47 protein-coding genes (2 of these 47 cut by a window edge) are annotated in these 57,671 nt (G+C 68.9%); 24 read left to right on the plus strand and 23 right to left on the minus strand.

The window, feature by feature from the left end:
• From FBZ83_RS03665 to FBZ83_RS03675, 3 genes are all read right to left on the minus strand, one after another.
• Positions 1–1,794: the 5' portion of an amidohydrolase gene (locus FBZ83_RS03665; protein ID WP_145681099.1), read on the minus strand. It extends 183 nt beyond the left edge of the window; the window shows 1,794 of its 1,977 coding nt (coding positions 1–1,794); it begins with the start codon at positions 1,792–1,794; its stop codon lies beyond the left edge, outside the window.
• Positions 1,791–2,126 (minus strand): XapX domain-containing protein, encoded by a 336-nt coding sequence (locus tag FBZ83_RS03670; RefSeq protein ID WP_145681100.1) that lies wholly within the window; start codon positions 2,124–2,126, stop codon positions 1,791–1,793. Before FBZ83_RS03670 ends, FBZ83_RS03665 begins: the two co-directional genes overlap by 4 nt.
• Positions 2,127–2,254: 128 nt before the next feature.
• Positions 2,255–2,926 carry a hydrolase gene (locus tag FBZ83_RS03675; RefSeq protein ID WP_014197758.1) on the minus strand — a complete coding sequence of 224 codons (672 nt, stop codon included), beginning with the start codon at positions 2,924–2,926 and terminating at the stop codon, positions 2,255–2,257.
• A 267-nt stretch (positions 2,927–3,193) separates the two neighbouring features.
• On the opposite strand from FBZ83_RS03675, the gene FBZ83_RS03680 reads away from it, so the two are divergent.
• Both FBZ83_RS03680 and FBZ83_RS03685 read left to right on the plus strand, forming a co-directional pair.
• On the plus strand, positions 3,194–4,822 hold the full coding sequence (locus FBZ83_RS03680) for an MASE4 domain-containing protein (protein WP_145681101.1): 1,629 nt from the start codon (positions 3,194–3,196) through the stop codon (positions 4,820–4,822).
• A complete protein-coding gene (locus FBZ83_RS03685; protein WP_145681102.1) occupies positions 4,819–5,475 on the plus strand; it encodes a response regulator transcription factor in 657 nt (218 codons plus the stop codon). Before FBZ83_RS03680 ends, FBZ83_RS03685 begins: the two co-directional genes overlap by 4 nt.
• 11 nt (positions 5,476–5,486) lie before the next feature.
• Here FBZ83_RS03685 and FBZ83_RS03690 read toward each other — a convergent pair whose 3' ends face one another.
• From FBZ83_RS03690 to FBZ83_RS03700, 3 genes are all read right to left on the minus strand, one after another.
• Entirely contained in the window at positions 5,487–6,311 is an 825-nt protein-coding gene (locus tag FBZ83_RS03690; protein WP_145681103.1) for an alpha/beta fold hydrolase, read from the minus strand.
• 126 nt (positions 6,312–6,437) lie between these two features.
• Positions 6,438–7,691 (minus strand): glycosyltransferase, encoded by a 1,254-nt coding sequence (locus tag FBZ83_RS03695; RefSeq protein ID WP_145681104.1) that lies wholly within the window; start codon positions 7,689–7,691, stop codon positions 6,438–6,440.
• 10 nt (positions 7,692–7,701) lie between these two features.
• Positions 7,702–9,270 (minus strand): glycosyltransferase, encoded by a 1,569-nt coding sequence (locus tag FBZ83_RS03700; protein ID WP_145681105.1) that lies wholly within the window; start codon positions 9,268–9,270, stop codon positions 7,702–7,704.
• A gap of 317 nt (positions 9,271–9,587) precedes the next feature.
• Between FBZ83_RS03700 and FBZ83_RS03705 the strand changes: the two genes are divergently transcribed.
• Complete coding sequence (locus FBZ83_RS03705) at positions 9,588–11,225, plus strand: bifunctional diguanylate cyclase/phosphodiesterase (RefSeq protein WP_145681106.1); 1,638 nt, start codon at positions 9,588–9,590, stop codon at positions 11,223–11,225.
• Between the two features lie 2 nt (positions 11,226–11,227).
• Here the strand turns inward: FBZ83_RS03705 and FBZ83_RS03710 are convergent, their stop codons facing one another.
• From FBZ83_RS03710 to FBZ83_RS03725, 4 genes are all read right to left on the minus strand, one after another.
• Complete coding sequence (locus FBZ83_RS03710; protein ID WP_145681107.1) at positions 11,228–11,413, minus strand: hypothetical protein; 186 nt, start codon at positions 11,411–11,413, stop codon at positions 11,228–11,230.
• 33 nt (positions 11,414–11,446) lie between these two features.
• The gene (gene feoB, locus FBZ83_RS03715) at positions 11,447–13,348 is read right to left on the minus strand and encodes a ferrous iron transporter B (RefSeq protein WP_145681108.1); all 1,902 of its coding nucleotides are present in this window, start codon (positions 13,346–13,348) and stop codon (positions 11,447–11,449) included.
• Between the two features lie 53 nt (positions 13,349–13,401).
• Positions 13,402–13,701, minus strand: coding sequence for a FeoA family protein (locus FBZ83_RS03720; RefSeq protein WP_051658377.1), 300 nt, complete (start codon positions 13,699–13,701; stop codon positions 13,402–13,404).
• A gap of 145 nt (positions 13,702–13,846) precedes the next feature.
• Positions 13,847–14,656: a tetratricopeptide repeat protein gene (locus tag FBZ83_RS03725; protein ID WP_145681109.1), complete on the minus strand. Its 810-nt coding sequence runs from the start codon at positions 14,654–14,656 to the stop codon at positions 13,847–13,849.
• A 52-nt stretch (positions 14,657–14,708) separates the two neighbouring features.
• Between FBZ83_RS03725 and FBZ83_RS03730 the strand changes: the two genes are divergently transcribed.
• The 6 genes from FBZ83_RS03730 to FBZ83_RS03755 all read left to right on the plus strand — a co-directional run bounded on the left by FBZ83_RS03730 (position 14,709) and on the right by FBZ83_RS03755 (position 23,478).
• The gene (locus FBZ83_RS03730; protein WP_145681110.1) at positions 14,709–15,590 is read left to right on the plus strand and encodes an SDR family oxidoreductase; all 882 of its coding nucleotides are present in this window, start codon (positions 14,709–14,711) and stop codon (positions 15,588–15,590) included.
• A gap of 262 nt (positions 15,591–15,852) precedes the next feature.
• Entirely contained in the window at positions 15,853–16,983 is a 1,131-nt protein-coding gene (dnaN, locus tag FBZ83_RS03735) for a DNA polymerase III subunit beta (protein ID WP_145681111.1), read from the plus strand.
• Positions 16,984–17,081: 98 nt separating this feature from the next.
• Positions 17,082–18,302 carry a DNA replication/repair protein RecF gene (recF, locus tag FBZ83_RS03740; RefSeq protein WP_247888123.1) on the plus strand — a complete coding sequence of 407 codons (1,221 nt, stop codon included), beginning with the start codon at positions 17,082–17,084 and terminating at the stop codon, positions 18,300–18,302.
• Between the two features lie 101 nt (positions 18,303–18,403).
• A complete protein-coding gene (gyrB, locus tag FBZ83_RS03745; protein WP_145681112.1) occupies positions 18,404–20,887 on the plus strand; it encodes a DNA topoisomerase (ATP-hydrolyzing) subunit B in 2,484 nt (827 codons plus the stop codon).
• A 272-nt stretch (positions 20,888–21,159) separates the two neighbouring features.
• Positions 21,160–21,720, plus strand: a complete 561-nt coding sequence (locus FBZ83_RS03750) for a hypothetical protein (RefSeq protein WP_145681113.1) — start codon at positions 21,160–21,162, stop codon at positions 21,718–21,720.
• A gap of 384 nt (positions 21,721–22,104) precedes the next feature.
• Positions 22,105–23,478: a tyrosine-type recombinase/integrase gene (locus FBZ83_RS03755; protein ID WP_145681114.1), complete on the plus strand. Its 1,374-nt coding sequence runs from the start codon at positions 22,105–22,107 to the stop codon at positions 23,476–23,478.
• 416 nt (positions 23,479–23,894) lie between these two features.
• Here FBZ83_RS03755 and FBZ83_RS03760 read toward each other — a convergent pair whose 3' ends face one another.
• From FBZ83_RS03760 to FBZ83_RS03785, 7 genes are all read right to left on the minus strand, one after another.
• Positions 23,895–30,476, minus strand: coding sequence for a hypothetical protein (locus FBZ83_RS03760; protein ID WP_145681115.1), 6,582 nt, complete (start codon positions 30,474–30,476; stop codon positions 23,895–23,897).
• 326 nt (positions 30,477–30,802) lie between these two features.
• The gene (locus FBZ83_RS03765) at positions 30,803–31,666 is read right to left on the minus strand and encodes a hypothetical protein (protein WP_145681116.1); all 864 of its coding nucleotides are present in this window, start codon (positions 31,664–31,666) and stop codon (positions 30,803–30,805) included.
• A gap of 485 nt (positions 31,667–32,151) precedes the next feature.
• Complete coding sequence (gene nifB / locus FBZ83_RS03770) at positions 32,152–33,177, minus strand: nitrogenase cofactor biosynthesis protein NifB (protein WP_145681117.1); 1,026 nt, start codon at positions 33,175–33,177, stop codon at positions 32,152–32,154.
• A 67-nt stretch (positions 33,178–33,244) separates the two neighbouring features.
• Positions 33,245–33,394, minus strand: coding sequence for a hypothetical protein (locus FBZ83_RS31320; protein ID WP_186465958.1), 150 nt, complete (start codon positions 33,392–33,394; stop codon positions 33,245–33,247).
• A 17-nt stretch (positions 33,395–33,411) separates the two neighbouring features.
• Positions 33,412–34,722, minus strand: coding sequence for a nitrogenase component 1 (locus FBZ83_RS03775; RefSeq protein WP_145681118.1), 1,311 nt, complete (start codon positions 34,720–34,722; stop codon positions 33,412–33,414).
• Positions 34,722–36,056 carry a nitrogenase component 1 gene (locus tag FBZ83_RS03780; protein ID WP_145681119.1) on the minus strand — a complete coding sequence of 445 codons (1,335 nt, stop codon included), beginning with the start codon at positions 36,054–36,056 and terminating at the stop codon, positions 34,722–34,724. The genes FBZ83_RS03775 and FBZ83_RS03780 overlap by 1 nt, the downstream gene beginning before the upstream one ends.
• Positions 36,053–36,886: an AAA family ATPase gene (locus tag FBZ83_RS03785; RefSeq protein ID WP_145681120.1), complete on the minus strand. Its 834-nt coding sequence runs from the start codon at positions 36,884–36,886 to the stop codon at positions 36,053–36,055. Before FBZ83_RS03785 ends, FBZ83_RS03780 begins: the two co-directional genes overlap by 4 nt.
• A 317-nt stretch (positions 36,887–37,203) precedes the next feature.
• Between FBZ83_RS03785 and FBZ83_RS03790 the strand changes: the two genes are divergently transcribed.
• The 9 genes from FBZ83_RS03790 (at position 37,204) to FBZ83_RS03830 (ending at position 46,996) form a co-directional block, all read left to right on the plus strand.
• Positions 37,204–38,193: a methyltransferase domain-containing protein gene (locus tag FBZ83_RS03790; RefSeq protein ID WP_186465959.1), complete on the plus strand. Its 990-nt coding sequence runs from the start codon at positions 37,204–37,206 to the stop codon at positions 38,191–38,193.
• 22 nt (positions 38,194–38,215) lie between these two features.
• The gene (gene arsL, locus FBZ83_RS03795; RefSeq protein WP_211101616.1) at positions 38,216–39,493 is read left to right on the plus strand and encodes an arsinothricin biosynthesis radical SAM protein ArsL; all 1,278 of its coding nucleotides are present in this window, start codon (positions 38,216–38,218) and stop codon (positions 39,491–39,493) included.
• A 25-nt stretch (positions 39,494–39,518) separates the two neighbouring features.
• Complete coding sequence (locus FBZ83_RS03800; RefSeq protein WP_145681123.1) at positions 39,519–40,532, plus strand: hypothetical protein; 1,014 nt, start codon at positions 39,519–39,521, stop codon at positions 40,530–40,532.
• A gap of 23 nt (positions 40,533–40,555) precedes the next feature.
• Positions 40,556–41,374, plus strand: a complete 819-nt coding sequence (locus tag FBZ83_RS03805) for a phosphate ABC transporter substrate-binding protein (protein ID WP_145681124.1) — start codon at positions 40,556–40,558, stop codon at positions 41,372–41,374.
• On the plus strand, positions 41,343–42,215 hold the full coding sequence (gene pstC / locus FBZ83_RS03810) for a phosphate ABC transporter permease subunit PstC (RefSeq protein ID WP_145681125.1): 873 nt from the start codon (positions 41,343–41,345) through the stop codon (positions 42,213–42,215). The genes FBZ83_RS03805 and pstC overlap by 32 nt, the downstream gene beginning before the upstream one ends.
• A complete protein-coding gene (pstA, locus tag FBZ83_RS03815) occupies positions 42,205–43,065 on the plus strand; it encodes a phosphate ABC transporter permease PstA (RefSeq protein WP_211101617.1) in 861 nt (286 codons plus the stop codon). Before pstC ends, pstA begins: the two co-directional genes overlap by 11 nt.
• Entirely contained in the window at positions 43,062–43,889 is an 828-nt protein-coding gene (locus tag FBZ83_RS03820) for a phosphate ABC transporter ATP-binding protein (protein WP_145681127.1), read from the plus strand. The genes pstA and FBZ83_RS03820 overlap by 4 nt, the downstream gene beginning before the upstream one ends.
• 114 nt (positions 43,890–44,003) lie before the next feature.
• Positions 44,004–44,516, plus strand: coding sequence for an arsenate reductase (azurin) small subunit (locus FBZ83_RS03825; RefSeq protein ID WP_145681128.1), 513 nt, complete (start codon positions 44,004–44,006; stop codon positions 44,514–44,516).
• Between the two features lie 11 nt (positions 44,517–44,527).
• Complete coding sequence (locus FBZ83_RS03830) at positions 44,528–46,996, plus strand: arsenate reductase (azurin) large subunit (protein WP_145681129.1); 2,469 nt, start codon at positions 44,528–44,530, stop codon at positions 46,994–46,996.
• Here FBZ83_RS03830 and FBZ83_RS03835 read toward each other — a convergent pair.
• Positions 46,965–47,909, minus strand: a complete 945-nt coding sequence (locus FBZ83_RS03835) for a LysR substrate-binding domain-containing protein (RefSeq protein ID WP_186465960.1) — start codon at positions 47,907–47,909, stop codon at positions 46,965–46,967. The genes FBZ83_RS03830 and FBZ83_RS03835 overlap by 32 nt on opposite strands.
• Before the next feature lie 88 nt (positions 47,910–47,997).
• Here FBZ83_RS03835 and FBZ83_RS03840 point away from each other — a divergent pair, with 88 nt between their 5' ends.
• Entirely contained in the window at positions 47,998–49,197 is a 1,200-nt protein-coding gene (locus FBZ83_RS03840; protein ID WP_186465961.1) for a hypothetical protein, read from the plus strand.
• Between the two features lie 67 nt (positions 49,198–49,264).
• Here the strand turns inward: FBZ83_RS03840 and arsB are convergent, their stop codons facing one another.
• The 5 genes from arsB to FBZ83_RS03865 all read right to left on the minus strand — a co-directional run bounded on the left by arsB (position 49,265) and on the right by FBZ83_RS03865 (position 52,390).
• A complete protein-coding gene (gene arsB, locus FBZ83_RS03845) occupies positions 49,265–50,284 on the minus strand; it encodes an ACR3 family arsenite efflux transporter (protein WP_145681188.1) in 1,020 nt (339 codons plus the stop codon).
• Between the two features lie 158 nt (positions 50,285–50,442).
• Positions 50,443–50,928 (minus strand): arsenic resistance N-acetyltransferase ArsN2, encoded by a 486-nt coding sequence (gene arsN2 / locus FBZ83_RS03850; RefSeq protein ID WP_145681132.1) that lies wholly within the window; start codon positions 50,926–50,928, stop codon positions 50,443–50,445.
• Positions 50,925–51,437, minus strand: coding sequence for an arsenate reductase ArsC (locus FBZ83_RS03855; protein ID WP_145681133.1), 513 nt, complete (start codon positions 51,435–51,437; stop codon positions 50,925–50,927). The genes arsN2 and FBZ83_RS03855 overlap by 4 nt, the downstream gene beginning before the upstream one ends.
• 73 nt (positions 51,438–51,510) lie before the next feature.
• The gene (locus FBZ83_RS03860; protein WP_145681134.1) at positions 51,511–52,026 is read right to left on the minus strand and encodes an ArsI/CadI family heavy metal resistance metalloenzyme; all 516 of its coding nucleotides are present in this window, start codon (positions 52,024–52,026) and stop codon (positions 51,511–51,513) included.
• Complete coding sequence (locus tag FBZ83_RS03865; RefSeq protein ID WP_145681135.1) at positions 51,992–52,390, minus strand: ArsR/SmtB family transcription factor; 399 nt, start codon at positions 52,388–52,390, stop codon at positions 51,992–51,994. Before FBZ83_RS03865 ends, FBZ83_RS03860 begins: the two co-directional genes overlap by 35 nt.
• 220 nt (positions 52,391–52,610) lie before the next feature.
• Between FBZ83_RS03865 and FBZ83_RS03870 the strand changes: the two genes are divergently transcribed.
• The 5 genes from FBZ83_RS03870 to FBZ83_RS03890 all read left to right on the plus strand — a co-directional run.
• Positions 52,611–53,033, plus strand: a complete 423-nt coding sequence (locus FBZ83_RS03870) for a hypothetical protein (RefSeq protein WP_145681136.1) — start codon at positions 52,611–52,613, stop codon at positions 53,031–53,033.
• A 526-nt stretch (positions 53,034–53,559) separates the two neighbouring features.
• Entirely contained in the window at positions 53,560–54,414 is an 855-nt protein-coding gene (locus tag FBZ83_RS03875) for a hypothetical protein (protein ID WP_145681137.1), read from the plus strand.
• A gap of 32 nt (positions 54,415–54,446) precedes the next feature.
• Positions 54,447–56,585: a Mu transposase C-terminal domain-containing protein gene (locus FBZ83_RS03880; RefSeq protein ID WP_211101618.1), complete on the plus strand. Its 2,139-nt coding sequence runs from the start codon at positions 54,447–54,449 to the stop codon at positions 56,583–56,585.
• Complete coding sequence (locus FBZ83_RS03885; RefSeq protein ID WP_186465962.1) at positions 56,582–57,661, plus strand: ATP-binding protein; 1,080 nt, start codon at positions 56,582–56,584, stop codon at positions 57,659–57,661. The genes FBZ83_RS03880 and FBZ83_RS03885 overlap by 4 nt, the downstream gene beginning before the upstream one ends.
• A protein-coding gene (locus tag FBZ83_RS03890) for a TniQ family protein (RefSeq protein WP_145681140.1) crosses the window boundary here: on the plus strand, positions 57,662–57,671 show its 5' end (the start). The gene runs 1,049 nt beyond the window's last position; only the first 10 of its 1,059 coding nucleotides appear in the window; it begins with the start codon at positions 57,662–57,664; its stop codon lies beyond the right edge, outside the window.

Here is a 57,671-nt window from a genome sequence, read left to right on the forward strand (position 1 = left end):
GACCGGCGACCAGTCGGGCATCGGCTTGGGCAGCGGCGGGGCGAGTTTGTCGTAATCGCCTTCGCCATGCACCACGGCGCCGCCCAGCAGGGTCAGGACCGAGCGGATGTGGGGGATGCGGTCCTCCGCCACCGCCATGTAGTCGTCGCTGAGCAGCGCCGCGTCGGCGAGCTGCCCCGCCTCGATCCGGCCCTTCTTGCCCTGCTCGTTGGAGAACCAGGTGTTGGCCTCCGTCCACAGGCGCAGCGCCGTTTCGCGGTCCAGCCGGTTCGCCATCGGGTAGAGCGACAGCCCACCCACCGTCTTGCCGGTGACCAGCCAGGACAGCGAGACCCAGGGGTTGTAGCTCGCCACACGGGTGGCGTCCGTCCCGGCGCCCACCGGCACCCCGGCGGCCATCATCTTCGCGATGGGCGGCGTGGCCTCGGCGGCCTTGGCGCCGTAGCGCTCCACGAAATACTCGCCCTGATAGGCCATGCGGTGCTGCACGGCGATGCCGCCGCCAAGCGCCGCGATGCGGTCGATGTTGCGGTCGCTGATCGTCTCGGCGTGGTCAAAGAACCAGTTCAGCCCCTGCAGCGGGATGTCGCGGTTGACCTTCTCGAAGACGTCGAGCGCCCGGCCGATGGTCTCGTCGTAGGTGGCGTGCAGCCGCCACGGCCAGCGCCGCTCGGCCAGCAGGCGGACCACCGGCTCCAGGTCCGTCTCCATGTTGGGCGGCATCTCGGGCCGGGCGACACGGAAGTCCTCGAAGTCGGCGGCCGAATAGACCAGCATCTCCCCCGCTCCGTTCAGGCGGTAGCGGTCGTCGCCGTCGCCCGGCTTCACCGTGTCAGACCAAGTGGCGAAGTCCTTCAACTCCTCCTTCGGCTTCTGGGTAAACAGGTTGTAGGCGATGCGCAGCGTCATCTCGCCGTCGGCGTGCAGCTTCTCGATGATCGCATAGTCGTCGGGGTAGTTCTGGAAGCCGCCGCCGGCGTCGATCACGCTGGTGACGCCCAGACTGTTCAGCTCCCGCATGAAATGACGGGTGGAGTTGACCTGATACTCCTCCGGCAGCTTCGGCCCCTTGGCGAGGGTGGAGTACAGGATCATCGCGTTGGGCAGGGCCAGCAGCAGGCCGGTCGGGTTGCCCGCGGCGTCGCGCTGGATCTCGCCGCCCGGCGGGTTGGGCGTGTCCTTGCCATAGCCCACCGCCCGCAGCGCGGCGGCGTTCAGCAGCGCGCGGTCGTAGAGGTGCAGGATGAAGACCGGCGTGTCGGGGGCGGCGGCGTTCAGCTCCTCCAGCGTCGGCAGGCGCTTTTCGGCGAACTGGTGCTCGGTGAAGCCGCCGACGACGCGCACCCATTGCGGGGCCGGGGTGCGGGCCACCTGGGCGCGCAGCATCGCCATGGCGTCGGCCAGGGTCGGCACGCCGTCCCAGCGCAGCTCCATGTTGTAATTCAGGCCGCCGCGGATGACGTGGATGTGGCTGTCGATCAGGCCGGGGATCAGGCGGCGTCCCTTGGCGTCGATCACCGTGGCGGCGGGGGCGGCGGCGGCGCGCACCTCGGCCTCCCGCCCCACGGCGAGGAAGCGCCCGTCGCGGATCGCCACGGCGTCGGCCTGCGGGTTGGCGCGGTCGAGCGTCGTGATGCGGGCGTTGACGATCAGAAGGTCGGAAGACGGCATGGCGGCATTCCCAAGGCGGGTGAGCAGGGGCGAGGCGAGCAGAGTGGCGGCGGCGCTTCCGGCGATGGCGCCCCGACGCCCAACACCGGTGCGACCGATGCCGGGGCGACCGGTCCCGGTCATGCCCGACCCCGCGGGGGTGCGTCCGCGGCGGGGGCCGACGGGCTCGCGGCGTCCGGCGCCGCGGCGGCAGAGGCCGGGGCAGAGGCAGTGGCCGGAGCGGCATTGCCCGCCTGCGGCCCCAGGATGTGGCGCGCGCAATCGTTCTGGATGAAGGCGAGGACCGGCTGCCCGGCGATCAGCCGCTTGACCACCGGCACCGCCTGCTCGCCGACCAGCATGCCGAGCAGGCCGATCAGGGCGATGGTGGGCGGAGCCGGGGAGCGGACGCCGAGAAACGCGTAGAGGACGCCGACCAGGATGCCGGCGCCGAGGGAAAGCAGATAGGGCATCATGGCGTGCCTGTTCTTCGTCCGGATGGGCGGAAAGAGGCGGACCGGCCCCGGGGAGGGTCGGGACCGGTCCGTCGCGGCGCGGGGCATCGGGCGCCGCGAAGCAAGCGCCCCGAACCAAGCGCAGCAGGTCAGGCGGCGGCGCTGTGGCCGCCTTCCGACGCGCCGAACATCGTCTTGGCGTAGATGATGCCCAGGCCATAGGCGCCACCGTACTTCTTGGCGATGCCGGTGGTCATCTCGTAGGTCTCGGTGCGCGCCCAGTCGCGCTGCAGTTCCAGCATGTACTGGAGCGAGGTCATCGGACGGACGCCGGCCTGGACCATGCGGTCCATGGCGCGCTGGTGCGCCTCGACCGAGACGTCGCCGCAGGCGTCGGCGATGACGTAGACCTCGAAGCCCTGGTCCAGCGCCGACAGGGTCGGGCCGACGATGCAGACCGAGGTCCACAGGCCGCAGAAGACCAGCCGGGTCTTGCCCAGGCCGTTCACCCGCTTGATGACGTTCGCATCCTCCCAGGTGTTCATGGAGGTGCGGTCGGTGACCTCCGCCCCCGGGAAGGCCTCGGTGATCTCGGAGAAGATCGGGCCGGAGAAGCTCTTTTCCGCGACGGTGGTCAGGATGGTCGAGACGCCGAAGCCGGCGGCGGCGTGGGCGACCAGCGCGGTGTTGGTGCGCAGAGTCGTGGCGTCGATCGAATGGGTCGCGAAGGCCATCTGCGACTGATGATCGATCATGATCAGCGCGTGGTCCTTCGGCGAGACGAGCAGTTTGCCGGGAGTCGCGGTGGCGGTGATGGTCATGTCTCTATCCCCGTTGTTTTTGGCGCCGGTGCCAATGGCGATGGCCGTGGCGAACACGTGACGATGTCTGTGGCCCGGCGGTGTGTCGAAGCATCGGTCAGGGACGGAGGACGGCGACATTGAACTTGCGTTTGCGGGCCCTATACCTTGGTATATCAGGCCAAGGCGCCGCTCGCCGCCGGTGCCGGTCGGGGTTAAAGGCTGGGTTTGAGGGTTGAAGGCAGGGTTGAGGGCGGACGTGACCCGACGGGCGGGCGAGCGACGGTGATGCGCACGAGCGATGACCCCGGAGACCAACGGTTTCTTCTGGCGACCCTGCCGCCGCGGGCGGGACAGACGCGGCTGGCCGTCGGCACGGTGGCCGGTCTGCTGGTCGCCCTGGCCATCGCCGCCCCCTTCGCCCGCCTGACGACGGAGGGGACGGCGGTTCTGCTGCCCGCCTACGCCACCGCGGTCCTGCTGACCGAACTGATGACCGCCGTCCTGCTGTTCGCGCTCTACGCCACGCAGCGCACGCCGGCCCTGCTGGCGCTGGCCGCCGGCTACCTGACGACGGCGCTGCTGATCGTCCCCTGGGCGCTGACCTTCCCCGGGGTGTTCGCGCCGACCGGGCTGCTCGGCGCCGGCCTGCAAAGCACGGCCATCGTCGCCGCCGGGCGGCGCATCGGGCTGCCGCTGTTCATCCTCGCCTACGCGCTGCTCAAGGCCATGGAGGCCGGCCCGCGCGAGGCGCACCGTCCCGCCCTGCCCGCCATCGCCGGCGGCATGGCGCTGGCGGCGGCCCTGGCCGGGGGTCTCACCGCCTTCGCGCTGGCCGACGACGCCCATCTGCCGCGGCTGATGGTCGACACCATGCGCGAAACGCCGCTGTGGATGGTCGTGCCGGTGACCGCCCTGGCGCTCTGTGCCGCCGCACTGGCCGTCCTCGGGCGGCAGCGGCTCTCGGTCCTCGACCTCTGGCTGATGGTCGTGCTGGCCGCCTGGGCCATCGAGACCTGCCTGCTGAGCTTCATCAGCGGCGGGCGCTTCAGCGCCGGCTGGTGGTCGGGACGGGTGTTCGGGCTGGCCGCCTCCAGCATCGTCCTGCTGGTCCTGCTGGCCGAGATGACGACGCTCTACGGGCGGCTGGTCCGCTCGGTGGCGGCGGAGCGGCGGGTGCGCGACGCGCGTCTGGCCAGCCTGGAGGCGCTCTCCGCCTCCATCGCGCACGAGGTCAACCAGCCGCTGGCGAGCATGGTCACCAACGCGGGCGCCGGGCTGCGCTGGCTCGACCGCCCGTCGCCCAACCTGGTGGAGGTGCGGGCGGCGCTGAAGCGGATTTCCGACGACGGACACCGCGCCGCGCGGGTGATCGCCTGCATCCGCGATTCCTTCCGCAAGACGCCGCCCCAGCGCAGCCGGCTGGACATCAACGGGGTGATCCGCAGCGCGCTCGACCGCACGGAGGGCGAGCGCCGCCTGAACCGCATCGCCGTGCGGACCGACCTCCAACAGCGCCTGCCGCCGGTCAACGGCAGCACGGTGCAGCTCGAGCAGGTGCTGCTGAACCTGATCGCCAACGCCGACGACGCCATGGCCACGGTCACCGACCGGCCGCGCGTTCTGAGCATCCGCTCGCGCCGCCGCGGGCTCACGGACGTCATCGTGTCGGTGGAGGACACCGGCACCGGCCTGCAGGCGTCCCAGGAGGAGCGGCTGTTCGAACCTTTCTTCACCACCAAGGAGCATGGGATCGGCATGGGGCTGACCATCTGCCAGTCGATCGTCGAGGCCCATGGCGGCCGGCTGTGGGTGGCCGCCAACCAGCCCCACGGCGCCGTCTTCCGCTTCACCCTGCCCGCCGACGACGAGCCGGAACGGCCGGCGGCCGGGGCGGAGCTGGAGCGGACGCGATGACCGACCGCTCCCTCTCCGACCGGTCCGCCATACCCGCGGAAACGCCCTTCGTCGCCATCATCGACGACGATCCCTCGATCCGGGACTCGCTGGTCAGCCTGCTGCGCTCGGTCGGGCTGACCGCACTGCCCTTCGCCTCGGCGCAGGAGTTCCTGCAGCAGCGCCTGCCCGACGCCCCCGGCTGCCTCGTGCTCGACGTGCGGCTGCCGGGCCAGAGCGGGCTGGAGTTCCAGCGCGAGCTGAGCGGAACGGACATCCATCTGCCGGTCGTCTTCATCACCGGCCACGGCGACATTCCCATGTCGGTGACGGCGATGAAGGCCGGCGCCGTCGAGTTCCTCGCCAAGCCCTTCCGCGACCAGGACCTGATCGACGCCGTCCACACCGGCATCGAGCGCGACCGCGACCGCCGCCGCGCGCTCGACGCGCTGTGCGACCTGCGCGAGCGGTTCCGCAGCCTGACCCCGCGCGAGCGGGAGGTGATGCGGCTCGTCGCCGCCGGGCAGCTCAACAAGCAGATCGCCGCCGAGCTGCAGCTCAGCGAGATCACCGTGAAGGTCCACCGCGCCAGCGTGATGCGCAAGATGCAGGCGCGGTCCCTGCCCGATCTGGTCCGCATCGCCGACAAGGTGACCCTCGCCGGCGACGCCTGACCGGCTTCGGCTCACGCCCCCTTGATGAAGGCCAGCACGTCGGCGTTGAAGCGGTCCTGGTGGGTGGCCGTCAGGCCGTGCGGCGCCCCCTCGTAGACCTTGAGCGTCGCCTGCGGCGCGATCTCCACGGCGCGGCGGGCCGCCGCGTCGATGGGCACGATCTGGTCGTCGTCGCCGTGGATGAGCAGCGTCGGGACCGCCATCTTTTTCAGATCCTCGGTGAAGTCGCTTTCCGAGAATTGCTGGATGCAGTCGTAGGCGCCCTTGATCCCGGCCATCATGCCCTGGAGCCAGAAGGACTGCCGCATCCCCTCCGACACCTTCGCCCCGTCGCGATTGAAGCCGTAGAAGGGCATGGTCAGGTCGAGAAAGAATTGCGACCGGTCGTCGTAGGTGCCCTTGCGGATGCCGTCGAAGACCTCCATCGGCAGACCGCCGGGGTTGGCCGCGGTCTTCAGCATGATCGGCGGCACCGCGCCGACCAGCACGGCCTTGGCGACGCGCCCGGTGCCGTGGCGCCCGATGTAGCGGGCGACCTCGCCGCCGCCGGTCGAATGGCCGATCATCACCGCGTCGCGCACGTCCAGCGCGTCGAGCAATTCGGCCAGATCGTCGGCGTATTGGTCCATGTGGTTGCCGGTCCAGGTCTGGTCGGACCGGCCATGGCTGCGCCGGTCATGGGCGATGACCCGGTAGCCCTGCTGGCCGAAGAACAGCATCTGCCCGTCCCAGGCGTCGGCGCTGAGCGGCCAGCCGTGCGAGAACACCACCGGCTGCCCGCTGCCCCAGTCCTTGTAGAAGATGCGGGTGCCGTCCTTGGTGGAAATCGTGCTCAAAACCCCCTCCTTTTTTGGACGCGCGAAAGTTCCGCGGCGCGACGGGAAGACGGATAACGATCTTCCATGGGCAACGCGGAGGCTCGTCTTCGCCACTACAGTGCCGGAGGCGGGCGGGCCTGGAAACTATACGGAGGTATCGGTGGACTGGGAGAGCGTATGGGGGGAAAGTGGACATCCGTCCGCCAGCACGGCGGGAAGGACGCGCTCCAGCGACAGGTGGTCGAACACCCAGTCGCGATGGGCGGACCGCAGCCGCGCCCGGCGATCCGGGTCGTCGCGCAACGCCGCCAACCGCTGCACCGCCTCCTCGCCATCGCCAAAGGTCAGATCGTCCTCGACGGGGCCGAACAGCCGGGCGCTGTCGGCGTGCCGCCAGCTCACCAGCAGGCCGTCGCGCTTCAGGATCTCCAGGGTGCGCGGGAAGATCGCCGTGTCGTAGGCGAGGCTTCCGAAATCCAGGCAGGCCGCGGCCTCGTGATAGAGGGCGCGCGGGCCCGGGGAGACCGGATGCGCCGCGAGGCCGTGCCGGTCCCAGCCGTCCCCCCACAGGGCGAAGGCCTCCCCGAAGGCGTCGCGCAGGGCGGTGGCGAAGCGCCGGCGGTTCTCCACCGCGAAGACCGCGGCGAAGGCCCGGTTGAACGCCAGCGTCCAGGCAGGATCGGCGGACGGCCCGCCCAGGCCGCACAGGTCCATGGCCGCCGTCCGGTGCAGCACCGGCCGGGCGCGCATCGCCTCGGCGACGGTTTCGGCGGCACGCCGGATGGCGGGGTCGGTGGGGTCCGCCGGGGCACAGCTTTGCCCGAGATAGACGAAGCGCCCGGCGACCAGCGGCGTCTCGTCCCGGTCCCCGGCCTCTCCCGTCATGGCGCGGTAGGGGTAGCGGACCAGCCCGGGATCGGCCTGGGACATCCAGCGCTTGTAGAGATGCACCGCGCCGTCGCCGTCCCGCAGGGCGCAGATCCAGGGATGCACCCCCAGCGGGGCGTGGAACACCCGCGTCAGGCCCAGCCGCCCGCACTGCTCCGCCACGCCGGGGCACATGCACCACATCCGGACGTTCCAGCGCTCCATCCAGCGGTCCGCCTCCGCCACCGCCGCGGGGGTGGCGGCGCCGATCTCCTCCAGCGGGTGCTTCAGGCAGATGTGCACGATGGCCGGACGCGTGCCGAAGGACGCCACATAGGCGGCCAGCATCTCCACCGTGTCGCGCGGGATCTCGAACAGGTTCAGCGCCAGGAGGACGTCGATCGGCCGGTCGATCACCTCCCGCGAGATGTCGGGCAGCGCCAGAACCGACTCATGGCCCAGCGCGACCAGGGCGGCGTGGATGGACCAGAGGATTTCCGACGTTCCCTGCCCGCAGAGCAGCACGCGCATCGCCGCCCCCTCACGCCCGCTGCCGGTGCAGGGCGACGGCCTCGTCCAGCAGGGCGGCGAGGCGGGCGGCGTCGCCCCCCTCCCCCTGGACCGCCGCGAAGCGGGCGCGGGCGGCGGCGCGGGCCTGCTCCAGCCGCTCCGGAGAAGCGGCCAGCGCCGCCGCCCGCGCGATGAAGGCGTCCTCGTCCGTCACCAGGAACTCCGGCCCGGCGACGCTCGCCACGTCGCCGCCTGGAAAGGACAGGATCGGCACGCCCGCCGCCAGCGCCTGCGCCGCGCTCGCCCCGCCGCCGGTGCGGCGCGGGTTCAGGCAGAGGCCGCACAGCCCCAGCAGCCCGTCCATCCGCTCCACCCAGCCCAGGCTGCGCAGCCGCCCGGCGTGGCGGGAGGCGGCGAGTCGTCCGGGCAAGGCCCCGGCGTCCCCGGCGAACAGCACCACGGCGCGGGGGATCGCGTCGAGAAGCCGCTCCAGAAGCGCCAGGAACGCCGCCCCCACCTCGGCGTCCAGCCGGTTGCCGATCACCACGCAGGGAAAAGCGTTCTCGGGAATGCCGAAATCCGCGCGGGCGGCGGCGGGCGCGCCGTCGTCCGGGCGCAGCGACAGGCCCAAGCGGAACGGCCGCCACGCGCGGGCGAAGCGCCCCCCTTCCGGCGGCGGGGAGGTGCCGCCGAAGTCCAGCGCGATGTCGGCCAGGGTGACGGGCGTGCCGGTGGTCGTCGGGATGCACAGCAGCGGGCGCACCGCGCCAAGCAGGTCGGCCAGCAGCACCGACCCGCCGAAGCCGATCACCACATCCGGGTCGAACGCCTCGACCGCCGCCAGGAAGCCCTTGAGCTTGCCCGCCGTCAGGCCCGGTTCGACCGAGGAGATCAGGCGGAAGCGCTGGTCCTCGAAGGCGATGAGCTGCTCGCCGTTCAACTGCGCCTCGATGGCCGCAGCGAAGGGCGGGACGAAGGGGCTGTGGTAGCGGTCCGGCATCATGTTGGTGTTGAGGATCAGCACCTCCCGCCCGGCGCCCCCCTGCAGAAGGGCCGCCTGCCGCAGCAGGTCGCGGGAGGGCTGGTGATACGCGGACAGGAGCTGGTTGGTGACCATCACCACCCGCCCGGTGGCCGGCGCCCCGGCGGGCCGTGGGGCCGGGCGCAGATCCAGGCGCCGCGCCACCTCGCCCAGGAAACGTTCGTAGAAGGGGAAGAGCCTGTTGGTGAAGAAGTCGGGCTGGGTCGCCGCGTCCATGCGCGTCAGGAAGATCTGCCGCTGCATCGACCAGTAGATCTGGTTGACGCCTTCCAGCGGCGCCAAATCCAGCACATGCTCGACCATGTCCAGGATGCGGGCGAAGCGCCGCAGGTCGCCGGAGATGTGGGCCAGAGCGGATTCCCGCAGGATCGGGTCGACGCCCGCGACTGCGCTGTCCAGCGCAGCCATCCGTTCCGGGTCGGCGCCCAGCCCCGCGGCCCGCGCCTCCTCGCAGACATCGGCGATGGCCTTCAGGTCCTCCCCCGTTCCGGCGGGTCCGCACAGGCGCGCCGCAACCGAGGACAGAAGATCGGAGGCTCGGCTGGAGTCGTTCGGCATCTCGGCGCTCCGGATCGGACAGGGACCGTGAATGGCGGGACGGCGGGAGGCCGGACAGCGGCGCAGCCCGACGCATCGCCCCACCACGGGCTTTGTTATCACCAACGCGGAAAAGACGCGAGCCAACACGGGGGCTTCTCGCTCCTCGGTGGAAATATTTCGTTTTTTCAATCAGTTCCGGTGCATTTGAGGGGGATTCGCTGCCCTTTCCGTCTTCCGAACGGGCGTGGCATCGTCTATCTTCGGCGGGCGGTGGGCGCGAAGCCTGGCCATCTGGGAAATAAGAAAACGGTTTCTTGGAGGAGCAGAGCTTGCGAATGCTCATCGCCGCGACCAATGGACTGAGTCGGCAGTGCCGCAGCATCGTCGTTCGTCTTATGCTGTTTGGACTAGCCCTGGTCTTGGTCGGCGCCTGCGCGCGCGTTTGGGTTCTGTCCTCCTTTTTGGAGGGCAAGATCGACGACCTCACCTCGTCACAGCAGCAATCGACGGCGTCTTACGTCGCCCACGACATCGATGAGAAGATCAAGGCACGGCTCGACCTCCTGCGCCGCGCCGCCGGAAGCCTGCCGCTGGCGATCCTCGACGATCCCGCGGCCCTGCGCGACTGGCTGAAGACCCATCAGGAGATCGCGCCCCTGTTCTCGCGCGGGCTGATGGTCGTCCGGCCGGACGGCCACGGTGTTTTCGCCGATTATCCGCAACGGCATCGGGCGCCGGACTTCGATGTTTCGGACCGCGACTGGTTCCGCTCGGCGCTGTCCAGCCGCGAACCGGTGATCGGGCGGCCCGCCCGCTCCTCCCTCGACGGGGAGCCGATGGTGGTCATGGCGATGACCGTCACCGACGACGCCGGGCGCCCGGTCGCGGTGCTGTCCGGCGCCACGGCCCTCTCGTCGCCCGGCTTCCTCAATCTGGTCCAGGGAAACCGCATCGGGCGCAGCGGCGGCTTCCTTCTGGTCTCCCCCCGCGACAAGCTGTTCGTCTCGGCCAGCGATCACAACATGATCCTGGCCGCCACGCCGCTTGAGGGGGTGAATCCGCTGCACGACCGGGCCATGGCCGGCTACCGCGGCAGCGGGATCACCGTCAACGCGGCGGGGGTGGAGGAACTGTCGGCCATAGCCTCCGTCCCGACGGCGGACTGGTTCCTGGTCGCCCGCCTGCCCACGTCCGAGGCGTTCGAGGGGGTGCGGGACCTGCAGACCTTCATCATCACCAACAGCCTGATGATCGCCGCCTTCGCCGCGACCGTTCTGTTCTTCGGCATGCGCCGCTTCTTCCGCCCGCTGACCGAGGCGGCGCGGCGGATGCACCAGATGGCCGACGGGCATGTCGAGCTGGCCCCGCTGCCGGTCCGCCGCATGGACGAAGTCGGGGAGCTGGTGCATGGCTTCAACTATCTTCTGGGCAAGCTGCGGGAGCAGGAGGCCGCCCTGCGGGCCAGCGAGGCGCGGATGGCCCACATGGCCCACCACGACGCGCTGACCGGCCTGCCCAACCGCGCCATGTTCCACGAGCGGCTGCGGCAGGCCATCGACCGCGCGGAGCGCGGCAACACGCCGTTCGCCCTGCTCTACATCGATCTGGACGGCTTCAAGCCGATCAACGACGCCCATGGCCACAGCCGTGGCGACGAGGTTCTCCGGGTGGTGGCCCGCCGCCTGTCCGACCTGCTGCGCAAGGCCGACCTGATCGCCCGCATCGGCGGCGACGAGTTCGCCATCATCCTGGAGGTGGAGGCGAGCCGCGCCGGTGCGGAGACCGTGGCCGAGAAATGCCGGGCGGCGCTGGGGGAGCCCATCCTGATCGACGGGCTGCGGCTGACGCTCGCCCTGTCGATCGGCGTCGCGGTCTTCCCGCAGGACGGGCGCGACTCCCAGCAGCTCATCGTCCACGCCGATCAGGCGATGTACGCGGTCAAGAAGGGCGGCGCCCGGGTCCCCGCCTTGTAGGCTCAGTGGCAGCCACCCGAGCCGCCGCCGGCCGGGCCGCAGCCCTTGCACCCGCCGCCGCAACCGGTCCCCTGTGGCGCGGCGCGGCCCAGCAGGCGGGCGCGCAGTCCGGCCGGAAGGATCACGCGCCACACCGTCCACGCCGCGGCCAGCGCCACCACCAAGACAACCAGAAGATCCTGCCACATGGCCGTGCCCTCCCCTTCCCTTACAGCAGCCCCTTACAGCAGCGCAGACGCGACGCGGTAGGTGATGAAGCTCGCCCCGTAGGCCAGCGTGATCATGTAGGCGAACATCACCGCCGGCCAGAACCAGCCGTTGGTCTCCCGCTTCACCACCGACAGGGTGGCGACGCATTGCGGGGCGAAGACGTACCAGGCGAGCAGCGACAGCGCGGTCGGCAGGCTCCAGGAGGCGGCCAGCGCCCCGGCCAGCGAGGATTGCAGCGCGTCGCCGCTCTCGCTCAGCGCGTAGATGGTGCCCAGCACGCCGACCGCCACCTCGCGCGCCGCGATGCCCGGCACCAGCGCCACGGCGATCTGCCACGTGAAGCCGATCGGCGCCAGCAGCGGTTCCAGCGCGTGGCCGATCATGCCGGCGATGGAATACTGGATGGCCGGCTCGGTCGCCCCCTCCGGCGCGCCGGGAAAGCTCGCCAGGAACCACATGACAATCATCAGCGCGAAGATCGTCGTGCCGGCCCGCGCCAGGAAGACCTTGGCCCGCTCGAACAGGCCCAGCGCGATGTCGCGCGGGTTGGGCAGGCGGTAGGCCGGCAGTTCCATCAGCAGCGGCTCGCGCGCGCCCTTGAACACCGTGCCCTTCAGCACGAAGGCGACGGCCAGCGCCGACAGGATGCCGGCGGCGTAGAGCGCGAACATCACCAGCCCCGGCAGCCCGACCAGACCGCCCAGCAGCGGACGGTCCGGCACGAAGGCCGCGATCAGCAGCGTGTAGACCGGCAGCCGGGCCGAGCAGGTCATCAGCGGGGCGATCATGATGGTCGCCAGCCGGTCGGCCCGGTTCTCGATGGTGCGCGCCGCCATGACGCCGGGCACCGCGCAGGCGAAACTGGACAGCAGCGGGATGAAGGCACGCCCGTGCAGCCCCACCCCGCCCATCAGCCGGTCCAGCAGGAAGGCAGCGCGGGCGAGATAGCCGGTCGCCTCCAGCACCAGGATGAAGAAGAACAGCACCAGGATCTGCGGCAGGAAGATGACCACGCTGCCCACCCCGGCGATAATGCCGTCGGTCAGCAGGCTGCGCAGCGCGCCGTCCGGCAGGGTGGCGGCCACCCAGTCCTTGAGCCCGCTGACCGCGCCGTCGATCAGGTTCATCGGCGCCTCGGCCCAAGCGAACACCGCCTGGAACATCAGGAACAGCACAAGGAACAGGAAGGCCAGCCCGAACACCGGGTGCAGCAGCACGGCGTCCACCCGCCGGGTCGCCAGCGGCGGCAGACCGGCGTCGGCCACGCAGCCGGCCAGCAGCCCCTCGACCTCCTGGTGGTAGGCCCGCAGGTCGCGCGAGGAGGGCTCGCTCCAGCCGCAGGGGGCCGAATTCTCCGCCGCGTCCGCCGCCGCATCGGACGCCATGGCCATGGCGCCGTCGATCTGCTCCAGCAGAGGCTGGACGCCGCCGCGGCGGATGGCGACGGTCGGCACCACCGGCACGCCGAGCGCCGCGGACAGAGCCGCCGCGTCGATGCGGCAGCCGCGCTTCTCCGCCGCGTCCATCATGTTCAGCGCCAGGATGATCGGGCGGCCCAGCCGCTTCAGCTCGACCACCAGCCGCAGGTTCAGGCGCAGGTTGGTGGCGTCGGCGACGCAGACCAGCAGGTCGGGGCTGTCCTCGTGCGAGAAGCGGCCGAGCACGACGTCGCGGGTCACCTCCTCGTCGGGGGAGCGGGCGCGCAGGCTGTAGGTGCCCGGCAGGTCGATCACCTGGACGCGGCGGCCGAGCGGGCTGACGAAATGCCCGATCTTCCGTTCCACGGTGACGCCGGGGTAGTTCGCCACCTTCTGGCGGGAACCGGTGAGCGCGTTGAACAGGGCGGTCTTGCCGCAGTTCGGGTTGCCGACCAGCGCGATGCGCGGCGGCAGGGCGGAGTCCAGGACCGACATGGCCGGATGTCCTTGCAGGGGGTCGCTTTAAAGAAAGGAAATGGCGCCGCGCGTCAGGCGGCGGGCGCCACCAGCACGGCGCGCGCCTCGGCGCGGCGGAGCGCCAGCGTGTGCTCGTTCACGCGGATGGCGATGGGGTCGCGGCCCGGAAAGGCTTCGTGCAGGACCTCGACGTGGGAGCCTTCGACCAGCCCCATCTCGATCATGCGCCGCTCCAGCTCCCCTTCGGGAAGGGTGGTGACCACCCCCCGCTCATCGACGCCGGTCACGCGGGCGCGCTCGCCCTTCTTCAACTCGCCCAAATGCCGTCCGCCGGGGGACTGGCCCGTTTCGGGGGTGGGATGACCGCTCATGGCTGCACCTGATCGCACCGGGAGGTGGGGGGCGCGTTCCTGTCCGCCCCTCTTCGCCGCGGATGATCCTGCGAAGCGTTCGCACTCGTCCAGCCGCCAAATGTCGCAGGAGCCCTGTGATATTAGCGTAACGACCACAATCCGATTATGGCTTTGCGGGGGCCGCCCCGCCCTTCGCGTTGGCCGCCGGCGCGGGAGCGGGCGCCTTGGCCGAGCGGTCGAGGTTGGCCTGCGCCGTCTTGGCCGCCGCGCTGTTCGGCGTGTTGCGGACGATCTGGCTCCAATCCTCCCGCGCCCCCGGCAGATTCCCGGTCTGCGCCTTGATGGTGGCGCGCAGCAGCAGGGCGTCGGGATCGCCGGGGCGCAGCTCCAGCGCGCGGTCGATGTCGGCGACGGCCTGCCGGTCGTTGGCCAGCGCCTTGTGGGCGGCGGCGCGGTAGAGATAGGCCTCGGCCCGCTGCGGGTCCTTCTTCAGCGCGGCGTCCAGGTCGGCCACGGCGTCCCAGAACCGCTCCGTCTCGGCCCGCGCGATGGCGCGGTCGATCAGCAGGTCCACGTCCTCCGGCTGGAGCGCCAGGGCACGGCTGTAGGCCCGCTCCGCCCGCGCGTTGTCGCCGGCGCGCAGCCACGCCCAGCCCGCCCGCCCGAGGATCGAGGCCCCGGCCTTCGGGTCGTCCTTGCCCAGCACCGGGGCCAGCTCCTCCAGCCGCGCCCCGGCGGTCGTGAAGTCGCCCTTGTGGAACAGCGCCAGCGCCTGGCACAGCCGGGCATGGTCGCCGCCGCCGCGGTTCAGCCAGGTCTGCGCGCTCTCCAGCGCCTCGGCCGGGCGCTTCTCGGCGAGCGTCAGACAGGCCTGGAACTCCCGGTTGTGATCGACGGTGGGAGCGGAGAAGGCCGGGCCGGCGGAGAGGAGCGCCAGCGCGGCCGTGATGAGGTAAGCGTTGCGTCGGTTCATGGCGGCCTTACACTCCGTCATTGCCGCTCCCGACGCAAGGACCCCGCAAGACATGGCTTCACCCCGTCTGTTCGTCTTCGGCCTGGGCTTCACAGCCCGCGTGTTCGCCGACCGGCTGAAGGCCGAGGGCTGGCGGATCGCCGCCACCTGCCGCGGCGAGGACAAGCGCGCCGCCCTGGAGGCGCAGGGCGTCGAGGCGTTCCTGTTCGACCGGGGCCGCCCGCTGGAGGACGCCCGTGCGGCGCTCGCCGGCACCACCCATCTGCTGGTCAGCGTGCCGCCCGACGAGCGGGGCGACCCGGTGCTCGACCAGCACGCCATGGATCTGGCGGACCTGCGGACGCTCGACTGGGCCGGCTACCTCTCCACCACCGGGGTCTACGGCGACACCCAGGGCGAGTGGGTGGGTGAGGCGGCGTGGCTGCGCCCGACCGGCGAGCGGCAGAAGCGCCGGGTCGAGGCGGAGCGCGGCTGGCTGAATCTCTACCGCCAGTACGGCGTGCCGATGCATCTCTTCCGGCTGGCCGGCATCTACGGGCCGGGGCGCAGCGCGCTGGACAACGTGCGCGACGGCACCGCCCGGCGTGTCGACAAGCCCGGTCAGGTGTTCAGCCGCATCCATGTGGAGGACATCGCGGCGACGCTGCGCGCCTCGATGGACAAGCCGACGCTGGGCGCGGTCTACAACGTCGCCGACGACCTTCCCTCCCCCTCCCACGAGGTGGTGAGCTACGCCTGCGGCCTGCTGGGGGTCGAGCCGCCGCCGCTGGTGCCCTTCGACGAGGCCGGCCTGTCGCCGATGGCCGCCAGCTTCTACGCCGACTGCCGCCGGGTGAAGAACGACCGCATCAAGCGCCAGCTCGGTGTCGAGCTGGCCTACCCCGACTACCGCGCCGGGCTGGACGCGCAATTCGCGGCGGAGGGTGGGCGGTAGAGTCGCCCCAGCGCGAATCGCGCGCCCTCCCGCCCCGGCCGCATTCCCCCTACGGCGGCACCCCGCGGGGGCGTCACGGGCCTCCGGATGGGCCGGAATCGTCCTTTCCGGCGACCGCCCGGCCACGCCGAACGAATTTGGTTCGGCAAAACCGACGTTGTGGTATCATGCGCCCCCGTTCCGGCCCGCTGGATTGCGGCCGGACCGGCATGGGTACGCCTGCGAATCGCAAAAAACACGACCTGCCGAGACGACGACCAGCATGAACATCATCATCGAACGCGCCGCCCTTCTCCGGTCCCTTGGTCATGTGCAGAGCGTGGTGGAGCGCAGGAACACCATTCCCATCCTGTCCAACGTGCTGCTGCGGGCGAACGACGGCGAGCTGTCGCTGGCCGCCACCGACATGGACCTGGAGATCGTCGAGACGGTCCCGGCCACGGTGACCCGCTCCGGCGGCACCACCGCCCCGGCCCACACGCTGTACGACATCGTGCGCAAGCTGCCCGACGGCAGCCAGGTGGAGCTGGACATCGGCGGCGACGGCACGATCCTGACGCTGCGCGCCGGCCGGTCGCAGTTCAAGCTGTCCTGCCTGCCGGTCGACGATTTCCCGCAGCTGTCCGGCGGCGACCTGCCGCACCGCTTCGACCTGACGGCGGGCGACCTGCGGGCGCTGGTCGACCGCACCCGCTTCGCCATCTCGACCGAAGAGACGCGCTACTACCTCAACGGCATCTACCTGCACGCCGCCAAGGCCAAGGCCGGCGGGGCCGAGCTGCCGGTGCTGCGCGCCGTGGCGACCGACGGCCACCGTCTGGCGCGGGTCGAGATGCCGCTGCCGGAGGGCGCCGCCGGCATCCCCGGCGTGATCGTTCCGCGCAAGACCGTGAACGAGATCCGCAAGCTGATCGACGAGGCCGCCGACCGCATCGAGCTGTCGCTGTCGGACAACAAGATCCGCTTCGCCTTCGATTCGGTGGTGGTGACCTCCAAGCTGATCGACGGCACCTTCCCGGACTACGAGCGGGTGATCCCGGTCGGCAACGACAAGACGATGGAGGTGGACGCCAAGCTGTTCGCCGCCGCCGTGGACCGCGTCGCCACCATCTCCACCGAGAAGAGCCGGGCCGTGAAGCTGTCGCTGACCCGCGGCACGCTGACCCTGTCCGCCACCAGCCCCGAGGCCGGCAGCGCCACCGAGGAGCTGGAGGTCAATTACCAGGAAGGCCCCCTGGAAATCGGCTTCAACTCGCGCTATCTGCTTGATATCACGCAGCAGATCGAGGGCGAGGGCGCGCGCTTCTCGCTGGCCGACGCCGCGTCGCCGACCATCGTGCGCGACGTCGCCGACGCCACGGCCCTTTACGTGTTGATGCCGATGCGTGTGTGACCGGTCCGGACGGATCGGCGCTTTTCGGGCCGGTGCGCTCCGGACCCCGTGTCTGACGGGGTGCGGCGGCCCGGCCCCCGCATCCCGGATCGGACGCTTTGCTCGACGCCAGACAGACTTCGCCCTACCCCGCCCCCGTGGTGGACACTCCGGCCGCCTTGGCGGTGACGCGCCTGACCCTGACCCGCTTCCGCGGTTATGACAGCGCGCGCCTGGAGCCCGACCACCGCCCGGTGGTGCTGACCGGGCCGAACGGCGCCGGCAAGACCAATCTGCTCGAAGCGGTCAGCTTCCTCGCTCCCGGACGCGGCCTGCGCGGCGCCAAGCTGTCGGAGGTCGAGCGGATCGGCCCCGGCAACGGCCCCAACAACGGCGCCGGCTGGGCGGTCGCCGCCGTTCTCGACACCCCCACCGGCCCGGTGGAGATCGGCACCGGCCGCGAGATCGGCCCCCAGGCGGCGTCCGGAGCGGAGCGCGACCGCCGCGTCGTTCGGGTGGACGGCCATCCCGCCAAGGGCCAGACCGTGCTGGCCGAGCATGTCGCCGTCGTCTGGCTGACCCCGCAGATGGACCGGCTGTTTCTGGAAGGCTCCAGCGGGCGCCGCCGTTTCCTCGACCGCCTCGTCTTCGGCTTCGACCCCGCCCACGCCGGCCGGCTCAGCCGCTACGAGCACGCCCTGCGCGAGCGCGCCCGCCTGCTGCGCGAGGGGCACCGCGGCTGGAACGGCGACGAGGGCTGGCTGGGCGGGCTGGAGGACCAGATGGCGACCACCGGAGTCGCCGTGGCCGCCGCCCGCCGCGACGTGGTGCAGCGGCTGCGCGCCGCCTGCGGGCGGGCCGTCGGCCCCTTCCCCGGCGCCGACCTGACGGTGCAGGGCACGGTGGAGCGCTGGCTGGACGAGGGCCCGGCGCTGGCCGCCGAGGACGCGCTGCGCCGCTCGCTGCGCGACAGCCGGCGCGCCGATTCGGACGGCGGCGGCGCCACGCTGGGGCCGCACAAGAGCGACCTCGCGGTGCGCCACGCCCAGAAGGACATGCCGGCGGCGCTCTGCTCCACCGGGGAGCAGAAGGCGCTGCTGATCGCCATCATGCTGGCCAACGCCCGCCTTCTGGCGGCGGAGCGCGGCGCCGCTCCCCTGCTGCTGCTGGACGAGGTGGCCGCCCATCTCGACCCGCAGCGGCGCGAGGCGCTGTTCGACGAAATCCTGGCGCTGGGCGCCCAGGCCTGGATGACCGGCACCGACGATTCGGTCTTCGGACCGCTCGGCGGTGCGGCCAAACGCTTCCACATCGAGGATGCGACCGTGACCCCGGCCTAGCTCCCAAAAAAGCCCCCGAAAAAGGGCTGAAAAGCCCAGAAAATCGCTTACCGAAGAACGGTATTCCGCCGAAACCCAACGCAGTCTGCTATAGTCGAGCCATGGCACAGGAAGCACTGAAGAACGACCTCCCGCAGCAGGATTACGGCGCGGAATCGATCACCGTCTTGCGCGGGCTGGACGCCGTGCGCAAGCGTCCGGGCATGTACATCGGCGACACCGATGACGGCTCCGGACTGCACCACATGGTCTACGAGGTCGTGGACAACGCGATCGACGAGGCGCTGGCCGGCTACTGCGACGCGGTCGTGGTGCAGCTGAACGCCGACGGGTCGGTCACGGTGCGCGACAACGGCCGCGGCATCCCCACCGACATCCACTCCGAAGAGGGCGTGTCGGCGGCGGAGGTCGTGATGACCCAGCTCCACGCCGGCGGCAAGTTCAACCAGAACTCCTACAAGGTGTCGGGCGGCCTGCACGGCGTGGGCGTGTCGGTGGTGAACGCCCTGTCGGAAACGCTGGAGCTGCGCATCTGGCGCAACGGCCGCGAATGGTTCATGCGCTTCCGCCACGGCGTCGCCGACGAGCGGCTGGCGGACATCGGCGCGGCGCCGATGGTCGACGACGGCAACGGCGGGCAGAAGCCGCTCTCCGGCACCGAGGTCACCTTCCTGCCGTCCAAGGACACCTTCACCAACACCGAATTCGACTTCGCGACTCTGGAGCACCGGCTGCGCGAGCTGGCCTTCCTGAACTCCGGCGTGCGGCTGGTGCTGACCGACGCCCGCGGGGTGGAGCCGAAGGTCCAGGACCTGCACTATGAAGGCGGGCTGGAAGCCTTCGTGAACTGGCTCGACCGCTCCAAGGTTCCTCTGCACAAGCCGGCGATCTCGATCAAGGCGGAGCGCCCGACGGAGCATGGCGGCGTGGTCACCGTGGAATGCTCGCTCCAGTGGAACGACAGCTACCACGAGACGACCCTCTGCTTCACCAACAACATCCCGCAGAAGGACGGCGGCACCCACCTCGCCGGCTTCCGCGCGGCGCTGACGCGGGCGATCAACAACTACGCCAACGAGTCGGGCATCGCGAAGAAGGAGAAGGTCAACCTCTCCGGCGACGACGCGCGCGAGGGCCTGACCTGCGTGCTGTCGGTGAAGGTGCCCGATCCGAAATTCTCCAGCCAGACCAAGGACAAGCTGGTCTCCTCCGAAGTCCGCCCGGTGGTCGAGGCGGTGGTGGGCGAATGCCTCGCCCAGTATTTCGAGGAGCATCCGGCGGACGCCAAGCGCGTCGTCCAGAAGGTGGTCGAGGCCGCCGCCGCCCGTGAGGCCGCCCGCAAGGCGCGCGAGCTGACCCGGCGCAAGGGTGCGCTCGACATCGCCTCCCTGCCCGGCAAGCTGGCCGACTGCCAGGAGCGCGACCCGGCGCTCTCCGAACTCTTCATCGTGGAGGGCGATTCGGCGGGCGGTTCGGCCAAGCAGGGCCGGTCGCGCCAGTTCCAGGCCATCCTTCCGCTGCGCGGCAAGATCCTGAACGTGGAGCGGGCGCGCTTCGACAAGATGCTGTCCTCGGCCGAGATCGGCACGCTGATCGCGGCGCTGGGCACCGGCATCGGGCGCGACGAGTTCAACCCGGACAAGACGCGCTACCACAAGATCATCATCATGACCGACGCGGACGTGGACGGCAGCCACATCCGCACGCTCCTGCTGACCTTCTTCTTCCGGCAGATGCCGGAGCTGATCGAGCGCGGCTATCTCTACATCGCCCAGCCGCCGCTCTACCGCATCAAGCGCGGCAACGCGAAGGAGCGGTACCTGAAGGACGACCGGGCGCTGGAGGAGTATCTGATCGAGGCGGCGCTGGGCGACCTGTCCGTGCGTCCGGCCGACGGCTCCCTGCTGACCGGCGAGCCGCTGCGCGAGATGGTCGAGCAGGCCCGCGGCGCCCGCCTGCACATCGAGACGCTGGCCCGCAAGGCCGGCAACCTGTCGGTGGTGGAATCGGCAGCGGTGAGCGGTGCCCTGTCGGTCGCGCTGTCGCAGGACACCGCCCAGGCGCAGCAGGCGGCCGAGACGGTGGCCGCCCGGCTCAACGCGCTGGACGTGGAAGGCGGCTGGCGCGGCGAGAGCCTGCTCCAGGGCGGTTACGCGCTGGTGCGGACGCGCCGCGGCGTGACCCACCGCCATCATCTGGACGCCGACCTGCTGAAGAGCGCCGAAGCCCGCAAGCTGGACGCCATCGCGGCGGACCTGAAGCGCGTCTACGCCGAGCCGGGCCGCGCCTTCGAAAAGCAGAAGGAAAGCCGCAGCCTGACCGGTCCCGTCGCCCTGTTCGACACGGTGATGGAGTTGGGCCGCCGCGGCGTGACCATCCAGCGCTACAAGGGCTTGGGCGAAATGAATCCCGACCAGCTCTGGGAAACCACGCTCGACCCGACCAAGCGCTCGCTGTTGCAGGTGAAGGTCAACCACGCGGACCAGGCGGAGGAGGTCTTCTCCACCCTGATGGGCGACATCGTCGAGCCGCGCCGCGAGTTCATCCAGGAGAACGCGCTCAAGGTCGCCAACCTCGACGTGTAAAGAACTTGTTGTGGTCCTTAACGCAAAGCTTGAGAAACCGAACTCTATGATTGAGAAGCTTTAACTCTATGATTGAGAAGTTTCACTCAATGATTGAGAAAGGTTGAGATCAAGCGAAGCTGGAGCTTGACAGAACGGATGCAGAATGGGGCGGATCCAACCGGGTCCGCCCTTTTTCATGAAGACGACGTCCCACGCAGGGAACTGGGGCTGGCGCCCTGCACCATCAGTCCTTGGGACGCTTGCGCCGCGGCGGTTCGGCGCCCCCTTCGATGATCAAGTCCGCCGGCATGACGGACGGGTGCATCGCCAGGAACCGCCATCCAATGTCGAATGCGTTTGCCCAGTCCCAGCCGGTTGCCCCGGCAGTGGATGATGCTTCTCACGCGATCCTCTCCGCGTTGGCGGACAAGCATGCGGAACTTGCCGCACGCCGCTCGGACCTGGCCCGGCAAGTGGCCGCGCTCGACCAGGAGTTGACGTGCCTCGAAGGGGCCATCCGGCTGTTCAGCCACTCCCGGCCGGCCTCGGCCCCGACGGCCAGTCCCGTGAGCCCGCGCCACGCGACCGAACGGAGTGTGATTGCCGACGACGCCCTGCGCGTGCTGCGGGAGGCCTCCCGCCCGCTGTCCACCTCCGACATCGTCCGCGCGCTCTGCGCCGAGCGGAACGTCGCGCTTCGCCCGTTGGAATTCCGGCGCTTGGCGGTGGCCGTGATCTCCGTCCTTCGCCTCCGCGAAGCGCGCGGTCTCGTCGAGGAGGTCGGCCGTGCCCGGCGCAACGCCGTCCTGTGGACCGCCACCAGCGCGCATGACCGCTCACGGCGCCGCTGAGCCATACGAGGCGCCAGCCCCCCTCGCTTTCTGTGGGGCTCCAGCAACGGGTGCCCCGTAACACTCGGCGGTGGGCCGATCAGTTCGGCCAAGGTCCGGTCCGATGCCGCGCGCCGACCAGGCCGTGCCGCTCAACACCACGTTCGTGTTCAAATTCACCTTTCTCTATCCCACACGGGTGAGCTCTCCCCGATCGCCCCGACGCGAAAGACTGGCTATGCTAGAAACGTGCGGGGTTGCTTCCGGGACCACGGGATGGCTCGGGCGCGCGCCCCTGATAACGCCGCGATAATCACGGTTATCGGGGGGTTATCACGTGACTTCCGCTGTTGTCGGGAAAGGATGCCGGCACCTTGGACCGGCCCGCCGCTCCGGAGGCCGCCCATGCCCGCCGTTCCCCCGCCGGTCGCCATTCCCTTCGCGCTGCTGCCGCACCTCAGCGCCGCCGACGTCGCCCGGCTGCGCGCCGCCTTCGCGGCTCGGACCATGGCCGCGTCGACCCGGCGGGCGCTGCTCGGCGACGCCCGGCTGTTCGTCCGCTGGTGCGCCCAGGCCGGGCACCGCGCCCTGCCGGCCAGCCCAGCGACGGTGACCGCATTCCTCGCCGACGCGACCATCGCCGGCCGGACCCCGGCGACGCTGCGCCGCTACCGCAGCTCTCTGGCGTGGTGGCACGCCGCTGGCGGCTACGCCAATCCCTGCGCCACCACGGCACTGAGCACGCCCCTGCCGGAGACCGACTTCCCCAACGCCGGCCTGGCGGCGCTGCGCCGCTTCCTCGATGTGGCGCAGCGCTGCCTCGCCCCAGCCACGTTGCGCGCCGTGCGCGCCGACGCCCGCGTCTTCGCCGCTTGGTGCGGCGCCCGCGGCCTGTCCTGGCTGCCCGCCGCACCGGAGACGGTGTGCGCCTTCCTCCAGGACGCCGGGACCACCCGCAAACCGGCGACCATCGCCCGCTACCTCGCCTCCATCGCCCTGCTGCACCGGGCGGCCGAGCACCGCAACCCGTGCGACCACTGGAGCGTCACCCTGGAACGCCGCGGCCACGCCCGGGAGCACGGGAGTGCCCACCGGCAGGCGACGGCGCTGACCGACGCCGTGCTGGATCCCATCCTCGACCGGCTGGCGACCACCACCGATCAGCAGCAGCGCCCGATCGATCGTCGCGACCGGGCGCTTCTGTTGGTCGGGCGCGACACGCTGGCCCGCGCCGATGAGTTGGTGGCTCTGCGCTGGGCGGACCTCCACCCGGTCGATCCCAACGACCCGGAGGCGCGGCCTGGCGAGGGCACCATCCGCATCCGCCGCTCCAAGACCGATCTTGAAGGCGAGGGCGCCGAGGTTTGGCTGTCGGCCGAGGCCATGGCCGCGCTCGCTGCGTGGCGGATGGTGGCGCCACATTGGCCGGATTCGGTCACCGGCGCGCCGACGCGGGAGGGAGTGTTCGTCTTCGGCCATCTGCGGCGCGGCGGCCCGGGTGAGCGGATGAGCCCGGCGGCGGTGCGGCGAGTCGTCGTCCGACGCACCGCCGCAGCCGATCCGCTGGCCGTCGGCTTCAGCGGTCATTCCTTGCGCGTCGGCGCCGCCCAGGACCTGCTCGCCGCCGGCGTCGACCTCGCCGGCCTCATGCAGGCCGGGCGTTGGGCCTCGCCACAGATGCCGGCGCGCTACACCGAGCGCTTGCGGGCGGTGCGCGGGGCGGTCGCGCGGATTCGACGGGCCCGGCAGGGTGGCGACCACGGCCAAGACCCGCTGTGATCGCCACCATCGACGAAGTCGCCACCAGCACGATGGAGAAGGGCAGATCGCAGGATTTGGTTGGTCGGTGCCTGGGCCGACCGAGCAAATGCCTTCGGATGCCGCCCGCCAACAGACACCCTGTACGGTCCCCAGTGTTGGGTGGGGATGCTCCACTTCGGCTTTTGACCCCTTGCGGATCATCGCTCACGGCTGCTTTGCGCCAGAAGCAGAAGTTAGCTGTGACGAAGACAAATGGCTGGTTTGGGGCCGGTAGCAGACCGACCGTACCTCCTCAAGTAAACGGATCACTCAAGATCGAAATGGTCGCGCATTTGGCTCTCATAACGGATCCGGAGATCTCTTCGTTAACCGCCGGAGGCGACCGGACCCGGGGGTGATATCCTGGCACACTGATTGAGCCGGGATCACCGAGCCTAGAGGTCGAGATCGGGCCCCTCGATGATGATCCGATAGGCATCGCCATCGACCAGCGTTCGCGCCGCACGCTGTGCTGCCCATTCGTCGGGTAGCCCGGCGAGCGCCCTGAACCGATGGTAGAAGTCGCGACGGCTGTCCGGCTCAAGCGTGGCGAGCGCCGCCCTGGCCTGCTTCGACAGGCGCTGCGGCAGCCATACGACGCTGCGCTCGTTGACAACGAGGATCATCGAGCGGTGGGTGAAGCTGCTCGTGTCGCCAAGCTGCCCAGTCGACTTGCCCTTATGGTACTTCTGCAGCTTGAGCGCGAGAACAAGGCTTTTGCCCGACAAAGCGAGGCGGTCGATTAACGCGTCGCGCCGGATCGACAACCGATAGCCGGTCTCTCCCCTGGAATGTTCGCCGACACCGCCTTCCGCACCCCAAGCCTCTGCACGATAAGCCGGCACGCCGTCGCGAGACCAACTGCGCACGATGACATCGTCGGCCACCATCGACTGCTCGGCACGCACCCATTCAGCGGGGAAAGGCCGATCAAGCGCCGTCGACGCGGCATAAGGGTCGTAGCGGTCGAGCTTGCGCTGGGTATTGGGTGTCTTGGACACCCATGCCTGAACGCTATGGCCCACGCGCCCGAAATGGCGCGCGATCTCGTCCTCATCGTCGGGCAGCCAGCGGAAGAATGCCTCGTCCGACAGCAGGGTCATGACGGTCGACCGGGCATCGCCGGAATTGGCGATCACGCTGTGCACGGTCAGCGTCGTGTCGCGATCGAGCGACCACCGCGCCGATACCGGCAACCAGTCACTCGCCAGCGTGTCGCCGGCCAGCCCTAGCAGTGGCGAGAGCAGCGGCCGATCCTTGGCGAGTGATGCGGTCTCGCTGCCGGGCATCGCAAGCTCATGCGGCTTCGGGAGGTCGAGCGGGAACAGGTCGGTGAGATCGGCAAGCCAAAGCCCGTCGTCGCGGGAAACCAAATAGTCTTCGAGAAAGGCCATCCAGGCATCGCCATCCCAATGCTCGCCGACCACCGGTTTGGTGGCGATCAGGTCGCCGGCAACCAGCATCAGGGCGTGCCAGCCCAGATAACCGCCATATTGGTCGCTCTCGGGTATGTAGCCCGACGACCAGGAGCGATCGATACCGTCGCTACGCGCGTCCTCATACATTCCGCGGATGGTCGAATCCCATCCCCTCACTACCATGTTGATCCGGTCCTCGACCTGCCAGCCCGGACAAGCGAAGACGTGGCAGAGACGTTCAACCTGATACTTGCAAAAATCATAGTCGAGTGAGAAGGCATGATCGGCGCGCGGTGACCCGTCGGGCCGCGGCAGATAACGGAACTCGGTATAGTCCGCCCGCGGCGCGTGAGGCCAGGGCGACCGGTTCGCCGTCGCCAATCGCGCCGTCAACGCGTCACGCCCGGCGGGGTCGAGGAGCGGCGCGATCGCGCGTAGCGCCATGAGCGCGAACTCGCGCATGACGACGTGCGGGAAGTCGGTCGAGAAAGCGACCCTCTCGAGATAGTCCCGGTGCCGGACCAGCGGCGACGCATCATCCTTGGCGATGCGGGCAAGCGCGATCAGCAACCAGAGCCGCGCGTGCAGGACATAGAATGGCAGCTTGGCATCGACGAACGGTAGCGCGCTGTCCGTCTCGGCCAGGATGACCAGATAGTCGATCACCTCGAACCGTCCCAACGCCGCGAAGCGCCGTACCGCATGGGCGGCGCGCCAGCGCATCGAGGCGCCCGAATGGCCAAGCCGCGACCAGATCAGCCCGGCGACCAATGCGGTTTCGTCGCTCGGCACAACGAACGACGGGGTCCACGGCCCGTCGCCAACTTCGGCCGGGAGCTTCGCGTCGGTCAGCGACAGGAAGCGCTCCAGTCCCTCGGCGATCGCGGCGGGGCTGGCGGCGCGCGCCAGTTTGGCAGCGAGCGCAAGCCAGGCGTTCCCGCCCAAATTGTCGGCATTGGCGCGGAGCGCCGAGATCACCCGTTCGACGAGTAGCGCCAGGTCGGACCCGAAATATTTGACGAGGTCCCGCCAGCCCACGAACGCATCAGAACTCGAATTAGCAAGCTCGAGGGCATGCTTGGCGGCGAGGCGAAGGCCGAGCGCCGGCAGCGCGTCGCGCATGGCCGGGGACACCGCAGCCCAGGCCACGAGATGATCGTGGAGTGCGTGCAGCTTTTCGGCCAGCGTCGCTGCCGACAATTCGACAACATTGCGAACAAAATCGAGCCGCGCCGCCGGGGTTGCGGGCTCCGATGCGAGTCTGCGCAGCGTCTGTACCGCCCATCGCCGCCCCGCATGGTCGACCGCCTGGCGAAGAATTTCGCGATCGATCTGGTCGGGATCGGTCAGATCGACCGGATAGGGCGCGGGCGCGTCCGTGGCGGACGTGGGTGGCAGCGGGAGCGCGGCCGGCGGCCCCCGTCGTGCGAGCAAAGCCGCAATCCTCGTCCGCGAGGGTGACGCAATCGGCAGGTGCACTTCAGCGAGGCGATTGAGCCCTTCGATGGTCTCGCGTTCCGGCAACAGCTGATCGTTGCGATCGATTTCGACCAGAACGAGCTGGAAAAACCATTCGAGGCGTTCAGGCGCGAGCCGTTCCGCGATCGCAGCCGCCACGTCGGAGAAATGCCACGTCCAGCTTTCAACCGGCGCCGACAACCCGCACAAGGCGGCGGCTGAATCGGGCGACAGTTTCCCCGCCCTGACCAGTTCGGACAGCGCCGGGCCGAGCGAGAGACCAAGCCGGGCGGCACCCCGATCATCGAGCCGTCCCAGCGTGGCAAGCATCGTGCTACCGGCGATGGGGACCATCGCCTGGGCATATTCGATCCAGGGAAACCGACCGTCCTCGCCCTGGTTGAGTTCGAGGATGCGGGCTAGGCAGTGCGCGGCTTGGGGGCTCAGTTCGGGCCCAGGATAGTAGCCGGCGAGTTCGAGCAAATGGTTGGTGCGATCGAAATCGTCCGACCCGATTGCGTCGGCGAGATCGAGCGCGCGCCGGAAATAGACCGCGGCCTCATCGATGCCCACTCGCCACACCGCGCGGGCCAGATCGCCATAAGTCGAGACCCGGGTGCCAATATCGGTATCGAGCTGGATCTTGCGCTCAACCTGTGCGGCGAGCAGCAACGCGGCGTCATGATGCGCGGGCACGCGCGACAGCCGCGCTACGACGTGGATGAGATCGGCCGTGAACAGACCCGGCGCGGTCGCGACCCAATCCGCCATACGGCGCGTCAACACAGCATCGAGCGCGCCGAGGGCATCGGCGAGATAGAAGATCACTCTGAAACCGATCCGCGCAACGTACGCCTTGCCGTCTCGATAAGGATAGGTCGACACTCGCTCAACGGTGGCGATAAGCGCGTCGAACGCCGCCGCGACCATATCGATTCGCGTCTGACCAGCCGGCGGGCGCACGATGTCCGCCGACGCCTGTGCGAAGGCGAGCAACGGGTTGATCCGCTCGCTCAGCGTCCGCGCATAGTCCGACCGCCTCGATTCATCGAGGCGGTCCCGTCGCTTTCGCCGAGGACGGCCGCCCCCGGGGCTGGGTGGGGCAAGCTTCTGATCGAGAATACGCTTGAACGCGGCCGGGCCGCGCGCCTTGGCGCTCGCTGGCACGAGGGCCAGCAATTCAGTGGGGGCGATGTCGAGCAGTGTGACCGGCTTACGGTTGAGCGCGGCCCGTACACCCGCGCCGAGAACCGTGGCGTCGATCGTGCGCTCGACCGAATAGTAACTCGAATAGTTGTGGATCGGCGCGGACGAATGCACCGCTACACCGATAATGGCGTCCGCGTCTCCTTCGAGACCGAGATCGATCGCCCGTGCGATCGCGAGGCTGATCGCCATCGCCAGCGGTCCACACTCCTCCTTCTCGGCTTCGTCGGCGCGGCCCAGTTGCGCGATCAGCCGGCGCGCAACAGCGGGGTCGTCCCCCCAATAGCGGAGCGCTGCCGCATACAAAGCACGTGAGGGCATGCGGCAATGTGCAAGGCGCCTTGAGAGGTCCGTGGCCGGCGAATGCGGCGAGCGGCGATGACGCTCGAACAGGTCAAACAAGTCGTCAAACTTGCGAAATGCGACGCCGCTGCCGCGCTGAGCAAGGAATTTGGCGATGCGGATGTCATTGCCGGATAGCATCTCGACATACGCGAAGCCGATATCGTCGCGGTCGCGCGACACTGCCCGGTCGCCGAACCGGTCGCTCGTCTTGGATTTCAGCGCCCAGTTGTGCCAGTCGATCGATCGCCGAGCATGGCGGCGCGCCTCGTCGTGATCGCCGGCGAAGCTGCTGGCGATCCCTTGCGCCGCGTGTTTGCCGCCTGGCCAGCCGACCTGCGTGACCGCCAAGCGACGTTGCGCCTCGGCATCGCCGGCGACCGCGGCGAGATCGGGATATTCGTAGAGAAAGCGATCGGACCGCTCGTGTCCAGCAGCGACCAGCGACGCTTCCAGCAACAGCCGGAACAGATCGTCGCGCCGGCCGAGCGCGGCGCACAGCGAAATGGCGGCGGTGATCCGCGCGAGCCGGATATCGCGCGCACTGACCAGCGACGAGCCGTCGGGCACGCGTGGATCAAACGCCAAGCCGATCAGCTGATCGACGTCGCCCAGCGAGGTGAGCAACGCGGGCAAGGCGCGTGCGGCGTAGCTCGAGCTCGACTGGCGTGCCTGGAGCCCGGCGATGATCCGACTCTGGTCGGCCGCGGCACCGCCATAGGTCGACCGGATTAGCGTCTCGGTCGGCTCGTCGCGGAACATCAGGCCATGTGCCGTCCGTTCGAGGAGCGGCGCCAGATCGGAGGCGAAGCTTTCGACCTGCGCTGCGTCGAGACCGTATGCGGCGGCAAGTTCGTCGATCGGAACCGGCGGCACGAGCAACGCAATCCCGGTCAGGAGGAGGTCGATATCGGTGTTGGTTGCGCCGCGCGACCGCGCTTCCGCGCGCGCGCCCTCGAGGCGCTGGCGCAGCAGCGTATCGAGCAACGCTGCCGCTTCACCCGGCGTGTCGGGGAGGACGAGCGGATCGAACGGGCGTCCCGCAGCGATTAGATTGTCAAGGCAGCGCGGATTGCGGCCGGAACGCCCGATCAGCGCCGCTACCTCGACGACCGTCGCGTCGGGCACGCGCCGGTGGATCAGGTCGCGCGCCTCGCCTTCACTGAACTGCGGGATCGCGAAGGTCCGGCAAGAGGCATCGCCGGTCGCAATCGCGAGGCGCTCGGTCCGGCACGACGCAACCACCCGAACACCCTCGATCGGCTCGATCCCCATGCTGCGCAGCAGCAGATGGGCAAAGGACGGCGCACCAGTTTCCTGTGCTGCGAGCCCAGCATGATCGACCGCATCGAGCACCAGCGAGACAAGCGCCCCGTCCTGCGTCTGCCGCGCGGTCGCCACGGCCTGGGCGAGCCGGCGCCGAAAGGCCCTGAGCAGGCCCGTGACGTCGGTGATCGGCAAGAGGATGTCGCACAGCCCCTGCCCAGCCAGGAGATTGGCGAGATGAACGAGGGTGCGCTCGGGCAAGTGCCGGCCGTCGGACGGATTGCGCCACTGCCCGGCCCCGAACCCATCGAATAGAATGATCGGTCCCGCAGCGACCAGACAGTCGGCGAGGCCCTGCATCAGGACGGTCTTGCCCATGCCACCGGCCGCGTGCACGACTAGCGGGTCGCCGGGCAGCCGGGCAAGCTCGGCAACCTCTTCGAACACGGCGCGCGGTATCACATCGGCCACGTCCGGAAACGCATCGGGCGTCGGGTACAACCGGTCTTCATGCTCAACATCAAGCTCGGCGAGCACCGCGACACGGTCGATGGTCTTGTCGGCGTCGCTCCCCGGGCCGGCCTTGATGCGGATGAGGTTCCGCAGCTTCAAGAGCCGCTTTTCGGCATCTGGATCGCTTGCCTCGCTCCACGCGGCGAGCGTAGCCGATACCGCGCGTTCGGCATCGACAAGGCTGCCTTGGCTGCCGACCAGATCGAACCGGCGGAGCAACCCGGCATGCGGATGGGAATAGGATTCGAGAGCGGTGGCGAGCTGCGCGGCCTGACGAGCGACGTCGCCCTGCGTCTTCTCGCCCGATATGATCGCCGTTACGGCGGCCAGCAGGTCGGCATGGATTGGGCGGTTGGTGGCGAACTCAAAGCTTACCACGCGGTCGACATGGTCATCGCCGTGCTTGGTCCGCAATTCTGCGTCGGTAACGGCGAACTTGGTGAGCGTTTTGGCCAGATCCGCAGCGCGTACCGCGCGGTCGGCGCTGGCAATCGAATATTTGAACTGGACAATTGCCACGTGCGAAGCGCGGGCGATGTCGCGCGCGCCATGATAGCGGACGAGATCGGCGATCTCCACCGCACCGTTGCCGAGATCGCGCTCGTCAGCCTCATCGAAACCTTCGAGAGCAATCGCGACGAGGTCGGTGGCCGGCAGCAGCAGCTCAAGCGCCGACCGCGCGGCCCAGGCCTCGTGATAAGCGTGCCCCGCTTTCGACGCGCGCACCTTGTCGATCGCGATCGGGGTCGTGTCGGTCTCGTCCTGGTCACTCATGATCGCTCTAATTCTTAGGCTCTTTCGGGCGGCGTTCCACGTTAATTGCGTCGCTAGCCTCCCGATCGGATATGCTGTGCCGCCGGTGGCGGAAGACGCGTACCGACCGTCACGTCATGGTTGACCCGCGAGTTGACGGGCGAAAGAATGGCAGCTTTCAGGACCGCCAATTGGCAGTCTGAACGACTGAGATTAGGGCGCAAAGCCGCCGCATGAGCACGTCTGCTCCTGACCCGAAGCGGACTTTGGGTGCCATAAATTTTTAACCTGACGGGCTCTTGGCTAGGCTTACCGCGCAGCATACTAAGCGATGATTCCGCGCTTCATCAGGCGATAGGTGGCAAGACCTTATAATACATAATGAGAAAGTCATCGGCACCCATGGCCATTCTATGCCAATCACGTTTTGCTGTGATGCGGCATTGAATGTCAAATCGCTGGCCGACATGTTTATTTTCTATTTTTAAATGCAATACAGGCCGATTGCAATTTGGAATCGTTTTTGTAGACGCCCATGAAATAGCATAGTCATCTGGGGAAAAGGAGGGATCCACCTCGACCTCAATGGTTAAATTATCCCCAGGCCGAAGGCTATTTTGCGGGTTATCGTAAAAACTAAGAGTTATTCCGCCATCATGCACAACTCCGCATTGCTGGCGAACGTATGATGCGCCAAAGGAATCAGTCACCTTTAAAATAAGTGGAGCGTTGTATTCTTCCCGCATGCCGATGGCCTCGTAATATGCCTTCAAAGAGTCGATAACATCGTGCGTGTAGCAAATTATCTGCTCTGCATGCCTTATGCTTATCGGGTTTGCATGCGCGAGATTGTTCCTTGGCGCAGCTATTCGCTGCAGAAAAGTTCTGGCTTCCTGGCAGCCGTTAGGGAAGGCTATGTCAAGTGCTTTGCGGAAATGATTATTATACAAATCCGGCTTACATATGATATCAATGGCATCGTCTAGAAGTATGGCGTCTACTGGCCGAGGGTATCTCTCTGGCTCCCTGGCCCGCCGATTCATTATGTCCTGTACAAGTTTGGTCTTGATTATCCTATTTCCGTTGGCGTCTTGATAATTTAAATAATCTCCATATGCCGATAATAAAACCTCATCTATGAGTCGACGAAGCCAATGCTCAAGAGACTCTATGTTTTCTCTACAAACACCCCTAACTTCTGAGGATTTCATTTCGATAACCCCTGGGAACACCCTGCGCCTCCACTTAGAAACCGATTGGCATCAGTCGTCGATCATTCTACCCGTTTAGTCCGCTGTCCGAAAGGCACATCAGTGGGTAGTGGGCATGGCTGCTCCATCATGAATGAAAGACTGCTTTCGCAGCATTTCCACATGGTGAAACTTGACACATCATGCTCAGTTGCGTCCTCCGAGGGGGCTCTCCTGATGTCCGCTCCTGGCGCAAAGCGGACCGGCGCATGCGACATGAGCGCTCATGCATTGTCAGACGTGATCGGCTTCGGCGACAAACTGGTCCAACATGGTGGCAACCATTCTCCGCGTCAGGCCAGCACCAGAGCGGATGTTGCGGCGAGCGGCGTGACAACGCTGATTGCCCTCGAACAAGCTTCTGTTGGTGCCGTTCCTGGCAGGTTCCCAACGACGGAATGCGGCAACCTCCAAGACGCGGGAATGGCGCGACACGGCGTGCGCGCTCAGGGCGCTCCCTCGAAGCCCTGGGCATACCGCAAGTACTTTTCGCGGCGCTTGAGGCCGACCTCCATCTCTTCGACGCTCAGGCTGACGTTGGCGAACTCCGCGTGGCGGTCCTCACCGAGGAGCCCGATGGCGTCGGCCCGGCACTTGCGGCAATGGCGCATGAGCTTCACCGGTCCGGCGCAGCGCGCCCTTAGGCCCTCCAGCTCCTGCGCGGTCGGCTCCCGCTGGCCGGCGAGGCCGAAAGGGGTGCCGTGCGCCGGGTCGGAGATCAGCGGCATGATGTTGTGCATGAAGACGCCACGCGCGGTGATCGCCCGGTTGACCGCCACCAGATGCTCGTCGTTGATGCCGGGGATCATCACCGAGTTGACCTTGACCAGCATGCCGGCCGCGACCGCGGCCCGCAGGCCCGCGAACTGGCGCTCCAGAAGGACCGCGGCTCCGGCGCGGCCCTCATGCCGCTTCCCCTCGGCGTAGACCCACGGATAGATCCGCTCCGCGACGTCGGGGTCGGTGGCGTTGATGGTGATGGTCACGTGGCCGACGCCCAGGGCCTTCAAGCGCTCCACATAGTCGGCCAGCACCAGCCCGTTGGTGGACAGGCACGGCGTGATGTCCGGCAGCGCGGCGCGAAGGCGCTCCAGTGTCTCGAACACCGCGTCCGGCTTGGCGAGGGGATCGCCGGGACCGGCGATGCCGACGACGCTGAGCTGGGGCAGGCGCGCCGCGACGGTGAGCACCTTCCGCACCGCCTCCGCGGGGGTCAGCCGCGTGCTGGTGACGCCCGGCCGGCTTTCGTTCGAGCAGTCGTATTTTCGGTTGCAGTAGTTGCACTGGATGTTGCACGCCGGCGCCACGGGAACGTGCATGCGCGCGAAGGCCTTATGGGCCTTGGCGCTGTAGCAGGGGTGCCGCGCCACCCTCGCCTCGAGGGACTCCGACGCGGCGGTCGCGCCGCCACCGCTGCAGGCGGTCGCGCAGGCGTTTCGGGGGGATGGTGAGGGGATGCCGGATGCGGGCATGGCCGGGCCGTTCACGGTGTCGGTGAGGGGAGGGACGACGGCCGCCGGGGCCGCCGGTCCCGGGAGGTCAGCAGCAGCCTTTCCGGCGCGTGGCCTCCTGGCCATGCTCCTTGCGGCGGTAGTCGTACTTGCTGAAGTTCTTCGGCTTGGCGGCCTCCGGCTCACAGCAGGGTTCGGCCTTGGCCTCGGCGGGTTTCGGCTCGGTCTTCTCGTCCATGGTGCTGTCTCCCTCGCTCAACCGTGCGCATCCGCGACGGCGTTGAAAAGGTCTTCGACAAAGTTCAGCACGCCGTCGAAGCCCCAGTAGGACCGCGGGTTCAGGTAGACGCGGCGGGACGAGGGATAGGAGATCCCCACGTAGGCCACCTTGCCGACGCCGCGGTGTTTGATAAAGTCCAGGTCGTTGCCCAGGAGGACGTCGGGCCCGGCGGCTTTCAGCTCGGCCTCGATGCGGGCGTTGTCGCCGGTCACCACGACGCGGCTGGTGGCCGGCAGGGCGTCGGCGAGAGCCCGCACCGACTCCTCGTCCGGCGTGCCGGTCTTCAGGACCACGAGCGCCGGCACCGCTTCCAGCTCGCACGCCAGCAGGTGCGCGTAGCCTTCCGCCAGCACCGGTTCGGCGACGATGGCGATCGTCGCCGTGCGCAGCTTGTCGAAGGGGCGCTGCGACGTCACGCGCCCGAGGTTGCCCCAGAAGCGCCGGCGGGTTTCGTCCGCGACGGCATCGGCATCGGCGCGCGCCAGCGGCGTGCCGAGGGCATCCGCGACGGCGATCAGCCAGTCCACGCTGCGCTCCAGACCGATCGGCGGCGGCGGCGCGATGCTGGGGATCTTGGCCTTGCGTTTGAGGACGCGCGCCGCCTCGCCGCCGATGTCGGGCGAGGCCAGAACGGTCAGGTCGGCCGCCGCCGCCGCCGTCAGGTCGGACAGGTCGTTGTCGAGGAACAGCGTGCGCACCGGCCGCCCGAAACGGGCAAGCATGGCCTGGAGCTGGCTGCAGTCGTCCTTCCAGCGGGAATGCGCGCCGACGTGGCCGAGGAGGTTGATGGACCCGTCGGACCCGTCACGCGCCGGCAGCAGCCCTTTCAGCAGCACCGCCATGGCGTGGTCGGTGGCCTGCCGGTGGGTGCGCTTGAACCCGGCGCCCTCGATCTTCAGAACCGGCACGGGCAGACCGGCGCTGCCGATCACGCCGTCGATGTCGTCGCCGATGATGTCCGACGAGCAGGTGGAGATGACGCCGATCAGCCCGGCGTTGTTGTCGTGGTAGGTCTCCCACAGCTTCTCCCCGAGCAGCGTCTCGCCCCCGAAGATCACGGTCTTCTCGCACATTTCGGAATAGTTGAAGGTGACCCGCGACAGGTGGGTCGCCTCGTAGGCGGGAAAGGCGCAGCCCTTCGGGCCATGCACCAGCACCGACCCGCCGCGGATTTCCCCGACCACCTGGGCGATGCCGAAGATCGCGCACTTGGTGACCGGATCCACCATGCAGGGCCCCGACACGCCCGCCGCCCCCTGGGGCTCCAAGTCCGGAATGCCGTCCATCACACGACCTCCCCGAGCAGGGAGTACCGGCTGCGGCGGCGCTCCACCGTGGTCAGCATCTCGGCGTACAGGCTGCGCGCGCCGGCCAGCCCATAAGCCTGCTGGTCGTTCCACTGGTAGCGGAAGACGGCATGGCCGGGGAAATAGTCCTCGTTGCACAGCACGACCGGGTCGCCCAGGCTGTTCACCAGCTCCTGGATCTCCTCGACGTAGTTGGACAGGTACAGGGGCACGTCGAAGCCGTCGTTCACCTCCTTGCGGAACATGCTGACCTTGTCGCGGACGACGGCGGGATCGACGCCGACCACGATCGGGTCGAGGCCGACGTCGCGGGCGAACTTCGCCAGTCCGATCAGCTTCTCGCCGGTCTGGGTCCAGATCACCGCCTTGCGGCCGCCGCCGAGACGGGCGCGGACCCGCTCGCGCAGGTCCAGCAGTTCGGCGACCTCGGGGTCGTCGTGGAGATCGACGTCGAGGTTCATGGCGCGGGCCGTCGCGTCCATCCAGGCCAGCGATGCGGTCAGGCCGATGGGATTCGACGCCTTGATCGACTTGGTGCCGAACCGGGTGGCCATCTCCTCGAACAGCGCCATGCTCCAGTAGAAGCACTGCGACACGTTCGCTTCCGCCGTGCGCAGGTCGAGGAACTCCTCGTAGGGGATGCCCTTGCGCAGGATGGAGTTGACCCGGAGGCCAAGCTTCTCAAGCATCCGGATGCCTTCGGCGGCCTCGCGCTTCTGGTTCTCGCCCCAGATCCAGCGCCGCGGAAACAGGTTGATGGTGCCCGGCACCACCGGCTTCGCCGGGGCCTCCGCCATCAGCCCGGCGAGCACGCGGAACGCTTCCTCGCTGCCCTTGCGGTAGGACTTGCCGGTGAAGCCGGCGGTGTGCAGCCAGACGACCCGTTGTCCCTCGCGCTGCATGCCGCGCACCACGCCCCCCACGTCGTCGCCGATGATGTCGGCGCAGCAGTTGGTGATGACGGCGATCAGGCGCGGGTCGTGGCGTTCCTGCACCAGCGCGACGGCCTCGGCCAGCTTGCGCTCGCCGCCGAAGATGACGTCATGTTCGGAGAAGGCGGTCGTGTACTGCGGCTCCATGTGGCACTGGTCGGCGCCGCCGAACGGCAGCAGGAAGCGCCGGTTGGACATGCACCCCGCCGTCCCGTGCACCAGGCAGACGCAGTCGTCGATGTAGCCGAAGATCTCGTGTGCGCCCCAGTAGGCACAGAATTGGTGCATGTCCAGGCCTTCCCGGATGTGCACCGCGTCGGCCTCGACTGCCTCCACCAGCTCCGAGAAGAGCCCCATCCGTTCCTCGATGGCCGGCGTCATGCGGCGAGCCCCTCGGCCTTCACCCGCACCAGCAGTTCCTCGAACTCATCGTCGGTCAGTGGCGTCGGGATGGAATAGGCCTCGTTGGTCAGGATGGTGTGGGCGACGCTGCGGTAGACGTTGGCCTGCGCCGAGTCCGGCGCGCCTTCGACCACCGTCTTGCCCTGCATCTCGCATTCCTGGACGACGTTGTCGCGCGGCACGAAGGCGGTGACGCGGCTGCCCAGGCTCGCCGCAAGCGCCTCGACGGCCTCGCGCTCCATGAAGGCGTTGCGCTGGTTGCAGATCAGGCCGCCCAGCCGCACCTTGCCGCGCTGCCCGAAACGGTTGAGCGCACGGGCGATGTTGTTCGCGGCATACAGCGCCATCATCTCGCCCGAGGTCACTTCGTAGACCTGATCGGCGTAGCCGGCGCGCAGCGGAACGGCGAAGCCGCCGCAGACCACGTCGCCCAGCACGTCGTAGAGCACCACGTCGATCTTCAGTTCGTCGAAGACGTCCAGCTCCTTCAGGCAATCCATCACCGAGATGACGCCGCGCCCGGCACAGCCGATGCCCGGCTCGGGACCTCCGGCCTCGACGCAGTAGACGTCGTTGAAGCCGCGGGTCACCACCTGCTCCAGCTCCAGCTTGGCGATGCCGTAGCGTTCGGCAAGGCTCAGCACCGATGCGATCTTCCGGCCGCCGGTCAGGTTCTTGGTGGAGTCGGCCTTGGGGTCGCACCCGATCTGCATCACCGTCAGCCCTTGTTCCGCAATGGCCGCGGACAGATTGGACGAGAGCGTCGACTTGCCGATGCCGCCCTTTCCGTAGATCGCGATATGCCGCATTCCTCGCTCCCGAATGTCCCTCGTCGCGGCGCACGCCCGCATCGCCACTGTGGACCGCGCCCCGCGGTCGCCCGGCCGTGGACCAGGGGAACCGCAGCCGCGCCGCATACTAGAGTGTGCTCATTGATTAGATTTTTTCTCTTATAACGGGATAAATTGAAACAACACATCCATTATGAGGCGACAATCTGACGCATATACAACCATGCGCACAACTAACTACCAAAATGCGTATGGTTTTTGCGAGGCGTTCGGATAGCTGCGCGCCTTTTCCGTGCAGCAACCGGGGCCCGCCAGTCAGCAAAAGGAACAAAGCGATGGGCTCCATGCCCCACGGCGACGCGCGTCCCGCCTGGCCGGCGGCTGACGTCGTGGCACGGATACCGGCCGCTCTGGCCGGTGAGGAGGATCCGGCGGCCGAGGATCTGCTGGGCTACGCCCACCCCGGCGATGCCGTGCTGCATGTGGGCGCCGGCAGCGGCTGGGCGTGCTACGCCCTGGCGCAGATCGTCGGACCGGGCGGCAAGGTGTTCGGGGTCGAGGCGGACCGCGGCCGTGTCGCCCGGGCCAGGCAGGTCCAGGAGGCGTTCGCCGATGCCGTCGGGTTCGACAACCTGCGCTTCTGCCGCGGTCACGCCACCGATCTGAAGACCGACCTGGACAAGCTGGACCGGCTGTTCCCGGCCACCGGGCTGGACAGCCTGGACCGGCTGCGGGCCTTCGAGGAACGGCGGCGGAGCGTCTTCGCCGCCAACCCGTTGATCCCCGACTGCAGCGTCGACATCGCCCTGGTCGACCTGCCCGCCGTGCTGGAACGGGCCGCCGACGCCGGCCGCGCTCTGGCGGAGATGGCCCGTGTCCTGAAACCCGGCGGCCGCTGCGCCCTGCTGTGCGCCGTCTCCGACGGCACGCTGTCGGACGCGGCCCAAGCCACCCTGCCGGCGCCGGCGATCGGCGAGCAGACCCTGTACGCCCTGCTGGACGAGGCCGGCTTCGCGGGCGTGCGGATCGAGTACCGCTCCGGCCATCCTATCGCCACCGCCGCCGGCGCGGCCATCCACGCCGTGCTGCTCACCGCCGCCCGCCACGACGACCGGGGTGCCGGCGCTGCGCCGGTCGAGGCGCTGTACCGCGGCCCCTGGCTGGAGGTGGTGCACGAGAGCGGCCTGCGTCTGCGCCGTGGCCGGCCGGCGGTGCTCCCCGCCGGCATCGCCGCCGGCCCCTGCGCCCGCGAGCTCGTGCCCCTTGCCCCCGCCACCGCGGCCCCCGGCGAGTCCTGCTGCGGCCCGGCGAGCGCCTGCTGCTGATTGTGAAGAAAGGATGGAAACCGTGCCGAACGTCCTGGTCGTCTCAAGCTTCGAGGGCGGGTACCAGCCCAACACCGCCATTTCCGCCGTCACCGCCCTGAACCGGAACGGCTACCACGCGCGCCTGCTCGACACCTACGTGGAGGGCTTCGCCGAGGAGGCCCTGGACGACGCCGAGGTCATCGCGGTGTCCATGCCGCTGTTCGATTCGCTGAACGCCGGCCTCCAGGTGATCGAGCGGGCGCGCGAGCGCAACCCGGACGCCACCGTCGTGCATTTCGGCCAGTACGCCACCCTCAACGCCGGCCGCCTGCCCGGCCGCTACGGCGACTACACCGTGGTGGGCGAATGGGAGCAGCCGCTGGTCAATCTGGCCCGGCATGTGCTCGATGGCGCCGACCTGGACCATACGGGCCTCGCCGACACCGAGGCGGCCCGCAGCGGCCGCGTCCCGCATCCGTATCTGGCGCGCGGGAAGATCGCCCTGCCGGACCGCAGCCTCGCTCCCGCCCTGGTCAAGTACCCGCAGCCGCAGGTCGAGAAGCTGTTGGGCGGTCTGCATGTGGTGGGCGGAGTCGAGGCCACCCGCGGCTGCCATCACCGCTGCACCTACTGCTCCGTGTACGCCGCCTACGACGGCAAGGTGGTGATGATCGGCGACGACATCGTGGTCGAGGACGTGCGCAACCTGATCGGCCAGGGCATGACGCACCTGACCTTCACCGACGCCGAGTTCTTCAACTCCAAGAACCATGGCGTCCGCATCCTGCGCCGGCTCCATGAGGCGTTCCCGGCACTCACCTACGACTTCACCACCCGCGTCGACCACATCCTGGAGCACCCCGACCTGTTCCGCGAGATGGCCGGTCTCGGGGTCCGCTTCGTCACGTCGGCGCTGGAGTTCCCCAACCAGCGGGTGCTCGACATCGTCGCCAAGGAGATCACCGTCGAGGACATCGAGGCGGCGATCGCCCAGCTCCACGCGGTCGGCATCACCCTGAACCCGACCTTCATCATGTACAATCCCTGGGTCTCCAAGCAGGACATCGTGTCCTTCACGGACTTCGTGGCGCGCAACGGCCTCGAAAACGTCATCGACCCGATCCAGTACGAGACGCGGCTGCATCTCTACAAGGGCTCCCCACTGCTGAGCCGGGCCTCCACCGCGGGGATCGAGCTGGTCGAGCATGAGTTCCACTACGAGTGGAAGCATCCGGACCCCGAGGTCGACGCCATGTACTACGCCAACGTGGCCCCGCCCGAGCCGGGCGTCTTCAAGCGCTGCTGCCTGAAGTGCTGACCCCGCCGGACGGAGACGACCAGCCATGAGCGACCTGGGATTTGCACAGGCCCTGCGCGCCGTCCTGCAGGGAGAAGCGGCCACCGCCGCGGCGGTGGCCGGCACGACGGGCGCGGCGGCGGCGCTGGTGCTGGACGCGTTGAGCGCGACGGGCCGGCTGACCCTCGTGGAGCCGGACGGCACCCTGCTCGACCGCGCCGTGGCCGGCATCGCACCGGCGCGGCGCGGCGCGGTGCGCGCCGTCCACGGCGCGTTGGGCGACCTTCGCACCGATCCGGCCGCCGCCAACGCCATTCTGGCCGCGTTGACGCCACGCGACGCTGACAGCTACGCCGCCGCCCGCCGGGCCATCGAGGCGGCGGGCGCATCGTCCCCATTGATCCCGCCGGACAGCCTCGACCTGCTCGTCCTCGATCTGACGGTGAACCGCGCGCACGCGGACGAGGCCGCCGCCGTCCTCACCGAGAGCTTTCGCGTGCTGCGCAAGGGCGGCCGCCTGCTGCTCACGGTTCTGCTGGCCGACGAGCCGGTGTCCTGCGCCCCGCCCGTGGCGCTGGGGGAGGTCACCGTCAACGCGGTGCCGCTGGAAACGGACCTTGTCGCGGCCCTGGACCGGGCCGGGTTCCACGGCATGGGCTACGTCTGGAGCGGCGACGCCATCGCCGTCCCGCCCGGCGCCGCGGAGGCGCGGCCGTTCCTGATCGCCGCCTTCAAGGGCAAGCAGGGCCCCTGCCTGGAGCAGGGGCACGCGGTCATCTACCGCGGCCCGTTCCGCGAGACCTGGGACGACGACGGCCACCGCTACGTCCGCGGCGAGCGCACCGCCGTCTGCGCCAAGACCTACGACCTGCTCATGACGGCTCCGTACGCCGGCCTCTTCATCGGCCTGCCGTCGCGGGCGGCGCCACCGATCGGGGAGGCGCCGCCGTACGACTGCGCCACGCCGCGCCGGCGCGACCCGCGGGTGACCAAGGGCCTGGTGAAGCCGGGCGACTCCGGCGCCGAACCGGCCTGCGCCCCGGGAGCGGGCTGCTGCTGAACAACACTTTGGAGGACACCGCCATGCCGTTGAGGCGCACCCTGGTCGCGGCCCTGACCGCGGCCTGCCTTTTCCCGCCCCTTGCCGGCGCCGCCGAGACCGCCAAGCTGACCGTCACCGGGGCGAGCACGCTGGCCCCGTTGGTCTCCGAGATCGCCCACCGGTTCGAGAACGCGAATCCGGGGGTGCGCATCGACGTTCAGACGGGCGGCTCGTCCCGCGGCGTCGCCGACGTCCGGCGCGGCATCGCGGACATCGGGATGGTGTCGCGGGTCCTGAAGCCGGACGAAGACGACCTGACCGTGAACATCGTGGCGCGCGACGGCGTCGGCATGATCGTCAACACGGCCAATCCGGTCGATCCGCTGTCCCGCGACCAGGTGATCGGCATCTACACCGGCCGCATCACGAACTGGTCGCAGATCGGCGGGCCGGACCGGCCGATCACCGTCGTCAACAAGGCGGAAGGCCGCTCCACGCTGGACATCTTTCTCGAGCACGTCCAGCTCAAGCCGACCGACGTGAAGGCGCACATCGTCATCGGCGACAACGAGCAGGGCGTGAAGGTGGTGGCCGGCAATCCCTGGGCCATCGGCTACGTGTCGATCGGCACCGCGGAGTACCACGCCCAGGCGGGGACGCCCGTCCGCCTGATGGCGCTGGGGCCGGTGGTCGCGACCACCGGCAACGTCGCCAACGGCACCTATGGGGCGGCCCGTCCGCTCAACCTCGTGACGGCGAAGCCGCCGGAGGGCGTCGCCGCCCGCTTCATCGCCTACAGCCAGTCCCCCGCGGTCCATGACCTGATCCATGACCAGTATTTCGTCCCGGCGCCCCGCTGAACGGCTGTTCGTCACCGGGCTTGGCCTCTGCGGTGCGGCGGCCAGCCTGACCATCGTCGCCGTGATCGGGGTCACCACGGTGGAGGCGACGCCGGCCCTCAGCGTCGCCGGCCCGCAGGCGTTCCTGACCGACGACGGCTGGTTCCCGCTGTCCGGGCGGTTCGGGCTGATGCCGATGATCCTGGGCACGGTGCTCGTCTCGCTCGGCGGCCTGGCGCTCGCCGGCCCGATGGGAATCGTGTCGGCGGTGTTCTGCAACCATTATGCGCCGGCCGCCGTCGCCACGGCCTACCGCCTACTCCTGAAGGCGTTGGCCGGCATTCCGTCGGTGGTCTACGGGCTGTGGGGCTTGGTCACGCTGGTCCCGCTGATCGCCGCCTGGGCGCCGCCCGGCGCCAGTCTGCTCGCCGGCATCCTGGTCCTGGCGCTGATGATCCTGCCGACCGTCGCCGTCGTGGCGGACAGCGCCATCCAGCAACTGCCTCCGGCGCTCCACCGCGGCGGCGCGGCGCTGGGCATGAGGCGCCACACCATCGCGTTCCGGGTCGTGGTGCCGGCCGCCCGTTCCGGGCTGGCCACCGCGCTGGTCCTGGCGCTGGGCCGGGCGCTCGGCGAAACCATGGCCCTGCTGATGGTCACCGGCAACCTCGTCCAGTACCCGTCGAGCCTCTTCGATCCCGTGCGCACGCTGGCCGCGAACATCGCGCTGGAGATGGCCTACGCCCAGGACATCCACCGCTCCGCGCTGTTCGTCAGCGGGCTGGTGCTGGCGTTGCTGGTCGCCGCCGCCCTGGTCGTGGCCGAGGTGCTGGCCCCGGATGGGACCCGCCATGTCGATTGACGCCCTGCGGCGCCGGCGCACGGCGCGGGTGGTGGACGCCGCCGTCTGGGGCGTGCCGGCCATCACCGTCGCGGCGTTGGCCTGGCTGCTGGCGGACGTGGTCTGGCACGGCGCCGGCCAGATCGACCTCGCCTTTCTGACGACGGCGCCGCGCAGCGCGGGCCGCGCCGGCGGCATCGCGCCGATGCTGGTGTCGACCGCGATCGTCGTCGCCATCGCCGTCGCCGTGGCGCTGCCGCTGGCGGTCGGCACCGCGGTGCTGCTGGTCGAGGTGCTGCCGCCATCGGCCTCGGCCGGCCGCTGGATCCGGCGCAGCTTGGACATTCTGGCCGGCATGCCGTCGATCGTCTTCGGCCTGTTCGGCAACCTGGTGTTCTGCACCATGTTGGGCATGGGATTCTCGCTGCTCTCCGGCGGGCTGACGCTCGCCTGCATGGTGCTGCCCATCCTCATGCGCGCCGCCGAGGAGAGCTTGCGCGGCGTACCCGACGGCTGCCGCCGCGGCGCGCTTGCCCTCGGGATGCCGCGGCACCGGGCGATCACGGCGGTCATCCTGCCCTGCGGCATGCCGGGCATCATCGACGGGCTGACGCTGGGCGTGGGCCGCGCCATGGCCGAAACGGCCGCCCTGGTCTTCACGAGCGGCTACGTGGACCGCATGCCGTCCGCGCTGACCGACTCGGGCCGCACCCTGGCCGTGCACGTCTTCGATCTGTCCATGAACGTCACCGGTGGCGACCGATGGGCCTACGCCACGGCGCTGGTCCTGATCGGTCTGCTGCTGGTGACCGCCGGCCTGCTGTCGCTGGCGTCCCGCTTCCTGCAGCGCAAAGGAGCGCACAAGCCATGACGAACCTGCATGCGGTCGCGGAACTCCACCGTCCCCCGGTGGACGAGCCGGGGCCCGCCGTGCCGCTGATCCGCGCGCGCGGCGTTTCCGTGTCCTACGGGGCGCGGCGGGTGCTCGGCGACGTGTCGCTCGACATCGCGCGCGGTTCCGTGACCGCGCTGATCGGGCCGTCGGGGTGTGGCAAGACGAGCTTCCTGGGCTGCCTGAACCGGATGGTCGACCTGATCCCGCGCTGCCGGGTGACGGGTGAACTGCGGTTGGCCGGCGCCGACCTCCTGGACCCGACCCTGGACGTGGTGGCCCTGCGCCGCCGCGTGGGCCTGATCTTCCAGCGGCCCAACCCGTTCCCCTTCTCGATCCGCCACAATCTGGACCTGCCGTTGCGCGAGGCGGGCGTGCGCCGGAAGGAGCCGCGCGCCGCGGCCATCGAGCGCTGCCTGCGGGCCGTCGGCCTGTGGGACGAGGTGCACGACCGGCTGGACCACGCCGCCGGGGCCCTGTCCGGCGGCCAGCAGCAGCGCCTGTGCATCGCCCGCGCCCTGCTGCTCGATCCCGAGGTGCTGCTGATGGACGAACCGTGCAGCGCGCTGGACCCCATCTCCGGCGCGACGGTCGAGGCGCTGATCGGCTCCCTCAAGGAGCGCTGCACCATCGTCATCGTCACCCACAATCTGGCCCAGGCGCGCCGGGTGGCCGACCGTTGCGCCCTGTTCTGGCTGCGCGACGGGATCGGCACCATCGTCGAGCAGGGAACGGTCGGGCAGATCTTCCACGCGCCGAAGAGCGAGATCACCGCGGCCTACGTGCGCGGCGCCGTCGCGTGACGCGCGGTCCATGCCCGACGCCCTACCGGACGCTGCCTGGGCCGGTGGGCGCTGCCGCGGCGCCGCAACGACCGTTCGACCACTTTGCAACCGCCTGACGGGGAGAACACGACCGTGAAAGGATGCGGGAAGCTGGAACTGGGGCGCCGCCAGTTTTTGCGAAACGGGTTGGGCGCCGTGGGCGGTGCCGCCGCCGCCGCCGTGCCGGTGCCGGCGGCGGCCGGCGGGCGTTCCGGTTATCCGGCCCAAGTCCTCGCCAACCTGCGGGACCTTGCCGTCAATGTGCCCCGGGACATCCACTACCCCGACACCGGGTCGCCGGGGGTCGTCGTCAAGCTGGGGGCCGCGGTTCCCGGCGGCGTCGGGCCGGATGGCGACATCGTCGCCTACTCCACGCTGTGCCCGCACAAGGGGTATCCGCTCGCCTACGCCGCGTCGGACAAGACGCTCAACTGCCCGGGCCACTTCTCGCGCTTCGACGCCGAGAAGGAGGGGCAGCAGGTGTGGGGCCACGCCACGCAGAACCTGGCCATGTTCCGGCTGGCGCTGCGGCCCAACGGCGACATCGCCGCGGTCGGCGTCGACGAACTGATCTATGGACGAATCGGCAACGTTCTAGAAAGCTGAGGAGCGGGCGCATGACTTACAAGACCGGCGTGGACGAGCTTCCCATCCCGCCCGCGGACGCCAAGGTGCACAACGTCACCTGCGACTTCTGCATCGTCGGCTGCGGCTACAAGGCCTACACATGGCCGGTCGACCGCCACGGCGGCCGACCGGCGGAGCGCAACGCGTTCGGCACCGACCTCGGGCGGCAACAGCCCCCGGACAGCGCGGCCTGGATGAGCCGGTCGATGACCAACATCGTTCGCCAGGACGGGCGGCTGGTCCACCTCGCCATCGTGCCGGACCAGGACTGCGTGGTGAACGGCGGGCTGAACTCGGTCCGCGGCGGCCGCATGGCGGAGACCCGCTATTCCGAACAGACCGGGACCATGACCGCCCGGCTGACCCACCCGATGGTCTGGCGCTACTCCCAGATGATGCCGAGTTCGTGGGACGACAGCCTGTCGCTCGCCGCCGACGTGACGCGCCGAGTCATCGAGGAGATGGGCGAGGACGGCGTGGTCGTTTCGGCCTTCGATCACGGCGGCGCGGCCGGCGGCTACGAGAACACCTGGGGCACCGGCAAGCTCTATTTCGACGCTCTTACGGTCAAGAACATCCGCATCCACAACCGGCCGGCCTACAACTCCGAGGTCCACGCCAGCCGGGACATGGGGGTGAGCGAACTCAACAACTGCTACGAGGACGCGGAACTCGCCGACACGTTCTTCGTCGTCGGGGCCAACCCGCTGGAAAGCCAGACCAACTACTTCCTGGCCCATTGGCTGCCGAACCTGCGCGGCGAGACGCTGGACAAGAAACGGCAGCTCCTGGCCGCCGAGCCGCACGCGCCGGCGAAGGCGATCATCGTCGATCCGCGCCGCACGGTATCGGTGAACGCATGCGAGGCGGCGGCCGGGCGTGAGAACGTCCTGCACCTCGCCATCAACCCGGGAACCGACCTCGCGCTGCTCAACGCCTTGTTGACCGAGATCGTCGCCCGGAACTGGCAGGCCGCGGACTTCATCACGCGGCACACCCGCGGCTTCGGCGAGGCCGTGCCGGCGAACCGGATGTCCGTGGAGGAGGCCGCCGCGATCACCGGCCTCCGCCCGGAGGACATCCGCACCGCCGCCCGGTGGATCGGCGAACCCAAGCCGGGCGGCGCGGCGCGGCGCACGATGCTGGCATACGAGAAGGGCCTGATCTGGGGCAACGACAACTACCGCACCAACGCGGCTATCGTGAACCTGGCCCTGGCCACGCACAACATCGGGCGGGAGGGGACCGGCTGCGTGCGCCTCGGCGGCCATCAGGAAGGCTATGTGCGCCCCTCCGACGCGCACGTTGGCCGGCCGGCCGCGTATGTGGACCAGTTGCTCATCGGCGGCCAGGGCGGCGTCCACCACGTCTGGGCCGTCGACCATTTCAAGTCGACGCTCAACGCCGAGGAGTTCCGGCGCGTCTACCGCCGCCGCACCACCCTGGTGAAGGAGGCGATGGACAGCGTCCCCTACGGTGACCGCAGCCGGCAGCTCGACGCCATCATGGCCGCGATCCGGGCCGGCGGGCTGTTCAGCGTGGTCGTCGACATCCTGCCGACGCAGATCGGCGAGGCGGCGCACGTCTGGCTGCCGGCCGCCACCGCCGGCGAGATGAACCTGACCTCGATGAACGGCGAGCGGCGGCTGCGGCTGACCGAACGGTACATGGATCCACCGGGTGAGGCCTTGCCCGACTGCCTGATCGCCGCCCGGCTGGCCAACGCCCTCGAGGTCTCCTTCCGCAAGGCCGGCGACGCGGCGCGGGCCGGTCGTTTCGCCGGGAAGTTCGACTGGCGGAGCGAGGAGGATGCCTTCCTGGACGGCTATCACCGCCACGCCGACGGCGGCGCCCTGGTCACCTACGACCGCCTGCGGGCGATGGGGACCAACGGCGTGCAGGAGCCGGTCCTCGGCTATGAGGACGGCCGGCTGCGGGGCACGCAACGGCTGTACGGCGACGGAACGTTCAAGACCGAGGACGGGCGCGCCCGCTTCCTGGCCGCGCCGTGGCGCGGGATGCAGATCGCCGCCCGCCGCCGGCAGCAGGAGGCGCACGCCTTCCTGATCAACAACGGCCGCGCCAACCTGGTGTGGCAGAACGCCTTCTACGACGTGCACCTGCCGTTCGTCCGGGAACGCATGCCGGTGGCGCCCATCGAGCTGAACCCCGAGGACATGCGGCGCCTCGGTCTCGCCGCCGGCGATCTGGTCGAGGTCTACAACGAGACCGGTTCGACGCAGGCCATGGCCTATCCCACGCCGACCGCCAAGCCCGGCCAGGCCTTCATGCTGTTCATCGCGCCGACCGGCCAGGTCGGCAACATCATCGGCAAGGAGACGAACGAACTGGGAATCCCCAACTACAAGAACGTCTGGGCCGACATCCGCCGCATCGGCCGCGCTCCCGGCGCGGACGCGATGAGCTTCAAGCCGATCGACTATCCGCTGGCCGGCTGACCGCCGCGGCCGGCCCGGCGGCCTGTTCGCGCAGCCAGTCGGCCAGCAGGCCGGTGGCCCGGCCCGGCTTCTGCTCCTCCGGCTGGACGAGCCAGTAGCTGTAGGTCGCCGGGATGCTGAACGGGGTCGCCACCGCCAGCCGCCCCTCGGCGATGTCGCGCGCGACCAGCAGGGACCGGCCGAGCGCCACGCCGGCCCCGGCGGCGGCGGCCCGGTACAGGCTGGTGCCCTCGTCGAAGCGGGGACCGAACCGCATCCCCGCGGGCTCGAGCCCGGCGGCGCGCAGCCAGTTGGCCCAACCGCCGGGAATGTTGTCCGTCAGCAGGAGCGCCGGCCTCAGGCAGGCGGGATCGCCGCCCAGCTCGAGGCTGCGGGCGTAGGCCGGGGCACAGACCGGGATCAGCCGCTCCTCGGCCAGGAGTTCGGCCCGCAGGCCCGCCCATGTGCCCAGCCCGTAGCGCAACGCGAGATCGATCCCATCCCGCCGGAGGTCCGCCAGGGCCATGCTGGCCTGGATGCGCAGGTCGACGTCGGGGAAGCGGCCGGTGAAGTCCGGCAGACGCGGCGCCAGCCACAGCGCGGCGACCGAGGGCAGCAGCGACAGCGTCACCCGCTCGTCCCGCCGCCCGCGCCGGAGCAGGGCGTCGTTGGCGCGACGGATGCGCTCCAGCCCGTCGGCGACGGCGCCGAAGTAATCCCGCCCCTCCTCGGTCAAGGCGATGTGCCGGCCACGCCGGGCGAACAGATCCACGGCAAAGCATTGCTCGAGCGCGCGGACATGGCGGCTGACGGCGCTTTGGGTCAAGCACAGCTCCTCGGCCGCCCGGGTGAAGCTGCCCAGCCGCGCCGCCGCCTCGAACGCGCGGACCGCCAGAAGGGACGGATGACCGGGGGTTGGATGATCCAGACTCATGCAGACCGCCACCATTAGTCGTTTTGCTGGGCGCCATCAAATCCCTAGAATGTTAGAGAAATTCCACGCGCACGTCGAGGATGTGGTCATGAGTGAATGCACGGTTGCGGTCCACAAGGCGCCGGCCCGGCGGTCGCTGCTCGCCATGGCGCTGGGTGTGCCGCTGCCCCTGGTCATGCTGCTGGCCACCCTGGCGCTCGGCCTGGCCAGCGGCCTCGACAGCGCGGCGCTGATCCACGCGGTCGATGCCGGTTTCGGCGGCTCGCTCGGCGAGTTCGCCTTGATCCTCATTCCGTCCTTCACCCTGGCGGCCGCCCTGTCCCGCTCCGGCGCCGCGGCGGGGTCGGGGCGGATCGCCACGGTCCTCGCTCCGTTCGCCGGGGCCGGCATGGTGTGTCCGGACACCGCCTACGCGGCGCTGTCGCCCATGGCCGCCGGCCGGAAGCTGTCGCTGGTGTTTGGCGCCTACGCCGGCTTCAAGCTGCTGGTTCCGGCCGGGCCGGCGATCGTGGCGACCGCACTGGGCGGCCTGAACAACCGCTTGGCGGTCGTCGCTGTGCCGGTTTTCATCGTCGCCTGGATCGTCGGGCTGCTGTATGCCCGCCATTTCGAGCGGCGGGCGGGCGACGGGACCCCGCCTGCCAAAGGCCGCCTGAGCGGGCGCATGGCCGCTCCGCTCGGCACCATCATCCTGCTGCTGGCCGCCGGTTTCACCGTGCGCGGGCGCGTGGAGCTGTCGCCGCTGGTTGATTTCCTGCTGACCCCCAAAGGCGCGCTGCTCGTCGCGGCCGTCATCGCCCTGGTGCCGCTAGCGGCCGAGGAGCGCACCCAGGCCCTCGACAGCGGCATGCGCCGCACCGCCCCCCTGCTGCTGACGATCGGCGCGGCAAGCGCGCTCGGCGCCATGCTGGTCCAGACGGTCCCGGTGACCCGCTGGGCCGAGGCGCTCGTCTCCACCGGGCTGGTCCTGCCGGCGCTGTTCGTCTTCACGGCCAGCTTCAAGATCGTGAAGGGGTCGTCCATGGCGACCTTCGCCGGCACCGGCGGCATCATCGCCGCCCTGCTCCCGTCCCTCCAGGTCTCGCCGGAGGCGGCGGCCCTGGCGATGTGCGCCGGCGCCTTCGTGACGATCACGCCGAACGACAGCCTGTTCTGGCTGGTCCGGCAGGACGCCTTCGCCGGCCAGGACGACGCGACGGCCCTGCGGATCCTGGCCCTCGGTCCGGCCCTGCAGGGCCTCGCCGCCCTTCTGACCGTGTACATCATGACCACGGCCGGTCTGCTCTGACGCCCTCGGGCCACCGGGACGGTTTCCGGGCGTCCGCCGCGCCCGGAGACGCCGCGCCGGAGGCCGGTCAGCGCGCCTCGTACCAGCCGCGGGTCGCCGTGACGATCCGCACCACCGACAGCATGACCGGCACCTCGACCAGGACGCCGACGACCGTGGCCAGAGCGGCTCCGGACTCCAGGCCGAACAGGCTGATGGCCGCCGCCACCGCGAGCTCGAAGAAGTTGGAGGCGCCGATCAGCGCGCCCGGTGCCGCCACGCACCACGCCACGCCGAAGCGACGCGCCAGCCAGTAGGCCAGCCCGGCGTTCAGGTAGACCTGGATCAGGATCGGCACGGCGAGCAGCAGGATGACCAGCGGCTGGGCCAGAACCGCCTCCCCCTGGAAGCCGAACAGCAGCACCAGCGTCGCCAGCAGCGCCAGCAACGACGCCGGCTGCAGCGCGGCCAGGGTCCGCGTCAGCGCCGCCGCGCCGGAGGCCAGCAGGCGCCGCCGCCACGCCTGCGCCACGACGACGGGAAGGACGATGTAGAGGGCGACGGACAGCAGCAGCGTGTCCCACGGCACGGTGATCGAGGCGACGCCGAGCAGCAGGCCGACGAGCGGCGCGAAGGCGACGACCATGATCAGATCGTTCAGCGCCACTTGGCTCAGCGTGAAGTGCGGCTCGCCCCCGCACAGGTTCGACCAGACGAAGACCATCGCGGTGCAGGGCGCCGCCGCCAGCAGGATCAGGCCGGCGATGTAGGAGTCGACCTGGTCGGCCGGCAGCAGGCCACGGAACAGCGTCGCCACGAACAGCCAGGCGAGCAGCGCCATCGAGAAGGGCTTGACCGCCCAGTTGACGAACAGCGTCACGCCGACGCCGCGCCAGTGCTCCCGGACCCGCGCGAGGGCGCCGAGGTCGATCTTCAGCAGCATCGGCACGATCATCAGCCAGATCAGCCCGGCCACCGGCAGGTTGACCTGGGCCGCTTCGGCCGCGGCGACCGCGTGGAAGACGCCCGGGACCAGATGCCCGAGCGCGATCCCGGCGACGATGCACAGCGCCACCCAGACGCTCAGGTAACGCTCGAAGAGGCCCATGGCGGGGCGGGCCGCCGAGGCGGCGTGGATGTCAGCGGTCATGTCGGTTGCGTCCTGTCAGGAGGCTGTGCCAATGCGGGGTCCGGCGGCGTCCGCGTATTGTTCGCCGGCTTCCCTGGTGGTGGCGCGACGTCCGAGGGAGGCCCCGGCGGACGGCGTCACGGGCGTCCGGCCCCGCCGGGGCCGGCCGTTGCCGGGCCGGGCGGCAGCGCCAGATCGAGGCGCAGGCAGGCGGCTCCGTCGGGGCACAGGCCCGCGAACTGGGCGCTGGAGGCGATGCCGGGCGGAACGGACAGCCGTTCCGTGCGCCGGAACCCCAGGCGTTCGAAGAACCCGGCTGCCCCGGTGGTCAGCAGCCAGAGCCGCCCGAGGCCCAGGCGGCGGGCCTCGGCGACCACCGCCATGACCACGGCCCGCCCGGCGCCCCGGCCGCGCCGGTCCGGCGGAACGACGACGGAGCGGAGCAGGCCGTCCCGCCCATGGGCCTCCAGGCCGCCGTAGCCGAGCAGCCCGTACTCGTCCGCCACGCGCCAGAAGCGCCGCCCCGCCGCCGTCAGGTCGCCGGTCGGCAGGCCGGCGGCGGCCAGGAGGCCGGCCAGCGACGGCCGGTCCCCGTCGCCCAGGGGCGTGGCGGTCGCCGTCATGCCCCGTCACCGGCCATACGGGCCATGTCGTTCAACGTCCGCTGCAGGGCGAGGCGGTCGAGCGCGGCGATGGGCAGGCTGACGAACGCCTGGATGCGGCGCTCAATCTGGCGGAACACATCGGCGGTGAAGGCCGCCTTCTCGGCGTCCGTGCCCTGGGCGCTCGACGGATCGGGGAATCCCCAATGCGCCGTGACCGGGTGGCCGGGCCACACCGGACAGACCTCGCCCGCGGCGTTGTCGCAGACCGTGAACACGAAATCCATGGCGGGCGCGTCCGGTGTCGCAAACTCGTCCCACGTCTTCGAGCGCAGGGTGGCGGTCGGAAACGCCAGCCGCTCCAGCAGGTCGCGGACGGACGGGTTGATGCGTCCGGACGGCTGGCTGCCCGCGCTGAAGGCGCGGAAACGGCCGCGGCCTTCCCGGTTCAGCAGGCACTCCGCCATCACGCTGCGCGCGCTGTTGTGCGTGCACAGGAACAGAACGTTGTAGACACGCTCCTCGGCCATTCTTCGCTCCGATGGTCGGCTGGGACGGGCCGCCGGGACCGCTGTCCCGGGCAGCCGCGAGGGGGACGGCGGCTCAGCCGCAGCAGGATGGGGCGGTTTCCGGCGCCGCGTCCGGCTTCGGACCGCCGGACGCGGCGGCCATCGCCGCGAAGTCCGGTTTGGGACCGCAGCACGCGGTGACCACACCGGCACCGGAACGCTGGATGAGGGCGCTGTCGCCGTAGGTCGTGTGCTCGCCGGTGGTCAGGAAGGTCTCCCAGGCGATGCCCGTCGGATCGGCGATCCAGGCCTTGGTGGACGTGGCGTAGCAGCAGGTGGTGGCCCCCTCGTCGAGGACCGGTCCCTCGGCCCGCCGGAGGCGGGCGTGGACGTCGGCCAGTTCGGCCTCGTCCTCCACCTGGATGCCGAGATGCTCGATGCCCGCCGCGGCGCCGCGCGCGCTGATGGCGAAGTTCACCCGCGGATCCTCCAGCATCCACTTGGCGTAGTCGTCCTTGAGAACGGTCGGTTCGGCGGCGAACAGGGTCGCGTAGAAGCGGACGGATTGCTGGAGATCAGCAACCGCGACGTGAACGTGCAGGCGTTTCATGACGGGGTTCTCCCTGGTCTTCGGTGTTGACCGCCTCCGGAGACGGCGCGCAGACCGGTGCGCGGGCGGCGGTGTTCGCCGGGCGGCCGCAGCAGTTCTCGGACAGGAAGCCGAGGACCGCGGTCATCCGGTCGTAGTCGGCGGAGTAGATGAGCGAGCGGCTCTCGCGCCGCTGCACGATCAGCCCGGCGTGGGTGAGGTTGGACAGGTGGAAGGACAGCGTCGCGGGTGCCACGCCGAGCGCCTCGGCGATGGCCCCGGCGGAATGGCCCTCGGGGCCGGCCTGCACCAGCAGGCGGAAGATGTCCAGCCGCGTCTCCTGCGACAGCGCCGTCAGCGCGGACAGAACCGCCTTCTTCTCCATCGGGCTTTCTCCAGCACAGCGGAACAGACCCGGCAGCGGAATCAATTCCGTATTTCCATGACTATGGAATAATCGAAGGCACTCCCCGCGTCAAGGCATACGGAAAAGACGCCGCCAACGCACCATCTCAGGGTATGTTGGGCAAGGGCACACGCCCAACGGGCAGCCAACGCAGCGGCGGGCGGCGGCCGCGCACCGGCAAGGTGGAGTTTCGATGTGGATGAATGCCGTCCATACGCGCATCAGTGAGTTGCGGGCGGAACTCGCGACGGCGCGCGAGCTTGAGCATGAGGCGATCGCGCGTCGGCGCACCGTTGAAGCCCGCCTGGAAGAACTGGAGCGCCTCGTCGACGACGAGAGGCGGCGATTGGCGCCACGGGGCGGCGGCTTTCCTGTGTTCGTAACCGCGGAAGCACGTGGCCGCCGCATGATCACCATCCTCGAATGCCTGGCCGAAGTTTCCCCGGGCGGCCTGACCACCCGGGAGATCATCGAGAGCGCCCGCCACCGGCACATCGAACTCAACCCGGGGTCCACGCGCGCCCAGCTCTCCCAGGCCCAGCGCAAGGGGTGGGTGACGCGGAACGGACACCGGTATGCCCTGACACTTCCCGCGCCCTCCAATCCCCTCGCGGCGGGATGACCACGGCGTTGCGAGTGACGCGGTAACGCGTCACAGCGAAGCAACTGATACACCCCCCTCTTCTTTCCGGCCGTGGCGCGGCGCTTTCGAAGCTGCGGCCCTTCCATATTGGAAGGCCTTTCACGAGGCTTGTGGGTTGTTGGAGGTATCGGACTTCTGCAGCCTTCCTCGGCGGGACGCACTCCGTCATTCTCGTTGCGCCCGCCGCAACGAGTGATGCGGATGAGACGCGGGTCCCGTCGGGGAGACCGGCGTTCGAACGCACCGCCGCGGCCCGCGACAGCCGCCGAAACCGCCAGGATTCCACCCCGCTGGCCACCAGCCTTGCCCACGGGGTTGGAGCGGCGGCCATCTTCCCAAGCCCTGGCACCCAAAGCGGGACCCGGCACGGACGAGGCAGCGCGCTCGAATGGAGTGCCCTATGCTTCTACGCACACAGCCAAGCGGTGATCAGCCAAGCGACGGTCGGATGCCAGTGCGGCCGCGCGCGCCCTGGGAGCCCATCGCGTCGACGGCTGATACCCACATGGTCGATGGCGAGGAAGCCGCCCTGGCCGAGCTTTTTTTGGCGCTCGTTCGCTCGGGAACGCCCGCCTCTTTGCCGCCCCCGACTCCCACACCCGTCGACCGCATCTGGACACCCCGGGATCCAGCCACTGCCCTCGTGGATGATGGACAGTTTGCCGCCCGCCACCCGGCCTTCACGTTCGGTGGCATTGAGTGTTCGGAGCGAACGATCGGTCGATCGCCGCGCAGTTCGTTCCGGGGGCGTCAAGGGCGGTTTCACAGCCGGAAGATGAAGCGGACCTTGCGGGCGCGGTCCGACCTGGAATTTGATATGTTTCTGCTGTGCGAACTCGACGCCACGGTCGAAGCCTTCATCGAGCAACCCGTCCGGGTTCGCTACTCTCTGGACGGACGGGCCCGCTGGCACATGCCGGACCTGTTCATGCTCCGCGGGGGCATCGGCGAGTTCGTGGCGGTTGCGGCGGAAGCCGACGCCGCGTTTCCGGACAAGGAGCGGCGGTGGCCGGCGATCGGAGCGACGGTGGCGGCTTCGGGTTTTGGCTACCGGGTCTTCACGGAACGGCACATCCGTCGACAGCCGCGCTTCACGACGCTCCGTGCGTTGTTTGCGGACCGTCATGCGAGCCTCCCCGACGAAGCGACGCGCCGCCAGTTGAACGCAGCCCTGTCGCGAGACGCTCCGGTCATGATGGGAGGCATCCTGACACGGTTTCCCCACCTTACCGTCAAACAGCTCCATGCCCTGATCGTACGTGGGTATCTGGCAATCGACCTTGACGCACCACTGGGTCCTGACGGCCATGTGTGGCGCGGCCGTGCGCCATTGACCATGCCTGACACACGGTGCGCGTGATGCGGAAATTCTGTTACGCTCCCGGCACCTGCGTGCGCATCGATGGCGTTCCCTTCCGGTTCGCCACCAGCCCCGCCGATGGCGAATGGCAGTTGGTGGAAACGCTTACGAACCGCCTCGTGAGCAAAACCGTTCCACAGTTGGACGCCCTGTACACTGCGGGTGCTCTGGTCCTCGACGCGGAGCGGGCCGGCGATCCCCGCAAGACGGACGACACCCGCCGGCGCCGTGCGGTGACCTCGATCGCCGACCGGCCGGAGGCCGACCAGCAGCGGGTTGCGTTCCGCACGGCGGTTTTGCGCGCGGTGGCCTCCCGCACCGTCGCCGGGGCACGCCTGTGCTCCGCCGTCACCGACGATGGCCGTAAGACGACGGAATTGGAGAAAATTCTCGCGGAGGTCAGCAAGGAACACGGTCGCGCCAAACCGGTGTCCGTGCCCACCTACTTCCGCTGGAAAGCCATCCACGACGCCACGGGCGACAACCTTGACCTCGCTGGCCGCTTTGCCGCGTCCGGACGGCACAAGCAGATGGATCCACGCGTTCGGCGGATTGTCGTGCAAACCATGGCGGACGCGTTGGAAGACGCGCGCGACAACAAGGGCGCCCCCGGTCACTCGCCCACCTGTACGATGCGCGCCATCCGCACCACGATCGCCAACCAGCTGCGCCTGGAAAATGCGCGGGACCCGACGGCAACGCTGACGATGCCGTCGTTGCAGGCTTGCTATCGCTTGTGGGGAGAATTTCCGGCCTACGACCGCGACGTGGCCAAGTACGGCAAGACGCGCGCGCGCATGATGTACCGCAGCACCCGCGGCCATGACGGCCCCGAGGCCTGCCTTGATCTTGTCGAATACGACGAGACAAGACTGCCGCTGTTCCTCTTTGACGAACTGTTCGGCGTGCCGCTCGGACGAGCGTGGTTGAGCTGGTACTTGGACGTGTATTCACAGGTCCCGATGGGCTTCTATCTTGGGTTCGAGCCCCCGAGCGACCTGACGATCGCGAGCGCTCTGCGTCATGCCTGCCTTCCCAAGACCTACGTCCAAACCGCTTACCCGGACATCAGGAACGTCCTGCCGGCCGCCGGAATTCCTCGCCTGCTCACGTTCGACAACAGCTTGGCCCAACACGGAAAGAGCATCGAATCCATCACTTATGACCTCGACATTCCCTACAAATTCACACGCGTGCGCACCCCCTGGTTCAAGCCGGTCGTCGAGAACGCCTTCAACCTTCTGAACAAGCTGCTTCTGCAGGAGATGCCGGGCTTTGTCCTGGGAAAAGACATCGACCCGCAAGATTACGATCCAGCGAAGAACGGATGCATTGGCCTGCGTCATTTCCTTTATATCTTCCACAAGTGGCTGATCGATGTTTATTGCGATACACCCCGAGGCCGTTGGAACATCACTCCGCGAGACCGCTGGCTTGATGGAGTTCGCACACGCCCACCGGAATTGCTGGAACGGGCAACCGACCTCGACCTGCTCTTCGGCATCGTCCGGGATGGCTCGATCGACCATCACGGGGTGACGTTCAGAAAAATCTTGTACTATTCAGATGGCCTGCATGCATTCCGCCGTCGCTATGGCCACAAAGCGAAAGTCAAGGTGAAAATAGATCCGAGCAACCTGTCTGTAATTCACATCTTCGAGCCACGGGAGCGGTTCTGGATCCGAGTGGAGGCGAACGACAAACGATACACGCAGAACCTAAGCTTGCATCGTCACGAACTGAACCTCAAGTTCGCCAACGAGCGATATGGACGGGACGACGCGGAAGCCTTGCAAGCGGCGCAATGGGAGCTGCAGCAACTCATTGCCGACGCTTTGCCCATGGCGTTGAGCATTCGAACGAACACCTTGATTGCGCGGACGTTCGGTATCGGAACACAGCATATATTCAACAATCTCGACACCGATGGCAGTCTCGGCCCGCTGAGCGGCCCCTTCGCCGGGCAACCGCTCAACCCGTGCCAGACGCCGGCTTCGGCGCCCCCGCAGCCGGCCGCCGAGTTGCCGGCTCAACCCGTCCCGATGGTTGGGACGCCCTCTCCACCGGTCACGCCGGCCCGGCCGAAGCGGATCCAGCGCGAGATCCCGCTCTACGATGCCGACCTCTCGCTCGGGGGAAGCCGGCCCCCCCAATTGGAGGGGAAACCATGACCGTTCCAGACGATGTCGGTGGGGATCGGCATTTCCTATACCGACAGATGGCCAGCATCTTCGTGCCACACCCGCGGTTTGTGCGCATCATGGAGGAGATCCGGTTCGTCCTGAGCTTGCAGGGCAGCGACGATGAAGCACCCTGCATGCAGGTGAGCGGGCCTCCCGGTGTTGGCAAAACGACGTTGCGCAAGAAGCTGGCGCAGGAATACCGCGTCACCCCTGATGGACGCTCCATCGATGAGCCACCGCATCCGATCCTGGTGGCCGACCATATCCCGCTGCTCCAGTTCGTCATGCCGCCACAACCCACCGTCAAATCGGTTGGCATGGAAATGCTGCGGACCTTCGGCGACCCAGCCTGGTGGCGGGGCGACAAGTACACCTTCGGCAAGAGAGTCGACAAGCTGATCGCCGGCTGTGGCACGGTTGGCATCCTCATCGATGATGCGCAGCGCGCGGTCGACCGCAACGGTGTGGTGGTGACCGAAGAGCTTGCGGACTGGTTCAAGTCACGGCATGACGAAAACAACGTGAGTCTCATCTTCCTCGGACTTGGACGCCTCAGCTATCTGTTCGAGCAGGATGGGCAACACGAGCGTCGCTGTGACGCCGAACTGCGCATGTGTCCTTACCAATGGCGAACCAAGGACGGTGACGACAACGTGGAGGACCAGAGCCGCTTTATCGGAACCTTGCTTGCCATCCGGAAAATGTCGCCGCTTCCCTTCGACGTCGACGTAACGGAAGACCGGATCGCTGTACGCTTTTTCTATGCCAGCCGAGGCGCAATGGGCGGGCTGAAGAAATTGATGAAAATGTGTGTGAGGATCATCGAACAGGACGCAGCACGATCTCGGTGCATCAATCTCGAGCTTCTAGAGGAAGCTTTTGAGCGGGCGTTCCGCAAAGAGCTGCACATGATGGTGAACCCATTCGCCGCGAGCTACGCGGGGCAGATGCCGCCTCCCATCGACGACGACTCGCTCCGACGCCCCGATCCTCCAGCGCGGCGGAGCGCGAAAAATCGCCGCCTGCGCAAGGACGAGGTCAACCGCCATCTCACGAAGCGTTGAATGCCAGTCG

The sequence above is a fragment of the Azospirillum brasilense genome, from assembly GCF_007827815.1.
In the GTDB taxonomy this organism is placed as follows: domain Bacteria; phylum Pseudomonadota; class Alphaproteobacteria; order Azospirillales; family Azospirillaceae; genus Azospirillum; species Azospirillum brasilense_C.

Coding starts and splice junctions, on each gene's coding strand:
- FBZ83_RS03780 (WP_145681119.1), bottom strand. CDS start 36,056: ATGACGCCGGCCATCGAGGAACGGATGGGGCTCTTCTCGGAGCTGGTG.
- FBZ83_RS03870 (WP_145681136.1), top strand. CDS start 52,611: ATGAATGCCGTCCATACGCGCATCAGTGAGTTGCGGGCGGAACTCGCG.
- FBZ83_RS03720 (WP_051658377.1), bottom strand. CDS start 13,701: ATGAGCGGTCATCCCACCCCCGAAACGGGCCAGTCCCCCGGCGGACGG.
- FBZ83_RS03775 (WP_145681118.1), bottom strand. CDS start 34,722: ATGGACGGCATTCCGGACTTGGAGCCCCAGGGGGCGGCGGGCGTGTCG.
- FBZ83_RS03705 (WP_145681106.1), top strand. CDS start 9,588: ATGCTCATCGCCGCGACCAATGGACTGAGTCGGCAGTGCCGCAGCATC.
- nifB (WP_145681117.1), bottom strand. CDS start 33,177: ATGCCCGCATCCGGCATCCCCTCACCATCCCCCCGAAACGCCTGCGCG.
- feoB (WP_145681108.1), bottom strand. CDS start 13,348: ATGTCGGTCCTGGACTCCGCCCTGCCGCCGCGCATCGCGCTGGTCGGC.
- arsB (WP_145681188.1), bottom strand. CDS start 50,284: ATGGGCCTCTTCGAGCGTTACCTGAGCGTCTGGGTGGCGCTGTGCATC.
- FBZ83_RS03750 (WP_145681113.1), top strand. CDS start 21,160: ATGATCAAGTCCGCCGGCATGACGGACGGGTGCATCGCCAGGAACCGC.
- arsN2 (WP_145681132.1), bottom strand. CDS start 50,928: ATGACGGCGACCGCCACGCCCCTGGGCGACGGGGACCGGCCGTCGCTG.
- FBZ83_RS03695 (WP_145681104.1), bottom strand. CDS start 7,691: ATGCGCGTGCTGCTCTGCGGGCAGGGAACGTCGGAAATCCTCTGGTCC.
- pstA (WP_211101617.1), top strand. CDS start 42,205: ATGTCGATTGACGCCCTGCGGCGCCGGCGCACGGCGCGGGTGGTGGAC.
- FBZ83_RS03700 (WP_145681105.1), bottom strand. CDS start 9,270: ATGCCGAACGACTCCAGCCGAGCCTCCGATCTTCTGTCCTCGGTTGCG.
- FBZ83_RS03675 (WP_014197758.1), bottom strand. CDS start 2,926: ATGACCATCACCGCCACCGCGACTCCCGGCAAACTGCTCGTCTCGCCG.
- FBZ83_RS03785 (WP_145681120.1), bottom strand. CDS start 36,886: ATGCGGCATATCGCGATCTACGGAAAGGGCGGCATCGGCAAGTCGACG.
- FBZ83_RS03730 (WP_145681110.1), top strand. CDS start 14,709: ATGGCTTCACCCCGTCTGTTCGTCTTCGGCCTGGGCTTCACAGCCCGC.
- FBZ83_RS03855 (WP_145681133.1), bottom strand. CDS start 51,437: ATGGCCGAGGAGCGTGTCTACAACGTTCTGTTCCTGTGCACGCACAAC.
- FBZ83_RS03875 (WP_145681137.1), top strand. CDS start 53,560: ATGGTCGATGGCGAGGAAGCCGCCCTGGCCGAGCTTTTTTTGGCGCTC.
- FBZ83_RS03800 (WP_145681123.1), top strand. CDS start 39,519: ATGAGCGACCTGGGATTTGCACAGGCCCTGCGCGCCGTCCTGCAGGGA.
- gyrB (WP_145681112.1), top strand. CDS start 18,404: ATGGCACAGGAAGCACTGAAGAACGACCTCCCGCAGCAGGATTACGGC.
- FBZ83_RS03840 (WP_186465961.1), top strand. CDS start 47,998: ATGAGTGAATGCACGGTTGCGGTCCACAAGGCGCCGGCCCGGCGGTCG.
- FBZ83_RS03755 (WP_145681114.1), top strand. CDS start 22,105: ATGCCCGCCGTTCCCCCGCCGGTCGCCATTCCCTTCGCGCTGCTGCCG.
- FBZ83_RS03670 (WP_145681100.1), bottom strand. CDS start 2,126: ATGATGCCCTATCTGCTTTCCCTCGGCGCCGGCATCCTGGTCGGCGTC.
- FBZ83_RS03710 (WP_145681107.1), bottom strand. CDS start 11,413: ATGTGGCAGGATCTTCTGGTTGTCTTGGTGGTGGCGCTGGCCGCGGCG.
- FBZ83_RS03765 (WP_145681116.1), bottom strand. CDS start 31,666: ATGAAATCCTCAGAAGTTAGGGGTGTTTGTAGAGAAAACATAGAGTCT.
- FBZ83_RS03760 (WP_145681115.1), bottom strand. CDS start 30,476: ATGAGTGACCAGGACGAGACCGACACGACCCCGATCGCGATCGACAAG.
- FBZ83_RS03790 (WP_186465959.1), top strand. CDS start 37,204: ATGGGCTCCATGCCCCACGGCGACGCGCGTCCCGCCTGGCCGGCGGCT.
- pstC (WP_145681125.1), top strand. CDS start 41,343: ATGACCAGTATTTCGTCCCGGCGCCCCGCTGAACGGCTGTTCGTCACC.
- FBZ83_RS03830 (WP_145681129.1), top strand. CDS start 44,528: ATGACTTACAAGACCGGCGTGGACGAGCTTCCCATCCCGCCCGCGGAC.
- FBZ83_RS03860 (WP_145681134.1), bottom strand. CDS start 52,026: ATGAAACGCCTGCACGTTCACGTCGCGGTTGCTGATCTCCAGCAATCC.
- FBZ83_RS03805 (WP_145681124.1), top strand. CDS start 40,556: ATGCCGTTGAGGCGCACCCTGGTCGCGGCCCTGACCGCGGCCTGCCTT.
- FBZ83_RS03885 (WP_186465962.1), top strand. CDS start 56,582: ATGACCGTTCCAGACGATGTCGGTGGGGATCGGCATTTCCTATACCGA.
- FBZ83_RS31320 (WP_186465958.1), bottom strand. CDS start 33,394: ATGGACGAGAAGACCGAGCCGAAACCCGCCGAGGCCAAGGCCGAACCC.
- FBZ83_RS03685 (WP_145681102.1), top strand. CDS start 4,819: ATGACCGACCGCTCCCTCTCCGACCGGTCCGCCATACCCGCGGAAACG.
- FBZ83_RS03725 (WP_145681109.1), bottom strand. CDS start 14,656: ATGAACCGACGCAACGCTTACCTCATCACGGCCGCGCTGGCGCTCCTC.
- FBZ83_RS03680 (WP_145681101.1), top strand. CDS start 3,194: ATGCGCACGAGCGATGACCCCGGAGACCAACGGTTTCTTCTGGCGACC.
- FBZ83_RS03820 (WP_145681127.1), top strand. CDS start 43,062: ATGACGAACCTGCATGCGGTCGCGGAACTCCACCGTCCCCCGGTGGAC.
- FBZ83_RS03835 (WP_186465960.1), bottom strand. CDS start 47,909: ATGAGTCTGGATCATCCAACCCCCGGTCATCCGTCCCTTCTGGCGGTC.
- FBZ83_RS03865 (WP_145681135.1), bottom strand. CDS start 52,390: ATGGAGAAGAAGGCGGTTCTGTCCGCGCTGACGGCGCTGTCGCAGGAG.
- dnaN (WP_145681111.1), top strand. CDS start 15,853: ATGAACATCATCATCGAACGCGCCGCCCTTCTCCGGTCCCTTGGTCAT.